This window comes from Flavobacterium sp. K77 (assembly GCF_021608205.1).
Taxonomy (GTDB): domain Bacteria; phylum Bacteroidota; class Bacteroidia; order Flavobacteriales; family Flavobacteriaceae; genus Flavobacterium; species Flavobacterium turcicum.
Genome location: NZ_JAKIHO010000004.1, coordinates 230686 through 288356 on the forward strand (window position 1 = coordinate 230686; position 57671 = coordinate 288356).

The 57671-nt window shown below is 35.2% G+C and carries 54 protein-coding genes (2 of these 54 only partly in view); 31 read left to right on the top strand and 23 right to left on the bottom strand.

Annotated features, from left to right (window positions below; genetic code table 11):
* Window positions 1–392 carry the end of a peptide chain release factor 1 gene (gene prfA, locus L1S34_RS09775; protein ID WP_210788706.1) on the top strand. It extends 685 nt beyond the left edge of the window, so only the last 392 of its 1077 coding nucleotides appear in the window; its start codon lies off the left edge, out of view; its stop codon occupies window positions 390–392.
* 81 nt (window positions 393–473) lie between these two features.
* Here the strand turns inward: prfA and L1S34_RS09780 are convergent, their stop codons facing one another.
* From L1S34_RS09780 to L1S34_RS09810, 7 genes are all read right to left on the bottom strand, one after another.
* Window positions 474–815 carry a hypothetical protein gene (locus L1S34_RS09780; protein WP_236363869.1) on the bottom strand — a complete coding sequence of 114 codons (342 nt, stop codon included), beginning with the start codon at window positions 813–815 and terminating at the stop codon, window positions 474–476.
* 239 nt (window positions 816–1054) lie between these two features.
* Window positions 1055–1348, bottom strand: coding sequence for a YtxH domain-containing protein (locus tag L1S34_RS09785; protein WP_236363870.1), 294 nt, complete (start codon window positions 1346–1348; stop codon window positions 1055–1057).
* Window positions 1349–1367: 19 nt separating this feature from the next.
* Complete coding sequence (locus L1S34_RS09790) at window positions 1368–1511, bottom strand: lmo0937 family membrane protein (protein WP_236363871.1); 144 nt, start codon at window positions 1509–1511, stop codon at window positions 1368–1370.
* 27 nt (window positions 1512–1538) lie between these two features.
* Entirely contained in the window at window positions 1539–2174 is a 636-nt protein-coding gene (locus tag L1S34_RS09795) for a porin family protein (RefSeq protein ID WP_236363872.1), read from the bottom strand.
* A 375-nt stretch (window positions 2175–2549) separates the two neighbouring features.
* A complete protein-coding gene (locus tag L1S34_RS09800; RefSeq protein WP_236363873.1) occupies window positions 2550–4337 on the bottom strand; it encodes a sensor histidine kinase in 1788 nt (595 codons plus the stop codon).
* A gap of 1 nt (window position 4338) precedes the next feature.
* Window positions 4339–4785, bottom strand: a complete 447-nt coding sequence (locus L1S34_RS09805; protein ID WP_236363874.1) for a response regulator — start codon at window positions 4783–4785, stop codon at window positions 4339–4341.
* Between the two features lie 11 nt (window positions 4786–4796).
* Window positions 4797–5360, bottom strand: coding sequence for a helix-turn-helix domain-containing protein (locus L1S34_RS09810; protein WP_236363875.1), 564 nt, complete (start codon window positions 5358–5360; stop codon window positions 4797–4799).
* A gap of 413 nt (window positions 5361–5773) precedes the next feature.
* Here L1S34_RS09810 and pyrF point away from each other — a divergent pair, with 413 nt between their 5' ends.
* A complete protein-coding gene (pyrF, locus tag L1S34_RS09815) occupies window positions 5774–6616 on the top strand; it encodes an orotidine-5'-phosphate decarboxylase (RefSeq protein ID WP_236363876.1) in 843 nt (280 codons plus the stop codon).
* Window positions 6617–6658: 42 nt separating this feature from the next.
* Window positions 6659–7453: an ABC transporter substrate-binding protein gene (locus L1S34_RS09820; RefSeq protein ID WP_236363877.1), complete on the top strand. Its 795-nt coding sequence runs from the start codon at window positions 6659–6661 to the stop codon at window positions 7451–7453.
* On the opposite strand, the gene L1S34_RS09825 is transcribed toward L1S34_RS09820, so the two are convergent.
* Entirely contained in the window at window positions 7448–7597 is a 150-nt protein-coding gene (locus L1S34_RS09825) for a hypothetical protein (protein WP_236363878.1), read from the bottom strand. The genes L1S34_RS09820 and L1S34_RS09825 overlap by 6 nt on opposite strands.
* 107 nt (window positions 7598–7704) lie before the next feature.
* Here L1S34_RS09825 and L1S34_RS09830 point away from each other — a divergent pair, with 107 nt between their 5' ends.
* On the top strand, window positions 7705–8490 hold the full coding sequence (locus L1S34_RS09830) for an alpha/beta fold hydrolase (protein ID WP_236363879.1): 786 nt from the start codon (window positions 7705–7707) through the stop codon (window positions 8488–8490).
* A gap of 219 nt (window positions 8491–8709) precedes the next feature.
* On the opposite strand, the gene purU is transcribed toward L1S34_RS09830, so the two are convergent.
* Both purU and L1S34_RS09840 read right to left on the bottom strand, forming a co-directional pair.
* A complete protein-coding gene (purU, locus tag L1S34_RS09835; RefSeq protein ID WP_236363880.1) occupies window positions 8710–9564 on the bottom strand; it encodes a formyltetrahydrofolate deformylase in 855 nt (284 codons plus the stop codon).
* 109 nt (window positions 9565–9673) lie between these two features.
* Window positions 9674–10381: a DUF4197 domain-containing protein gene (locus L1S34_RS09840; RefSeq protein ID WP_236363881.1), complete on the bottom strand. Its 708-nt coding sequence runs from the start codon at window positions 10379–10381 to the stop codon at window positions 9674–9676.
* Between the two features lie 280 nt (window positions 10382–10661).
* Here L1S34_RS09840 and L1S34_RS09845 point away from each other — a divergent pair, with 280 nt between their 5' ends.
* Both L1S34_RS09845 and L1S34_RS09850 read left to right on the top strand, forming a co-directional pair.
* A complete protein-coding gene (locus L1S34_RS09845) occupies window positions 10662–14090 on the top strand; it encodes a methylmalonyl-CoA mutase family protein (protein ID WP_166136844.1) in 3429 nt (1142 codons plus the stop codon).
* 206 nt (window positions 14091–14296) lie between these two features.
* Window positions 14297–15163 carry an alpha/beta hydrolase gene (locus tag L1S34_RS09850; RefSeq protein ID WP_236363882.1) on the top strand — a complete coding sequence of 289 codons (867 nt, stop codon included), beginning with the start codon at window positions 14297–14299 and terminating at the stop codon, window positions 15161–15163.
* Window positions 15164–15255: 92 nt separating this feature from the next.
* Here the strand turns inward: L1S34_RS09850 and L1S34_RS09855 are convergent, their stop codons facing one another.
* On the bottom strand, window positions 15256–15825 hold the full coding sequence (locus L1S34_RS09855; protein WP_236363883.1) for a DUF1543 domain-containing protein: 570 nt from the start codon (window positions 15823–15825) through the stop codon (window positions 15256–15258).
* Window positions 15826–15913: 88 nt separating this feature from the next.
* On the opposite strand from L1S34_RS09855, the gene L1S34_RS09860 reads away from it, so the two are divergent.
* Window positions 15914–16411 (top strand): hypothetical protein, encoded by a 498-nt coding sequence (locus tag L1S34_RS09860; RefSeq protein WP_236363884.1) that lies wholly within the window; start codon window positions 15914–15916, stop codon window positions 16409–16411.
* Window positions 16412–16465: 54 nt separating this feature from the next.
* Here L1S34_RS09860 and L1S34_RS09865 read toward each other — a convergent pair whose 3' ends face one another.
* Window positions 16466–17410 carry a TerC family protein gene (locus tag L1S34_RS09865; RefSeq protein WP_166136856.1) on the bottom strand — a complete coding sequence of 315 codons (945 nt, stop codon included), beginning with the start codon at window positions 17408–17410 and terminating at the stop codon, window positions 16466–16468.
* Window positions 17411–17565: 155 nt separating this feature from the next.
* A complete protein-coding gene (locus L1S34_RS09870; RefSeq protein ID WP_166136859.1) occupies window positions 17566–18579 on the bottom strand; it encodes a glutamine synthetase beta-grasp domain-containing protein in 1014 nt (337 codons plus the stop codon).
* A gap of 259 nt (window positions 18580–18838) precedes the next feature.
* Here L1S34_RS09870 and L1S34_RS09875 point away from each other — a divergent pair, with 259 nt between their 5' ends.
* The 10 genes from L1S34_RS09875 (at window position 18839) to L1S34_RS09920 (ending at window position 30055) form a co-directional block, all read left to right on the top strand.
* The gene (locus L1S34_RS09875) at window positions 18839–21028 is read left to right on the top strand and encodes a glutamine synthetase III family protein (protein WP_236363885.1); all 2190 of its coding nucleotides are present in this window, start codon (window positions 18839–18841) and stop codon (window positions 21026–21028) included.
* 472 nt (window positions 21029–21500) lie between these two features.
* Complete coding sequence (locus L1S34_RS09880; RefSeq protein ID WP_236363886.1) at window positions 21501–22727, top strand: hypothetical protein; 1227 nt, start codon at window positions 21501–21503, stop codon at window positions 22725–22727.
* Window positions 22728–22790: 63 nt separating this feature from the next.
* A complete protein-coding gene (locus L1S34_RS09885; RefSeq protein WP_236363887.1) occupies window positions 22791–23285 on the top strand; it encodes a hypothetical protein in 495 nt (164 codons plus the stop codon).
* Between the two features lie 4 nt (window positions 23286–23289).
* Window positions 23290–24012, top strand: a complete 723-nt coding sequence (locus tag L1S34_RS09890) for a curli production assembly/transport protein CsgE (protein ID WP_236363888.1) — start codon at window positions 23290–23292, stop codon at window positions 24010–24012.
* 10 nt (window positions 24013–24022) lie between these two features.
* Entirely contained in the window at window positions 24023–24424 is a 402-nt protein-coding gene (locus L1S34_RS09895) for a curli production assembly/transport component CsgF (RefSeq protein WP_166136871.1), read from the top strand.
* Between the two features lies 1 nt (window position 24425).
* Window positions 24426–25823, top strand: coding sequence for a CsgG/HfaB family protein (locus L1S34_RS09900; protein ID WP_236363889.1), 1398 nt, complete (start codon window positions 24426–24428; stop codon window positions 25821–25823).
* Window positions 25820–27358, top strand: a complete 1539-nt coding sequence (locus L1S34_RS09905; protein ID WP_236363890.1) for a carboxypeptidase regulatory-like domain-containing protein — start codon at window positions 25820–25822, stop codon at window positions 27356–27358. The genes L1S34_RS09900 and L1S34_RS09905 overlap by 4 nt, the downstream gene beginning before the upstream one ends.
* 163 nt (window positions 27359–27521) lie before the next feature.
* Window positions 27522–28361, top strand: coding sequence for an OmpA family protein (locus tag L1S34_RS09910; protein WP_236363891.1), 840 nt, complete (start codon window positions 27522–27524; stop codon window positions 28359–28361).
* Window positions 28362–28459: 98 nt separating this feature from the next.
* Window positions 28460–29638 carry an AIR synthase related protein gene (locus L1S34_RS09915; RefSeq protein WP_236363892.1) on the top strand — a complete coding sequence of 393 codons (1179 nt, stop codon included), beginning with the start codon at window positions 28460–28462 and terminating at the stop codon, window positions 29636–29638.
* 60 nt (window positions 29639–29698) lie between these two features.
* A complete protein-coding gene (locus L1S34_RS09920; protein WP_166136917.1) occupies window positions 29699–30055 on the top strand; it encodes a hypothetical protein in 357 nt (118 codons plus the stop codon).
* A gap of 426 nt (window positions 30056–30481) precedes the next feature.
* Here L1S34_RS09920 and L1S34_RS09925 read toward each other — a convergent pair whose 3' ends face one another.
* The 4 genes from L1S34_RS09925 to L1S34_RS09940 form a co-directional block, all read right to left on the bottom strand.
* Window positions 30482–33310 carry a M16 family metallopeptidase gene (locus L1S34_RS09925; RefSeq protein WP_236363893.1) on the bottom strand — a complete coding sequence of 943 codons (2829 nt, stop codon included), beginning with the start codon at window positions 33308–33310 and terminating at the stop codon, window positions 30482–30484.
* Window positions 33311–33401: 91 nt separating this feature from the next.
* On the bottom strand, window positions 33402–33878 hold the full coding sequence (locus tag L1S34_RS09930) for a DinB family protein (protein ID WP_236363894.1): 477 nt from the start codon (window positions 33876–33878) through the stop codon (window positions 33402–33404).
* Window positions 33879–33923: 45 nt separating this feature from the next.
* The gene (locus L1S34_RS09935; RefSeq protein ID WP_236363895.1) at window positions 33924–34493 is read right to left on the bottom strand and encodes a hypothetical protein; all 570 of its coding nucleotides are present in this window, start codon (window positions 34491–34493) and stop codon (window positions 33924–33926) included.
* A gap of 68 nt (window positions 34494–34561) precedes the next feature.
* Window positions 34562–35476: an ABC transporter substrate-binding protein gene (locus L1S34_RS09940; protein ID WP_236363896.1), complete on the bottom strand. Its 915-nt coding sequence runs from the start codon at window positions 35474–35476 to the stop codon at window positions 34562–34564.
* 275 nt (window positions 35477–35751) lie between these two features.
* Here L1S34_RS09940 and L1S34_RS09945 point away from each other — a divergent pair, with 275 nt between their 5' ends.
* From L1S34_RS09945 to L1S34_RS09965, 5 genes are all read left to right on the top strand, one after another.
* Window positions 35752–37080 (top strand): ATP-binding protein, encoded by a 1329-nt coding sequence (locus tag L1S34_RS09945; protein WP_236363897.1) that lies wholly within the window; start codon window positions 35752–35754, stop codon window positions 37078–37080.
* A gap of 5 nt (window positions 37081–37085) precedes the next feature.
* Window positions 37086–38324, top strand: a complete 1239-nt coding sequence (locus tag L1S34_RS09950) for a tetratricopeptide repeat protein (RefSeq protein WP_236363898.1) — start codon at window positions 37086–37088, stop codon at window positions 38322–38324.
* A 127-nt stretch (window positions 38325–38451) separates the two neighbouring features.
* Window positions 38452–39606 (top strand): ImmA/IrrE family metallo-endopeptidase, encoded by a 1155-nt coding sequence (locus tag L1S34_RS09955; protein ID WP_236363899.1) that lies wholly within the window; start codon window positions 38452–38454, stop codon window positions 39604–39606.
* Entirely contained in the window at window positions 39603–40184 is a 582-nt protein-coding gene (locus tag L1S34_RS09960; protein ID WP_236363900.1) for a DUF4411 family protein, read from the top strand. The genes L1S34_RS09955 and L1S34_RS09960 overlap by 4 nt, the downstream gene beginning before the upstream one ends.
* Window positions 40185–40315: 131 nt before the next feature.
* Window positions 40316–40756, top strand: coding sequence for a hypothetical protein (locus L1S34_RS09965; protein WP_236363901.1), 441 nt, complete (start codon window positions 40316–40318; stop codon window positions 40754–40756).
* Window positions 40757–40834: 78 nt separating this feature from the next.
* Here the strand turns inward: L1S34_RS09965 and L1S34_RS09970 are convergent, their stop codons facing one another.
* The 5 genes from L1S34_RS09970 to L1S34_RS09990 all read right to left on the bottom strand — a co-directional run bounded on the left by L1S34_RS09970 (window position 40835) and on the right by L1S34_RS09990 (window position 46246).
* On the bottom strand, window positions 40835–42085 hold the full coding sequence (locus L1S34_RS09970) for a peptidylprolyl isomerase (protein ID WP_236363902.1): 1251 nt from the start codon (window positions 42083–42085) through the stop codon (window positions 40835–40837).
* Between the two features lie 23 nt (window positions 42086–42108).
* Window positions 42109–43233 (bottom strand): peptidylprolyl isomerase, encoded by a 1125-nt coding sequence (locus tag L1S34_RS09975; RefSeq protein ID WP_236363903.1) that lies wholly within the window; start codon window positions 43231–43233, stop codon window positions 42109–42111.
* Between the two features lie 15 nt (window positions 43234–43248).
* The gene (gene gldI / locus L1S34_RS09980) at window positions 43249–43914 is read right to left on the bottom strand and encodes a gliding motility-associated peptidyl-prolyl isomerase GldI (protein WP_236363904.1); all 666 of its coding nucleotides are present in this window, start codon (window positions 43912–43914) and stop codon (window positions 43249–43251) included.
* Window positions 43915–43918: 4 nt separating this feature from the next.
* A complete protein-coding gene (locus tag L1S34_RS09985; protein WP_236363905.1) occupies window positions 43919–44923 on the bottom strand; it encodes a DHH family phosphoesterase in 1005 nt (334 codons plus the stop codon).
* 81 nt (window positions 44924–45004) lie between these two features.
* Entirely contained in the window at window positions 45005–46246 is a 1242-nt protein-coding gene (locus L1S34_RS09990; protein WP_236363906.1) for a chloride channel protein, read from the bottom strand.
* A 348-nt stretch (window positions 46247–46594) separates the two neighbouring features.
* Between L1S34_RS09990 and L1S34_RS09995 the strand changes: the two genes are divergently transcribed.
* Window positions 46595–47254, top strand: a complete 660-nt coding sequence (locus L1S34_RS09995; protein WP_166136956.1) for a hypothetical protein — start codon at window positions 46595–46597, stop codon at window positions 47252–47254.
* A gap of 71 nt (window positions 47255–47325) precedes the next feature.
* Here the strand turns inward: L1S34_RS09995 and L1S34_RS10000 are convergent, their stop codons facing one another.
* Window positions 47326–47853 carry a hypothetical protein gene (locus tag L1S34_RS10000; RefSeq protein ID WP_236363907.1) on the bottom strand — a complete coding sequence of 176 codons (528 nt, stop codon included), beginning with the start codon at window positions 47851–47853 and terminating at the stop codon, window positions 47326–47328.
* A gap of 168 nt (window positions 47854–48021) precedes the next feature.
* Here L1S34_RS10000 and guaA point away from each other — a divergent pair, with 168 nt between their 5' ends.
* The 8 genes from guaA to mnmA form a co-directional block, all read left to right on the top strand.
* Window positions 48022–49551: a glutamine-hydrolyzing GMP synthase gene (guaA, locus tag L1S34_RS10005; protein ID WP_236363908.1), complete on the top strand. Its 1530-nt coding sequence runs from the start codon at window positions 48022–48024 to the stop codon at window positions 49549–49551.
* A 161-nt stretch (window positions 49552–49712) separates the two neighbouring features.
* On the top strand, window positions 49713–51656 hold the full coding sequence (locus tag L1S34_RS10010) for a PBP1 and LysM peptidoglycan-binding domain-containing protein (protein WP_236363909.1): 1944 nt from the start codon (window positions 49713–49715) through the stop codon (window positions 51654–51656).
* On the top strand, window positions 51656–52057 hold the full coding sequence (locus L1S34_RS10015; RefSeq protein ID WP_236363910.1) for an OsmC family protein: 402 nt from the start codon (window positions 51656–51658) through the stop codon (window positions 52055–52057). The genes L1S34_RS10010 and L1S34_RS10015 overlap by 1 nt, the downstream gene beginning before the upstream one ends.
* 63 nt (window positions 52058–52120) lie before the next feature.
* Window positions 52121–52351 (top strand): DUF3820 family protein, encoded by a 231-nt coding sequence (locus L1S34_RS10020; RefSeq protein WP_236363922.1) that lies wholly within the window; start codon window positions 52121–52123, stop codon window positions 52349–52351.
* Window positions 52352–52516: 165 nt separating this feature from the next.
* Window positions 52517–54130 carry a CTP synthase gene (locus L1S34_RS10025; protein WP_236363911.1) on the top strand — a complete coding sequence of 538 codons (1614 nt, stop codon included), beginning with the start codon at window positions 52517–52519 and terminating at the stop codon, window positions 54128–54130.
* Between the two features lie 65 nt (window positions 54131–54195).
* Window positions 54196–56106 (top strand): membrane protein insertase YidC, encoded by a 1911-nt coding sequence (gene yidC, locus L1S34_RS10030; RefSeq protein ID WP_166136975.1) that lies wholly within the window; start codon window positions 54196–54198, stop codon window positions 56104–56106.
* A 226-nt stretch (window positions 56107–56332) separates the two neighbouring features.
* Window positions 56333–57049 carry a toxin-antitoxin system YwqK family antitoxin gene (locus L1S34_RS10035; protein WP_236363912.1) on the top strand — a complete coding sequence of 239 codons (717 nt, stop codon included), beginning with the start codon at window positions 56333–56335 and terminating at the stop codon, window positions 57047–57049.
* 73 nt (window positions 57050–57122) lie between these two features.
* Window positions 57123–57671 carry the 5' end (the start) of a tRNA 2-thiouridine(34) synthase MnmA gene (mnmA, locus tag L1S34_RS10040; RefSeq protein WP_236363913.1) on the top strand. 639 nt of this gene lie beyond the right edge of the window, so 549 of the gene's 1188 nt are visible here — the first part of the coding sequence; the start codon lies at window positions 57123–57125; its stop codon lies off the right edge, out of view.

Sequence of the window (57671 nt, forward strand, 5' to 3'; positions counted from 1 at the left end):
GACCTGGAGGACAATCGGTAAACACGACCAAATCGGCTGTACGTTTAACGCACATTCCTACGGGATTAGTGGCTCAGTGTCAGGATCAAAAATCACAACATAAGAATAAAGATAAAGCTTTTGGTGTATTGCGTTCTCGTTTGTATGAGCAGGAATTAGCTAAAAAGCAAGCTGAAGATGCCTCTAAACGTACTTCGCAGGTAAGTTCGGGTGACCGTTCCGCTAAAATTAGAACGTATAACTATGCGCAAGGACGTGTTACTGACCACCGTGTGGGCTTAACACTTTATGATTTGGGTAATATCATGAATGGTGATATTCAAAAAATTGTTGACGAGTTGCAATTAGTAAACAATATGGAAAAATTAAAAGAAGCGAGCGAGGTTTTTTAAATTTCGATTTCTTTTTAAAAATAAAAAAATACCGTGCCTGTGGGACACGGTATTTTTTTTGAATTAATAATACCTTTTTTATTATTCAACGAACAAACTCGTATCAGACTCAATAGTGAGACCAAATAGTGCTTGTTTAAAGGATTTATATTTTTTACTTGCGGAATCCATTTTGGTGCCTAAGTTTTTAGAATCTTCTAAATTGTCCATTTTAAAATTAAGTTCGGTAGTCTTTTTTTCAAAAGCCCTTTCAATTTTATTCCAATTTGCTTTAGCGTCTGCTTTATTTCTTGAAGTAACTGAATCTACGAATCGCACGTAATCATTAGTTACGATTTCTACCTTTTTTTCGGCTTCACTTTGGCAAGATAGCAAGCAGATATTGAGTAATAGGATTAGTAGGAGTATTGAGGCATTTTTCATTTTTCATTTATTTTTAGAGATTATCAGCATTCCTGGTACTGATTTTTCTTGGGTCTCATGATTCCCACTTATTTTATTTAAAGTGGAATCATAAAATCTTTTTCGGTAATTGGAACAATTTTTATAATCTATGAGTTTTTTGGATGTAATAGTTTGAAATAGTTGGTGAGATTTAAAAATTAGTAAAACAGCAAAATTCACACTACTTGTGATAGTGTGAATCGTACTGAATTGATTTTTTATTTTTGTTTGTTGATCGTTGCTAAATGATCAAAATTTTGAACTTCATCTTTGATGATTTCTGTCGTGTGTCCTAAAAATTCTTGTGATTCTCTTTTTAGATCTTGCACAGTTTGTGAAATTTTATCAGATAATTTACCAGTTGTTTCAACAACTTTATCTTTTAAATCAGTGCTTTTATCAGCGATTTTTTTTCTAGTTTCGCTTCCTTTTGCAGGTGCAAACAAAATTCCTAAAACAGTTCCTACTGCTAGTCCACCTAATATTCCTACTGCTAAATTGCTATTTTTCATGTTTTCTAGTTTTTATTGATTATCCTTTGATTACTCTTAGTAAAATTGCAATTAATGCAATTACCAATAGAACGTGAATGATTCCTCCTGCGCTATAAACGAAGAAACCTAATGCCCATAATATAACTAATACTACTGCTGCGACGTATAATAAATTTTGCATGACTTTATCTTTTTAAATTAATTTTGGTTAAAACTTGAAGGCTGCGTAAATGCTTAAGACACTATTTTTTGAATCTGGAAAAGTGTAGGTGCCTCCGGCATAAGTACGTTCTTTTCCAACAGTGCTTAAACCGTAGTTGTATCGTGCTCCAATACCAAATGAATCGAAATCAAACCCAAGACCTGCAGCAACACCAAAGTCAACCGTATTTAAATCTTCTCTATCAATTTCTTGCTCAAAATTAATATCACCATTTTGTCCTTCGTTTGTAATTTTAGAATCTACTAGGAAAGCGGCGTATGGTCCAAAATGAACATTGAAGTTCTTTGTTAAATTCGCTTTAATTAGTACTGGTACTTCAACATAATTTAATCTAAATTTTGCTGTTCCGGCAGTAAAAGCATTATCGTATTGAAGTTCGGCACCTTTTGTAGAATATAATAATTCGGGTTGAATCGCTAAACTTGATGATATTGGTAAAGTTGCGAATAGACCAACATTGAATCCGCTCAATACGTTTTGGTCATCTACATCTTCAGTGTAAAGGTTAGACATGTTATAGCCTCCTTTAATACCAAGTGATGGGCTATTTTCTTGTGCTTGAATTTCTGATGCTCCTGCAAGGACTAGAATAACTGCTAAAATGCGTTTTAAGTTTTTCATATCGTTTGTAGTTTAATGTGTTATTTTTTTTTACAAAGATGCGATCACTTCACAAATTGCGTGTTACATCAATTTATTGATTTGTTATAGAATTTACAGATGTACTTGATGGGATTAATGTAAACGATCTTATTAAACACTCATTTAAGAGTTTTTTATGACGGATAATTCGTTTATAAGTGGTTCAATATTAATGTTTTATTGTTGTTTTTTTTGATTTCACTCCAATTAGAATTTTTTCATGAAAGGTGTTACATAATATAACTATTTGCAACAATATTGATTTTTGAAAATGTCAAGTAAGGCCATAAAAAAAACAGCAGCTAGACTTAAAAAGTCGAACTGCTGTTATGATTGTACATTGTAAATTTTGATTTACACTGCGGGTAAAAATAGGGTAAAAGTAGCTCCCACACCTAACTCTCCTTTTGCAAAAAGATAACCTTTGTGATTTTCGGCAATTTTTTTACAAATAGCCAGCCCGATGCCAGTACCATCGTATTCGTTTTTGTTGTGTAATCGGTTGAAAAGGATGAATATCTTTTTGGCATACTCTTGTTCAAACCCAATACCATTATCAATAAATTTTATTTTATGGTAATTAACTAATGTATTGTGAGGCAACAATTCTTCGTCTAAAGCACTGACTAGCTTAGATTTAATTGTGATAGTAGGCGCCACATCAGTTTTACTGTATTTCAAGGAATTATTGATCAAGTTGGTGAATAATTGTTGAATTTGAAAAGGAATAACGTGTAAACTAGGAAGTGTTTCGCTTTCAATTATACCTTTTTTCTCTTCAATTACTTGCGCTAATTCTTGTTTTACATGATCTAATAAGTCATTTAAATTGGCTTCTTCAAAGATTTTTTCAGCTTTGTTGGTACGTGAAAATTGCAATAAATCTTCAATTAATAAGCGCATTCGTTTTGCTGATGCTTGAATGCTAGTTACATATTGTTGACCTGATTTCGACAAATTTTCGTAGTCCTTACTTATCAATCGAGACAAGAAGGTTTCTATTTTACGTAGTGGCTCTTGTAAATCGTGACTCGCTATATAGTTAAAAGCAGTTAATTCTTTATTGTTGTTTTCAAGTTCTCTGTTTCGTTCTTCAATAAAATTTTGTGCGTATACTTGTTCCGTAACATCGCTAGTAGTACCAATATGGGTGCGCTCCCCGGATGCTACAGTAACTACACGTCCGGATGCTCTAAAATATCGAATTTCTCCATCCTTACGAATGACGCGATAGGTAAAGGGACTTAAATTAGTTTTTTCTTGAACGCTTTTAGAATTTTCAATTACATATTGTAAATCTTCTGGGTGAACAAATTTATAAAATTCCTCGGAGCTAGCTTCAAAAGATTGTGGTGCACAACCCAAAAGGCGGTATTCATTATCAGAAAAAGCAAATTTACCGCTATCAATGTTATATTGCCAGCTACCAAATCCGCCCACAATTTCAGCTAAATTGCTGGCTTCATTGGCTACGGTCAAGGTATTAATGGTGTTTTTAAGTAATACTAAGTCACGATTCATTTTGACAAAAGCAATGGTGATCAAAACTAAGGTAACAAGTAATGTAAGATATATTAACAGCGGTGTATAACTCATAGTAGAATCATAATCCTGTTGCCTGTTGGTTAGAAGGATTTTCTGAGTAATTATCATTTCGTCTATTTTTTTACGAATAGAGTCCATGGCTTGTCTACCTATGGTTAAGTTGTAACTTAAATCTGCTTCTTTGTAGTTTTTTTGCTGGGTAATATAAATGTTTTTCGAAAGGTAATTTTGTTTTTTATTTATGTAAAAAAGAAGTTTTTTTAAATTGGCCTGTTGCGTGCGACTGTTTTTGGTAAGTTTTGATAATTCGTTGAATGAATTTTTAATCAGTTCTTTCGAATTATTGTAAGGTGTTAAAAATGCGGTGTCTTTAGATAATAAATATCCTCGCTGCCCAGTTTCGGCATCTTTCATGTAGGATATTAAACGTTCCAATTCAGTATTGACCGCATGACTATTTGTTACAAAGTGGGATGATTTTTTTAAAACAGTGATGTGTTTAAATGTTATTCCACCTATAAAAAATATAACTGCCACCGAGACAATAAATATTATTTTTAAAAATAGGGGCGATTTATGAATTTGAATGTATTTCATTTTATAGACGCATTAAAAAATTGTCCTTGTTTAATCCTGAAGTGTGGTATTGCCAATTTATGGTAACAACTTCTGATAGGATTTTTTTAAGATCGTCAAAGTCGCTCGGTTTTTTTATATAGATATTGGCTCCATTTACAAAAGTCTCCTCTATATGCTCTTCGGATGATGAGGTAGAGTAAATCGCAATTGCGATATCACTTAGTTTTTCGTTCTGTTTGATCTCAAGTAAACATTCTACGCCATTTTTTTTGGGCATATTCAAGTCTAAAAACAGCACATTTGGCAAAATAGAATCTCCGTGATTCAAGTAGTCCATCAGCTCAACACCATCGTTAAATGTCATTACATTGGTTTTCATTTTGAGTTCTTCAAAGGCGTCAGTAAAAAACAATCTGTCGTCTTCGTCATCATCAGCAAGGCATATATTTATAAAGTCAGTATTCATCGTTGTTTTGTTTAAATTGAGTTTTTCGTACTTAAAGCTCTACGTTTTTGAATAATTTTTTGAAAGGCAGAGGGTGTCATGCCCGTTGTGTGTTTGAATTGCGTACTAAGGTGAGCCACACTTGAATAATTCAGTTGAATCGAAATTTCAGTTAAATTCATAGGAGTATTAATCATCAGCTGTTTGGCCAATTCAATTTTTTGGATGATAATAAAGTTTTCAATAGAGGTATACGTAACCTCCGAAAAAACATTTGATAAATAGGCATAGCTCAAATTTAGTTTATCAGCTATGTAAACCGAACTTTTTACTTGCAATGGTTTTTCGCTATGCACCATCTCGATAATGGCATCTTTAATCTTTTGAACCAAAACACTTTTTTGATTTTCTACAATATCAATACCGTATTCTCTAAAAACGCTAGTAAGCTCGTCCATTTTGGAGGTGGGTACTTTTTCTAAAAAATTAAATTCCCCGAATCCGATAATATTAAATTTATATCCCAGCTCAGTCAGTCTATCTTGAACAATTTTTTTTGTCAATTGTACATAATCGAATTTTAAATATACTTTCATAAAAATTGTTGTTTAATGTAGTAAAGATATGAAAACTGTTCTTTTAACAATAATGTTGTTCGTCACAAAAAAAAGTTCTTAGTGTATACGCCATGTTAGAGGCTTGATAGTTACAAACAATTTTGTTATGATGATGTATTTTGTTTTTGATTATGAGGTGATTGCATGTGTTTTGTTGGATAGTATAATTGATTTATCTATTTTACTAAAGATTGAACAAAAGTTAATTTTATGATATTTTTAGTAGGTTTATTACCAATTTTAATATTTCACTTTTAGGTAATTTGCTTTCAACTCTGGAGACTATTTGGTCTCTTGTTGTAAATGTTTTTTCACTTGCTTTGTTTTTTTATTAAAGTACAATAGCAAATTTTGCTCCTTTGTTTGTAGTTTTGCAGCACAACTACAACAACATGACTACACAACAATTATTTGAACAAATTCAACTCAAAAAATCCTTTCTTTGCGTTGGTTTAGATGTCGATTTGACTAAAATTCCGCAACATTTATTAGCTCTTGAAGATCCAATTTTTGAGTTTAATAAAGCGATTATTGATGCAACTCACGACTTGGCAGTATCCTACAAGCCAAATACGGCTTTTTACGAAGCTTACGGAATCAAGGGTTGGATTTCACTTCAAAAAACAATCAATTATATCAACGAGAATTATCCGGATCTTTTTACCATTGCCGATGCTAAACGTGGCGATATCGGGAATACTTCTTCTATGTATGCCAAGGCATTTTTTGAAGATCTAAATTTTGATAGCGTTACTGTGGCACCCTACATGGGTAAAGATTCTGTAGAGCCTTTTTTGGCTTTTGAAAACAAGCATACAATACTTTTGGCCTTGACTTCAAATACGGGTGCATTCGATTTTCAAACGCTGAATTCTAAATCAGAGAAACTTCCTGAAGCAGAATTGTACCAACAAGTTTTAGAAACTTCTAAAAATTGGACCAACAGCAAAAATTTAATGTATGTGGTGGGTGCTACAAAGGCCATTTATTTTTCAGAAATTCGAAAAATTGTTCCTGATAGTTTTTTATTGGTTCCAGGAGTAGGTGCGCAAGGAGGCAATCTAGCTGAAGTGTGTGCGCATGGAATGAATGATCAAGTAGGTTTATTGATTAATTCCTCACGTGCGATTATTTATGCATCCAATGATTTTGATTTTGCAGACAAAGCACGCGTAGAAGCACTTAAAATGCAACAAGAAATGCAAGTGATTTTAGAAGCTAAATTTTCGAACTAAGCAGTACTTGCATTTTTAATTTTTTTTAATTTCTTGATTTTAATGAAAAAATACACTGACCAACTCGGGATTACACATTCTTTTGAATCCGCTCCGCAGCGCATTATTTCACTTGTGCCCTCGCAAACAGAATTATTGTATGAGTTGGGGTTAGAGGAAAAAATTGTTGGGATAACCAAATTTTGCGTGCATCCGTATCATTTTAAATCAACTAAAAAAATTGTTGGTGGTACAAAAAAAGTTCATTTCGAGAAAATAAAAATTTTGCAACCAGATATTATTATTTGTAACAAAGAGGAAAATACCGAAGAGATGGTGACCGAATTGCGGAAAATTGCCACTGTTTGGGTTACAGATATTTGCACAATCGAGGACAATTTGCAAATGATTACTGATTTCGGGCAACTTTTCAATGCCCGTACCGAAGCTCAAAAATGGAACGATAAGTTAAGATTTGCTTTGGCAAACTTTAAAAATTTCATTGCTGATAAACCAATCAAAAAGGTCGCTTACTTCATCTGGAAAGATCCTTACATGGTAGCCGGTGGATCTAACTTTATAAATGAATTATTAAAGTTAAATCATTTTGAAAATATTTATGAAGACAGAGGTCGTTACCCCGAAGTAGAAATCGGTAAAATTCGTGCAGAAGGCGATCCTGCCATCGTGTTTTTATCATCGGAGCCGTTTCCTTTTACAGAGCAACATGCTTTTGAAATTGGCGTACATACGCACCACGCCAAAACAATATTTGTAGATGGCGAGATGTTTTCTTGGTACGGCAGCAGGTTGCTTAAAGCGTTTGATTATTTTATAAAGTTACACCAAAAACTATAGTTCACATTCTTCTAGAACACATTCTTCGTGGTATATACTTGATTCCAATTCAATTTTGGAGAGGTCAAAATTTACAGTTGCTAAGAACTGGTATTCTTCAATGAGTTTTTCTATTTCACGCTTCTCTTTCAATAATCCTTTCATGGGTGCAATTTTTTTGCAAATTTAAGGCTTACTTTTATAAAATTCGTAATATTTTTTGTTAAGATTGAGATTTCGATTTAATGTGTTATTTTTACCAAAAAAAACACGTGATTAGTTACACCATATATAGCAATGCTTCAACTGACCAGTGGGTTACTTTTGTCCATGGTGCAGGTGGGAGTTCGTCTATTTGGTTCAAACAAATTAGAGATTTTAAAAAGCAGTACAACGTTTTACTATTAGATCTTCGCGGACACGGAGAATCAAAAACAACTTTAAAAACGGCTTTTAAACAAAAGTATACCTTTTCTGCTCTGGCAAATGACATACTTGAAGTCTTAGACCATTTACAAATCAAGAAATCACATTTTGTTGGCATATCGCTTGGTACTATTTTAATAAGACAATTAGCCGAAATGTATCCGGAACGTGTACAAAGTATGATTTTAGGAGGCGCTATTTTAAAAATGAATTTTCGTTCGCAAGTTTTGATGCGCTTGGGTAATATGTTCAAATATGTGCTACCATATTTGGTTTTGTATCAATTTTTTGCCTTTGTAATCATGCCGAAAAAAAGTCACAAACAATCGCGACTACTTTTTATCAATGAGGCAAAAAAATTGTATCAAAAAGAATTTATTAAATGGTTCAAGCTAACGGCCGAAATAAATCCGGTACTCAAATGGTTCCGTCAAGTTGAATTGAATATCCCAACGCTTTACGTAATGGGCGAGGAGGATTATATGTTTTTACCTTCCGTTCGTCAAGTAGTTCAAAGCCATTACAAGTCATCTAAACTTTTTGTCGTTCAAAATTCAGGACATGTCGTAAACGTGGAGCAACCCAATATTTTTAATGAGGTGGTGCTTTCTTTCCTTAAAAAAGCCCACTAAAAAAAATGCCCGCACAGGTTGTGCGAGCAAATCTTTAACTAACCAAAACCAAAATAATAAATAACCAGTTTATTACACTACAAAGGTCGGCAACAAGTTGAAATATCGTTGTTAAGATTTTGTTATTACTTTGCGAACCATTCGTTAAGATTTTAAGGCGCTTTGTGATTAAGTTTTTTTAATGATTAAAAAACTGACAATCAGAGTTTTGTTTTTTAATTATAGAAAAACAACTGTCTTATTATTGTACACCATCGTCTTGTGCTCTGCATGAAGTTTGATCGCTCTTGCCAATACCATTCGCTCTACATCACGACCTTTCGTTATAAAATCTTCAATAGAATGGCTGTGCGATACGCGTGCAATATCTTGCTCAATGATTGGTCCTTCGTCTAACGCTTCGGTCACATAATGACTTGTAGCGCCAATAATTTTTACACCGCGTTTAAAAGCAGAATGATACGGCTTGGCACCAGGAAAAGCAGGCAAAAATGAATGGTGTATATTGATAATTCTGTTTTTGTAACGCGCAATCAAGTTTGGAGTTATTATTTGCATGTAACGCGCCAAAACAATGAAATCAATCTCGTATTTGTGGAGTATTGCTACTTGTTGCTGTTCGCCTTGTTCTTTTATTTCTTTGGTAAAAGGTACATGGTGAAACGGAATCCCAAATTGTTGCGCAACGGGTTCTAAATCCCTATGATTGCTGATTATTACACAAATTTCAAGTGGTAATTCATTAGCTCGGTAACGACCCAAAATATCATACAAACAATGATCGTATTTGGATACAAAAAGAGCCATCTTCGGTTTTTGTTCTTGGGTAAACAATTGCCAAGTCATTTCGAAAGGCGCTGCCAATTGCTGCTCAAAATCTGCTTCTAGCGCCTTCAAATCATTTTTCGGATTTTTAAACTCGCATTCAATGCGCATAAAAAAAACATCTTCGTCCTCGTCTACGTGTTGGTCTAAATACACAATATTACCGTCAATGCTGGCAATGTAATTGGTTACAGCTGCAATGATGCCTTTTTGGTCTTTGCAATGTATGAGTAAGGTAATTTTTTGCATTTGAATTGTTGTTAAAGCTGTAATTCAGTAATTTGTATCAAAAATAAACCAATCAATTCGATTAAAAAATCGCTGAGGCAACCAAATATGTTTTAAAAAAAATCAAAATTTATTTTTTGTCTTGCATGGCAAAAACACGCTGCAACAAAAAAGAAGTTCGTGCGCTTAAGTTGGTTCTAATGTTTTGCTCCTCAACGGCAACCATTTTAAAGACGCCATTCAAAGCTTGATTAGTCACATAGTCTGTCAAATCAGGATTCACTTTGTTCACAAGCGGGATGCTGTTGTATTTGCTAATAATATTAGCCCAAACTTTATCAGCGCCTACTTTGGTAAATGAATTTTTTATAACCGGATTGAATTTTCCGTATAAAGCTGTACTCGTAGTATTTTGCAAGTAGGTAGTTGCTGCGCTTTGGTTCCCCAATAAAATACTTTTCGCATCAGCAAAACTCATATTACGCACCGCATCTACAAAAATTGGAGTGGATTCTTTCACGGCATCTTCTGCAGCACGATTCAAAACTTTCAAACCCTCATCAGCCAAGGAACTTAATCCAATTTTGCGCAAGCCCGCATCTACTTTTCTCAATTCAGTAGGAAGTAAAATCTTCACAGCCTCGTTGCGATAAAACCCATCGGTTGCTGTTAATTTGCTTACTTGTTTAGAGATTCCGTTGTTCAACGCCTCTTTTAATCCGCCCGCAATATCCACGCCGCCTATACCTTGTGTTTGCGGAAATTGACTCATCACTTGCTGCATTTCGGCACAACTCGATAACGAAAGTGCGACTACTAGAACTATAATTTTTTTCATAAAAAGAATCGATTACATTAATTGGCCATCTGCCATTGGTAAAAATACAACAATTGCAAAAACAAAGCCAATTATTGATAAGGAGCAGGCGTTTTTGTTTTCAAATCACGACTTCTCCCGCTTTCCGCTGTATCCTCGCTCCCAAAAAAGCGAGGGATGCCGCTGCAATCGGGGCTAGAATAGCTATTTTTTACTTCGATTGTGAATAACATCATCCAACTTCAAATAGTTTTTTAAAATAAAATTGTAAATTGCAGGCTTAAATTATCATATTCATAAAATGGAACAACAAATACCATATATCCCTAACAATAAAGTAAGAATTGTAACGGCAGCAGCTCTTTTTGATGGCCATGATGCAGCAATCAATATCATGCGCCGAATTATCCAATCTACCGGTGTCGAAGTGATTCACCTAGGTCACGATCGTAGCGTCGAAGAGGTTGTGAATACTGCCATTCAAGAAGATGCAAATGCTATTGCTATTACCTCTTATCAAGGTGGTCACAATGAGTATTTTAAATACATGTATGACTTACTTCAAGAAAAAGGAGCGGGTCAAATCAAAATATTTGGTGGTGGTGGCGGTGTAATCCTGCCTTCTGAAATTGCAGAATTACAAGCGTACGGAATTACTCGTATTTATGCACCGGATGATGGGCGTGCTATGGGATTACAAGGAATGATTAACGATTTGGTTCAAAAAGCTGATTTTCCAACAGGCAATCAATTAACTAATGAGTTGGAGCAATTGGAGTCTAAAAATCCAACAGCATTAGCGCGTATCATTTCTGCAGCTGAAAATTTCCCTGAAGTTGCTGCTAAAACTTTAGAAGCAATTCAAGAAAAAAACGCAAATAGCACAACTCCCGTTTTAGGAATCACTGGTACAGGTGGTGCTGGTAAATCATCTTTGGTTGATGAATTGGTTCGTCGTTTCTTGATTGATTTTCCAGAAAAAACAATCGGTTTAATTTCTGTTGACCCATCTAAAAGAAAAACAGGTGGCGCACTTTTAGGCGATCGTATTCGTATGAACGCTATAAACAATCCTCGTGTTTACATGCGCTCTTTGGCTACACGTCAATCTAATTTGGCTTTGTCAAAATACGTTGCCGATGCCATTCAAGTAATCAAAGCAGCCAACTACGATATTATTATTTTAGAAACTTCAGGAATCGGCCAATCTGATACTGAAATCATGGACCACTCTGATGTGTCCTTATATGTGATGACACCAGAATTTGGTGCAGCTACACAATTAGAAAAAATCGACATGCTTGATTTTGCTGATTTAGTAGCCATCAATAAATTTGACAAACGAGGTTCACTTGATGCCTTACGCGATGTTAAAAAACAATACCAGCGCAACCATAATTTGTGGGATGCTGATTTAGATTCGCTACCAGTTTTTGGAACCATTGCTTCGCAATTTAATGATCCAGGAATGAATACGCTCTACAAAGCCATCATGGACAAAGTAGACGAAAAAACAAATTCAGACTTAAAATCGACCTTCCAGATTACGCGCGAAATGAGTGAGAAAATTTTCGTAATTCCGCCACATCGTACGCGTTACCTTTCTGAAATTGCCGAAAATAACCGAAAATATGACGAAACTGCTCTTACTCAAGTAGAGGTTGCTCAAAAATTATACGGTATTTACAAAACGGTAGAGTCAGTTTCGAATACGACTTTAGTTTTAAACAAAGCCGGAATTGACGACTCATTTATTCTTAGCAGTCAGCCAGAATCGCAATTGTTTTTACAGTTGTTATTGAAAGAATTTGATCGTGTAAAAATGAATTTAGACCCTTACAACTGGGAAATCATTTTAACATGGAAAGAGAAAGTAGATAAATACAAAAATCCCGTTTATACCTTTAAGGTGCGTGACCGCGAAATTAAAATGGCTACGCATACAGAGTCGTTATCGCACACGCAAATACCAAAAATTGCTTTGCCAAAGTACCAAGCTTGGGGTGATATTTTGCGTTGGTCGTTGCAAGAAAATGTACCAGGTGAATTCCCTTTCGCTGCCGGATTGTATCCTTTTAAACGTGAAGGCGAAGATCCATCGCGTATGTTTGCCGGAGAAGGTGGACCTGAAAGAACCAACAAGCGTTTTCATTATGTGAGTGCGGGATTACCTGCAAAACGTTTGTCTACTGCTTTTGATAGTGTGACATTGTACGGTAATGATCCTCATGTGCGTCCTGATATTTACGGAAAAATTGGAAATGCAGGAGTATCGATCTGTTGTCTTGACGATGCTAAAAAATTATATTCTGGTTTTGATTTGGTTCATGCGATGACATCAGTAAGTATGACCATTAACGGACCAGCACCTATGTTGCTTGGGTTTTTTATGAATGCAGCTATTGATCAGCAGTGTGAATTGTACATCAAAGCCAATGATTTAGAAGCTGAGGTTACTGCTAAAATTGAAGCGATTTACAAAGAAAAAGGTGTAGCAAGACCGAAATATCAAGGCGAATTGCCAGTTGGTAATGATGGTTTGGGATTAATGCTTTTAGGTGTTACTGGTGATCAGGTTTTACCACAAAATGTGTATAACGAAATTAAAGCAAGAACTTTATCACAAGTTCGTGGAACTGTTCAAGCAGATATTTTAAAAGAAGATCAAGCACAAAACACTTGTATCTTCTCTACTGAATTTGCACTCCGATTAATGGGTGATGTTCAAGAATATTTTATTGCCAAAAACGTTCGTAATTTTTACTCGGTTTCAATTTCAGGATATCACATCGCTGAGGCTGGGGCAAATCCAATTACGCAATTGGCATTTACCTTGTCTAACGGATTCACTTACGTAGAATACTACTTGAGTCGCGGAATGAATATTAATGATTTCGGACCAAACTTATCGTTTTTCTTTTCGAATGGTGTCGATCCAGAATATGCAGTTATTGGTCGTGTAGCGCGTAAAATTTGGGCGAAAGCCATGAAAAACAAATACGGAGCGAACGAGAGAGCACAAATGTTGAAATACCACATTCAAACTTCAGGACGTTCATTGCACGCACAAGAAATTGATTTCAACGACATTCGTACTACCTTGCAAGCTTTGTATGCGATTTATGATAATTGTAACTCATTGCATACCAATGCGTATGACGAAGCGATTACTACACCTACAGAAGAATCAGTGCGTCGTGCGATGGCTATTCAATTAATCATCAATAAAGAATTAGGTTTAGCCAAAAACGAAAACCCTATTCAAGGTGCTTTTATAATTGAAGAATTGACTGATCTTGTTGAGGCTGCAGTATTGTTAGAATTTGACCGAATTACAGAGCGTGGAGGCGTTCTTGGTGCTATGGAAACAATGTACCAACGCAGTAAAATTCAAGAAGAAAGTTTGTATTACGAAACCCTGAAACATACAGGTGAATTCCCAATTGTGGGAGTAAATACGTTCTTGAGTTCAAAAGGTTCTCCGACTGTAATACCTGCCGAAGTAATTCGTGCTACTGAAGAAGAAAAACAATATCAAATTGATATGTTGAATAATCTTCACCAATCCAATCAAGATAAAGTAAATGAACAATTGAACAGTATTCAAGAAGCTGCCATTAAAAACCAAAATTTATTTGAACATTTGATGGAAGCAACTAAAGTATGTTCACTTGGGCAAATTACAGCAGCTTTGTTTGAAGTAGGCGGACAGTACCGCAGAAATATGTAAGCAGAGAACCACTTTTTGCGAAGCAAAAAAGTGTGTGAATCGCTTATCCCGCTTTTGAGCGGGATCTTATCAAATAAAATTTAAGTCAAGCTTAATTTTAATACTAATCCAAAGGTCTTTCTTCACAGAAAGGCCTTTGTTTGTTTTGTGAATTTCTAAATCAAATAAAAGTAATGTGTTATATTTACACATTAAACTTTATAACTATGAAAAAATCTCAATTATTACTGGTATTCTTCTTGTTAGTAGGAACAATGAATATGTATGCCGCGAAAGTAGATACATTGCAAATTCCGAGTGTTGCCATGAGTAAAACCTACAAGGCTGCTGTAGTTTTACCTAATTCGTACGCAAAAAGCAAAAGTAATTACCCAGTTTTGTATTTGCTACACGGTGCCTATGGACATTTTAATGATTGGCTATCTAAAACTCCAGATAAAATGCTAGTGCATAATCTAGCCGACAAGTATAACATTATCATCGTTATGCCTGAAGGAGAAACTTTTAGTTTTTACTTAGATAGTCCAGTTAATAAAGGAAGTCAATTTGAAACCTATATCACCAAAGAAGTAGTTCAAAAAATAGATCAAACCTACAGAACGGTAGCTGATAAAAAAGGTCGGGTGATTTCAGGATTGTCAATGGGAGGACACGGCGCTATGTATCTTTCAACAAGACATCCTGAATTGTATATTGCTGTGGGTAGTATGAGCGGTGCTCTTGATATGGGTAGTATTGTTACGCCTGAGAGTAAAGAGCGTGTGACCAAATTGTTAGAGCCTGTATTTGGGCCAAATGGTGCTCCTCAAGAAGTTTATGCTGCCAATGCGGTGATGAATATGGTTGATAAAATCAAAACTAATAAACTACCAACCATAATTGATTGCGGGGTAGATGACTTTTTGATAGAAACAAATAGGGAACTGCACCGCAGATTGGTCTATGCTAAAGTACCTCACGAATATATCGAACGCCCTGGAGCACATACTTGGGAATATTGGGAAAGTGCTTTACCAACTCATTTGTTGTTTTTTCAAGGAGTTTTAAAAAGTAATGGAGTTTTGGTTCCGTAAATTAGTGTGATTTAGTTCTATAAAAAAGGTCTTTCAGAAATAACTGAAAGACCTTTTTTGTGGAGTCAAGTAAAAGAAAGTTTATAAAAGTATTACTTTAAACCACTAATTTTCACATAACCAATATGTAACTGATCATCTTCGATAACAGTTTCTGATTTTGTTATTTTCAAACCGTAAAGTAATTTTGTTGCTGCAGGAAGCATATCATCTACTCGATAACGATCATCTACATCAACACCATATTTTTCGTCAATATGTGATTCCGCACCTTTAAAACCGCAATGTTTAAAAAAGGCGGTGGTTTTCGATTTTCGTGTTGCCAATCCTAAGGTTTTGGAAACTGCAAGTATCTTGTAATGGTATTCTTCAAAGTCATTTTCTTTGTAACCACCCAGATTGAGAAAAAATAATTTTTCTGTGCTACTTTCATCTTTATGTTCGCGTGGCACAATTTCAATGTGGTGATTATTTACTTGAGTCACTTCGCGCCAAGCATCAATATGAATTTTGCCTTTAGATTCAGGCCAAAAAGCTTTCATTTGAGGAACTAAATCTTTGAGTGAAGTTCCTATTCCAAAAAAAATATCGTGCTGTTCCGTAAATCGTCCATCCGGCTTGCAGCCTAGCATGATCATATATAATTTGAGTTTTGTATCCATTTTTTTAAAGCGGTTTAATTGAAATAAAAAAGTTTGGCATAGTTCGTGAATACTCCTTTAAAACACTAACAATAAAAACTTATAAATCATGAAAAAAATTACCTTACTGTTGGTTTTCATCGGGATGATGACACTGCAAAGCTGCGAAGTTACAGAAATATATGATGAGACTGATGCGCCAAGAACAGAAGTATTTGAAGTAAACACTTCATTTAACAGATTAAATAATTACGAAAGACGAGTGGTTTTTGATCCACCAATATATTCTTCGGATACAGTTTTAGTTTATCACTTGTATGACGTAGTAAATGGTCAAGATGTTTGGAAATTAATGCCGCAAACCTATTATTTCTCTGGAGGAGATGAATTAGATTTTAACTTTGACTATACTAGGTCTTATGTTGATATTTACCTTACAGCTAATTTTGATTTGAATACTTTGTCACCAGATTGGACGCAAAATCAAACTTTTAAAATTGTAATTATTCCAGATGGGTTTGCAAAAACTATAGATAAAAATAATATGAGTACGGTACTATCTGCTCTAAAGGTGTCGCAAGCCGATGTTAAAAAGATCAATTTGTAATTCAAATTACAGTTGTAAGAAAAAAGGAAATCTCTCGATTTCCTTTTTTTGTTGTTACTCTGATTGTTTTGCTTTTTGTAGCGAAACTATTATCCCTACGCCTAAAGCTACTGCTATAAAAGCTAACGAAACCCATTCAGGTAATTTTATAAAATCATGTGCAATCATTTTAACACCCACAAAACTCAATATTGCAATTAAGCTGTATTCTAAGTAGCTAAATTTAGCTAGCATGTTGGCTAGGAAGAAATACATCGAACGTAATCCTAAAATAGCAAAGATATTTGAACTAAAAACTAAAAAAGGATCATTGGTAATAGCTAAAATAGCCGGTACGCTATCAATTGCAAAAACAACATCCATCACCTCTATAACAACCAGAGCTACAAAAAGTGGGGTTGCAGCAGTAATGTGTCTTCTTTTTACAAAAAAATGTTCCTGATCGATATGGTTCGAAATAGGTATTATTTTTTTAAGACTCTTGTAAACGAATGATTTCTTGGGTTGAAATTGCTCGTCCTCGCCGCTAAATAACATTTTCATTGCGGTGTAAATCAAGAATGCGCCAAATATGTAGGTCATCCATGAAAACTTATTGATCAGCATTACTCCAAAAAAGATCATTAAACCTCTAAAAATAATGGCTCCAAGTATGCCCCAAAACAATACACGGTGTTGGTATTTTTGTGGAATTTTGAAAGCTGCAAAAATAATAGCTATCACAAAAATGTTGTCAATACTTAACGAAAGTTCGATTAAATAGCCTGTGATAAATTTTATTGCAGCAGCACTAGGTTTGAGTGCATCTGGATTGGCAATGTAATTTGTAGTATAAAGCCAGTAAACAACACCAGAGAAAAGGAATGATAAGGTGACCCATATTCCAGTCCATTTCCCAGCTTCTTTTGAGCTAATGATATGTGGGTTTTTATTAAATACTCCCAAGTCTAATGCTAGAAAAACGAGTACTGCAGCTAAAAAAGAGATCCAAACAATCATAAGTTTTATTTTAAAATGTAGTACAAAGATAGTTCGAGAATCTTGAAAGAGGAAGTGTATTCAAGATAAAGTTGAATTCCTAAATTTTTAACGTTGTAAAAAAAATGCCTTCACTCGTGAAGGCATTTTAATTCAAAAAAATATAGTGTTCAAAATTATAAAGCAGAGTTTACTGTTTTGATAATTCTAGCTGCAATTTTGTATGGGTCACCGTTTGAAGCTGGTCTACGATCTTCAAGCCATCCTTTCCAACCTTTTTGAACAGTCATCAAAGGAATACGGATCGAACATCCTCTATCAGATACTCCATAAGAGAAATCGTTGATTGAAGCTGTTTCGTGTTTTCCAGTTAAACGTTGGTCGTTGTAAGCTCCATAAACCGCAATGTGCTCTGCAGTTACAGGTCTGAAAGCTTCACAAATTTTTTCGTAAGTTTCTTGAGACCCACATGTTCTTAAAACTTCGTTAGAGAAGTTGGCATGCATACCAGAACCATTCCAATCAGTATCTCCAAGTGGTTTTGGGTGGTATTCAATATAATAGCCGTATTTTTCAGTCAAACGATCTAGTAAGTAGCGCGCCACCCAAATTTCGTCACCTGCTTTTTTAGCTCCTTTTGCAAATAATTGAAATTCCCATTGTCCGCAAGCAACTTCTTGGTTGATTCCTTCAAAATTAATTCCTGCAGCAATACAAAGATCAGCATGCTCTTCAACTAATTTTCTTCCGTGCGTATTTTTTCCACCTACTGAACAATAGTACATTCCTTGTGGTGCTGGATATCCTCCAATTGGGAAACCAAGAGGTAAAAGTGTTTTGGTATCCATAATAAAGTACTCTTGCTCAAATCCGAACCAAAAATCACCATCATCATCAATAGTAGCTCTTCCGTTTGAAGGATGTGGAGTTCCATCTGCATTCATAACCTCTGTCATTACTAAATAACCATTGATACGAGTAGGATCTGGATAAATTGCTACTGGAACTAGTAAACAATCAGACGAACCACCTTCGGCTTGTCTAGTAGATGAACCATCAAAAGACCAATTTCCAAGTTCTTCTAAAGTTCCTTGAAAGTTTTCATGCTCTTCAACTTTTGTTTTACTTCTAAGATTTTGTGTTGGTTCATAACCGTCTAACCAAATGTACTCTAATTTTATTTTCGCCATGACAATTTAAATTACTTCGTGATTATTAATGGTACAAAAGTAAAATAATTTTTTTAACCATAAAATTTAGGGGGTTGTTTTTATTATTTAATGTGTTATTTTTTTAAAATGCTAATTTTTGATAGGGGTGAAGCTGTGTATTGGTAATTTTATAGGGGTTAAAAATAGAATTCTACAATTGCTGAATTTAATTTTTAAACGAAATTGCTTATATTTGACCTTTATCAAAATCAGGAATACTAATTTAAATAAGAACAACATGCCAACATTACGTTTTCAAGCTTTAAGAGAAGCAGCAACTAGAAAGCCTATTCACATTGAAGAGACGGATAGGAAATCAGTCATTTTTGGTTCGAATGTATTTAATGACAAAGCCATGAGACAATTTTTGACCTCAGATGCTTTAAAAGGAATACAAAATGCAGTGCAACATGGTACTAAAATTGATCGCAAACTTGCAGATTATATTGCCATGGGAATGAAAGAATGGGCGCTTTCAAAAGGTGTGACACATTACACGCATTGGTTTCAGCCTTTGACAGGAACAACTGCTGAAAAACATGATGCTTTTTTTGAAACTTCGTTTGATGGTAGTGATCCGGTAGAAAAATTTGGTGGTGCGCAATTGGTTCAACAAGAGCCTGACGCTTCTAGTTTTCCGAATGGCGGAATTCGAAATACTTTTGAAGCTCGAGGATATACCGCTTGGGATCCTACTTCTCCGGCGTTTATTTTTGGAACAACCTTATGTATTCCAACTGTTTTTATTTCTTATACGGGTGAAGCTCTAGATTATAAAACGCCATTACTACGTGCGCTTATGGTTATGGATGAAGCTGCTACTGAGGTTTGTAAATATTTTGATAAAAATGTAAAAAAAGTAACCGCTACTTTAGGCTGGGAACAAGAATATTTTCTGATTGACCGTGCATTAGCCAATTCGCGTCCTGATTTGATTATGACGGGTCGAACACTTTTAGGTCACACATCTGCCAAAGGACAGCAGCTAGACGATCATTATTTTGGATCGATTCCAACGCGAGCTCTTACTTATATGAGAGATTTGGAGCAAGAATGCATGTTACTCGGTATTCCCGTTAAAACCAGACATAACGAAGTAGCGCCTAATCAATTTGAATTGGCTCCTATTTTTGAAGAAACTAATCTTGCCGTAGACCACAACTGTTTGTTAATGGATGTGATGCAAAAAGTCGCTGAACGTCATGATTTAATGGTGTTGTTTCACGAAAAGCCATTCAAAGGAGTAAATGGTTCAGGTAAACATAACAATTGGTCTTTGGCTACTGACACAGGAGTTAATCTATTGAGTCCGAGCAAAACACCAATGAGCAACCTGCAATTTTTAACCTTTTTCATCAATACGATAAAAGCCGTTAATGATAACGAATCTTTGCTAAGAGCTGCTATTGCATCAGCAAGTAATGATCATAGGCTTGGCGCCAATGAAGCTCCACCAGCCATAATTTCTGTATTTATAGGCGAACAATTGACCAAAGTTTTGGCCGAGTTGGAAGGTGTTACCGCAGGTAAATTATCACCAGAGGAAAAAACAGAATTGAAACTCAATGTAGTTGGTAAAATTCCAGACGTACTTTTAGATAACACAGACAGAAACAGAACCTCTCCGTTTGCTTTTACGGGAAATAAATTTGAATTTAGAGCAGTAGGCTCGATGGCCAATTGTTCAAATGCAATGACTACCCTAAATGCTATCGTTGCCAAGCAGTTGCGCGACTTTAAAGTTGAGGTTGATGCGCTCATCGATTCAAAAGACATGAAAAAAGATGATGCGATTTTTAATGTGTTGCGCGAGTACATCAAGCAATCTAAAAAAGTTCTTTTTGAAGGCGATGGTTATAGCGAAGAGTGGGAAGTTGAGGCTAAAAAACGAGGGTTGAGTAATTTTAAAACTACGCCCGAAGCTTTAAAAGCTAGAATTTCTCAGCAATCTCTCGACTTGTTTTCAGAGTTAAACATCATGAACCATGTTGAAGTTGAAGCACGCTACGAAATCGAATTAGAAGAATACACTAAGAAAATTCAAATTGAAGGACGTGTTTTAGGCGATATTTCTAAAAACCATGTCATACCAACGGCAATTCGTTATCAAAATACATTAATAACTAATGTGAAAGGATTGAAAGATATTTTTGGAGCAGAATTTGAAACCATAGCTAAAGAGCAAATTATCTTGATCAAGGAAATTTCAGGGCATATTGAAGGAATCAATTCTAAAGTGGAGGAGATGACAAATGAGAGACGAGCAGCAAACACATTGACTGATGCCCAAGCAATGGCAGAAGCGTATTGTAACAATGTAAAGCCTTACTTTGAAATCATAAGGAATCATTGTGATAAATTAGAATTATTGGTCGATAATGAAATTTGGACACTGACCAAATACCGTGAACTGCTATTTACAAAATAATTTTAGAATACTTTTTTACGAGAAAGCTCCTTTTACTAGAGGAGCTTTTTTTAGATTCATGATTTGTGGTGATGTGCCGTTTTTAAAGGCTTATCCGGCATAAAACGATCATTTTATATTAAGAAATGTTTAAGTATATATTATCAAATAATTACTTGTATTTATGATAAATTGGTAATATAAAAGTTAACATTTAATGCTTTTTATAATTTAGTACAAAATAGTGTGTTATTTTATTTTATCAAAGTGTAGTTCATCGATGTAGGTTTACTTTTCATCGAATAATAGATTACTAAATTGAAAAACAGGTATTTATACGTGCTTTTTTTGATTCGTCTTTTCTACCTTTGAAATGTTGAAAACAAAAAAAGATTTAATTTTTTTTGTTGTGAAATATGAAGAAGGATTCCCCAAATCACTTTTTTAAACCTACATAATAACTTGTATTAACAACCAATTAAATATATTTATTATGAAAAAAGTAGTTTTAAGCATCTCCGCGATGCTTGTGTCCGCGATTGGATTTGCTCAAGCCAATTCAAGTACTGTTAGTTCTGTTGGAACAGGCAACAATGCAGCTGTAAACCAAAGTGGGAATCAAAATGATTCCAAAGTTAATCAGTTAGGTTCTAATTTCATTGATGGAGGGCATAATAACAATGCTCAAGTAATGCAAAATGGAAAGAAAAACAAATCTGATGTTAAACAAGCAGGGGATCGAAATTTAGGATCAGTTTTTCAATTGGGAGACAAGAACAAAGCAAAAATCGATCAAGGAGTTGGAAATGCAGAAGACAATGTGGCAACTACGTCTCAAGTAGGAGACATGAATGTTTCTAGTCAAACACAAAGATTTGACAACAATACTGCTACTGTAACACAATTGGGTAATGGAAATAAAGCGACACAAGATCAAAATTCAGGTCCAAATCAATCTCCAGGAAATACTGCAACTGCTACCCAAACTGGCGATGATAATACTTCATGGCAAAAACAAGATGGAAGTAGTAACAACGCTACTGTAAATCAAATGGGAACGAATCATGATGCAGTTCAAGATCAGATGGGTTTAAATAATGTTGCTTTGTCAAATCAAAGTGGTGATAATAACACATCAAATCAATTACAAGTAGGTACTGGTAATGATGCTTATGTTTCTCAATCAAATCTTAATAATTTTGCAGCTCAAACACAAGTTGGAGATAGTAATAAAGCTATAATTTGGCAAGATGAACCAGGATCACTAGGAAGTGATCAAGCATATCAAGCACAACAAGGGAATGGAAATTATGCTGCCATAGATCAAGGTACTACTGGAAACGATTTGCCTGCTGCAGCTGATTTTGGAACAATTAACATTTCTGCTGTAGGTGGTGTTACAGTTCCTGCAGCGCCACACGGATCAAATTTAGCTGCTCAATTGCAATTAGGAAATGATAACAAAGCCTATGCAAGTCAAGGTGGTCAATTAAATGAATCTTATAGCTGGCAAGAAGGTAATGCCAACGATACCAAAAGTTTTCAATATGGTAAAAGTAATTTATCTTTAACAGGACAATTTGGTGATGGTAATTTCTCAAGAACGTTACAAATTGGAACTGGAAATATTTCTGGAACTGGTCAAAGCGGGACAGGACATATTAGCGCTACTTTTCAAAATGGAACTTCAAATACTGCTTTAGTATTGCAGTCTAACTAAAAATAATCTTAACTGGATGGATTGTTTAGTGCAATTCATCCAGTTTTTTTAAATTTTCTCAAAATGAAAAAATTTATTGTACTTACCGGATTATTTTTTCTTTTTCAGTTTAATAGTTATGCTCAATCACAGTTTGCATTAGCTGAGAATTATACCAGAGCTGAAACAAAATTAATATTGTCAAATCAATATGAAAAACAGAATGGCAGTATTGGTAATAATAATGGAGTGTATATACAGCAAATTGGGAATTTTAATTCAGTAAACACCAATATAAAAGCAAATCTAACTGAAGTTAACCTTAATCAATTTGGTGATGGTAATAGTATTGCCGTCTCAAAAGAAGCTATTTCGGTACAACAAAGAATAGTACAAGAAGGTTATAATAACAACATTTTTGATTTGGGTGGTTATTCTAATAATGCTGTTTCCATGGATTTTATTCAAAAAGGGAACAATCAAAGTATTCATTCTTTTGGAACAAATTCAATTTCAAAAGACATGAAAATATCGCAAAGTGGTAATGGTTCAACAGTTATAGTAGTCAATTTAAAATAGTGCGATGTTTAAACTTAACTTTTTTTTATTCTTTTTTATTTTTCTAAACGCAAGCTACAGTCAAGTAGTGCAAGATGAGATTAAAGCTAAAATTGAAATTAAATATGTTGAAGGAAATACTATTCTGACTGGAACTGCTGAAAATAATTCGGATGTTTTAAAAAGCGCGAGCTATAAGCTAACTGTTATAAAAAAAAATAATATTAGTAATAATCAAACAAATAATGCTCAGGAAGGTATGGTTACTTTGAATCGAGGTGAGTTCAAAAAACTATCTTCTACTCAAATAAACATCGAGAGTGGTGATGAAATAATTGTTATGTTGGTTTTTTTTGATGAAAAAAAACAAATTATTAGCAAGGATAGAGTAGTACTTGGTGAGCAAAAAAAAAAAGATGAAATAAAAATACCTATTGATGGTTTTGAGTTGCGTGGGGTTGTACTCAACGAAACTAAGACACGAATTGGACAAGATTTTTATGATCGATATTATTACAAGTATAATGAAATTGGAGTAAATGCTAAGAAAATTGTAGTTATAAGTGAAGAATTCACTTTTGCAAGAAATACAAAAATTTTGATAAGTATAGACAATTCAGTAGTGTATGAGTTTCTAGCTCGTCCAGATGATGAATATTTAGAATCGGTTGCACAAGAATCGGTTGAGGGAACTTATCATTTTTTTAAAGAACTAGAAAAACAAAGCAAATATTTCATTCAATATTAATTTTATAACCATGAAACCAATTTTTCTACTTTTTATTGGCTTATTCAGCACTTCTTTTTATGCACAAAGTTTGGTCTATAAACCGAGAAACCCCGCATTTGGCGGTGATACCTTTAACTATCAGTGGTTAATGAGCTCTGCTGAAAATCAAAATAAATTTAAAGATAAATCTCAAGAAAGAGTTGAAAAAACGGAACTTGAGAGGTTTACCGAGAGTTTAAATTCTCAATTGTTAAATCAAATTACAAGATCTCTTTTTACTCAACAATTTGGTACTTCGGGTCTTACCGAAGGTTCTTACACCTTCGGAAGTTTATCTGTAGATATTTATCCTTCAGAAGGTGGACTTAATGTAACTATTTTGGATACTAATACAGGGGAGCAAACTACTGTTTTAATACCAAAAAAATAGAATGAAAAGTAAAAAATATTTAGTAATGACTTTTGTCATTATGCTAACGAGTTGTGGGGCTTATTTTAATCAACCCACTGGAGTGCAAAAAGCCGTAATAGGAGAGAGCACGCCAGCCACTTCATTATTGAAAAATCTACCCAAACCTCAAGAACCAGTGGTTGTTGGCATATACAAATTTAGAGATCAAACCGGACAATACAAAGAAGCAGAAACTGGAACTACATTTAGTACCGCAGTTACTCAAGGTGCAACCTCAATATTGATTAAGGCATTAGAGGATTCGAAATGGTTTGTTCCAATTGAAAGAGAAAATATTGGAAATTTATTGCAAGAGCGAAATCTTATTCGTTCAACACGTCAGGAATATTCTAAAAGTACTAATCCAAATGAAGTTCAAATTACACCTTTGTTATATGCAGGTGTATTATTAGAAGGCGGAATAATTTCGTATGATTCTAATATTTTAACAGGAGGTTTTGGGGCACGTTACTTTGGCGCTGGAGGTTCTGTTAAGTACAGACAAGACCGAGTGAGTATCTATTTAAGGATGATCTCTACAGCTAATGGTAAAATCTTAAAGTCGGTTTACGTTTCAAAGACCATTCTTTCACAAGCAATTGATCAAAGCTTGTTTCGTTATGTTAATTTTAAAAGATTATTAGAGGTTGAAACAGGTTTTACTACTAATGAGCCAGTACATATGGCTGTTACAGAAGCTATTGAAAAAGCTGTTCAATCATTAGTTTTAGAAGGTTTAAAAGAGGGAATTTGGAAATCATCGGAATCCAAAGAAATAGTGGATAATTATATTGCAAATTATTCTGATGAGAAAGAGGAAGCAGAAGTAACTTTTTTGCATGGAAGAGATAAAACCGAAAAAAGAGGACGTTTTGGTCTTGAAGCCGCTGCAGGAGTAACTTTGATGGATGGAGATTATTATAATCCCACATTTCGACCAATGGGTAGAGCAGGATTCAAATATTTTTTCACACCAAGCTTTAATTTAAGTACATCGGTGTCAATTTTCAAATTGGCCAACAAAGGTTTACTTGATGTAGGCTATGGTACTTTTGATTGTAATGCAGAGCTAATTCTTTTACCTAAAGATAAAATTACTCCTTTTTTATATGGTGGTTTTGGTGTTGGAGCCAATAAGGTTTTTGAAAATGTGCATGCAAAGGTACAATATGGAGCAGGACTAGAATATCTGGTTAGTAACACGGTTGGTATTAAGGTTTTTGCAGAACAAAACGTCAATTTTAGTGATACAATTGATTACTTGGAAAGAGGAGTTCGTGATGATTACTATTTCCGTTTCGGCTTAGGACTCAATTATTATTTTCCAAACAAAAAAGTAAACCCAAAATCTGGTGGGATTTCAAACATAAAAAAATGATGAAAAAAGGATATATCTTCAGTTCTGCAAATGGAAAGACTGAAAAGTTGATTTTTAAAATAGTCTTCGCGGCTTTTCTTTTATTGTTTGTTTCTTGTGCCGAAGAAAAATTTGCAGGCGAAGAGTTCGGTACAATTGAAGGTAAGGTGGTAAGTGCTGTTGATTTCAAGCCACTTGCTAATGTAAAGGTGTTTTCTAATCCTAGTAGTAGTATCGTGTTTACAGATGATCAAGGTAAGTTTGTGATAAATGATGTAAAAGTTGGCGATTATTCTTTTGAGGCACAAAAAGACGGGTATATTGCTAAATTTGAGGGAGCCACTGTCAATGCGAATAAAGCAACAAATTTAGTTTTTGAACTGAAATTATCAACGTCAAATAATAAACCACCCACAACCCCAAGTTTGGTTTCGCCTGCAGACAATGCTACAAATCAAGCTATAGAATTGAATTTATCTTGGACTGCTACAGATGTTGAAAAAGACAGTTTAAAGTTTGAAATTACTTTAAGGAAAGAAAACGGTACAGAGGTAGTTACTTATCAAAATGGGAGTAAAAATAGTTTGTTTCTGAAAAACCTTTCCTACAGTACTAAATATTACTGGCAAGTTTCGGTGAGCGATGGAATTAATCCAGCAGTTTTAAGTCCAATCAGAGCCTTTACAACTACTGCTTTTCCAAATGCACGCTTCTCATTTGTCAAAAAAGAAAACAATAATTATGTGATTTACTCTGGTGATGATGCTGGTAATCTGGTACAATTAACAAGTCCAGCAGTAAATAGTTGGCGTCCCCGAAAAAATAATCAAAGTAAGAAAATTGCATTTATTAGATCCAATGGTGGGCAAAATCATATTTACACGATGGATTTTGACGGGTCAAATGTTTTAAAAGTGACTAATTCTGTGCCTATTTCGGGATTCAATTCTGATTTCCTCACTTTCTCCTGGAATACTTCGGGCAGCCAAATCATCTATCCTTACTTTGATAAATTGTATCGCATTAATGCTGACGGAAGCGGTTTGATAAGATTGTATCAAACTCCAAATGGAAAATTTATCTCCGAATGTGATTGGAGTAATGACGGTTCCAAAATTGCTCTAAAAGTAAATGATGCTGGGGGTTATAATGCTGAGGTATATGTTATAAATAATTCTGGAGCTGTTCTAAATCAAGTTGTGTCTGGTTTTGATGGAGCGATTGGAAGTTTGAATTTTTCTATAAATGGGCAACGTTTGCTATTTACACGTGACGTCTCCGGATTTGAAGATGCTACCTACAGACAATTAGATAGCAGGGTTTTTCAAGCGGTGCTAAGTTCAGGTGCAGTTACAGAAATGAGTACTGAAAAACCTTCTGGTACTATAGATATTGATGTAAGATACTCACCAAACGAAGCTGAATATATTATGATGAACACCTCAAATGATGGCCTATCGATAAAAAATATTGTCAAGTTTACCCCAGCGCTAAATAATACGGGTGCTTCACGAACTATATTATTCGGTAATGCAAGTATGCCCGATTGGGAATAGAAATATAAATACTAAACTTCAAAAAAAGCATCCTTTTTATAAGAAATGGATGCTTTTTTCGTTCTAGTAGCCAAGGAATGCTTCTGGTTTTTTTAAAATGGTTCGATTTAGTTCAGATACAATCCAAAAGTTTACTATTTTATACTAATGGAAATTAAAAAAGATGATTAAATATTTATTCTTTGTTTGCCTACTATGGAGTGGAACAATTTTTTCGCAACAGCAAGTTGCTTTTTATTTTGATGTTGATCAAGATTATCTCAACCATACCTCTGATGTAAAATTTACACGCTGGTTACAAGATAATCAGCAAATTAAAATTTCCCGAATTGAGGCCTACTGTGATAGTACAGCTAGTTTTTTATATAATAAACGGCTTGCATACAAAAGAGCAGACCACATTATAAAACGGTTTGAAGCAAATGCAATTCTTGTTGATTCTACCTCAATTATTGTTGCATTTGGTGAAGATTTTGAAGGGGCGTCACATCATGGAATTCATCGCAAAGTAATTATTTTTTATCAAGAAACAGTTCGGAAGTCTGATTTGATAATTCCGTCCTTGGTACAAAATAAAAATCCGGTAAATCCCATAGAAGCGCAAGTAACAGTGACTTCGAAAAACTTAACTACACAACTTCAAGAAGCGAAGGCGGGTGAATTTATAATTTTACAAAATGTAAATTTTAAATTCAACTCTGAGATGATGATTGATCCGGCAACTGAAATTTTAAAAGAATTACTGCGCTTTATGCAACTAGAACCTAATTTAAGGATTGAAATTCAAGGGCATATCTGTTGCAACAGCGATCCAAACGATATTAAATTATCCACAAGACGTGCCAAAGCGGTTCGGGATTATCTTATTTCGAACGGAATTTCGCAGCAAAGACTCTCGTACAAAGGATTTGGTAGCAATAAACCGCTATTTACACTTCCTGAAAAAAATGAAAAAGAACGCGCTGCCAATCGCAGAGTAGAGATTCTCATTGTCCAAAAATAGTGCAACAAATCCTAAAATGGACTTCTTTATTCCTAAATCAAATTAGTATCTTTGCCCAACAACTAGCTGCCTCAAAGCAGACTTCACAACTAAATTACATGAGTTCAGATACTTCAAAAAGGTATGCACTTCGCGGTGTTTCGGCATCAAAAGAAGATGTGCACAATGCAATCAAAAACATTGACAAGGGTTTGTTTCCGCAGGCTTTTTGCAAAATTGTACCCGATTATTTAACTAACGATCCAGATCATTGCTTGATCATGCACGCTGATGGCGCAGGTACAAAATCGTCTTTGGCTTATTTGTATTGGAAAGAAACGGGCGATATCTCGGTTTGGAAAGGCATTGCACAAGATGCTTTAATCATGAATATTGACGACCTACTTTGCGTAGGTGCAACCGATAATATTTTGCTTTCATCGACTATTGGTCGCAACAAAAATTTAATTCCTGCTGAAGTTATTTCAGCCATTATCAACGGTACCGAAGAACTTATTCAAGAGCTCAAAACTTTTGGCGTAACCATTCATTCTACTGGCGGAGAAACTGCCGATGTAGGTGATATTGTGCGTACCATTATTGTCGATTCAACCGTAACAGCCCGCATGAAACGCAAAGATGTTATTGACAATGCCAACATTCAAGCGGGAGATGTAATTGTAGGTATGGCTTCATTTGGTCAAGCTACTTACGAAAAAAGTTATAATGGCGGTATGGGGAGCAACGGACTCACCTCTGCTCGTCACGATGTTTTTGCTAAATATTTAGCAGATAAATATCCAGAAAGTTATGATGCCGCGGTGCCTCATGAACTTATTTATAGTGGTCAGGTGCAACTTACAGATGCTGTAACTGATTCACCTATCGATGCCGGGCAGTTGGTATTATCGCCAACTAGGACTTATGCGCCAATTATCAAGAAAATTTTGGACCAATATTCATCCAATGAAATTCACGGAATGGTGCATTGCAGCGGTGGTGCACAAACTAAAATTTTACATTTTGTAGAAAACCTACACATCATCAAGGATAATTTGTTTCCGGTGCCACCTTTATTTCAATTGATTCAGGAGCAGTCTAAAACCGATTGGAAAGAGATGTATCAAGTGTTCAATTGCGGTCACCGTATGGAATTATATGTGCCCGAAGCTGTTGCTCAGGACATTATTGCCATTGCTCAATCTTTTAATGTTGAGGCGCAAATTGTTGGTAGAGTGGAGGGAGCAACTACCAAAAAACTCACTATTACGAGTGAATACGGCACTTTCGAATATTAATAAAAAAGTCAAGAGGCATGTTGAAAACTGCTTTTTGCCATAAAAAATAAATTGTTACCCATGTACGAACTAGTTTTTTGGAAATACGAGGACGAAGTCTACCTTAATCATCAGCTTGTTTACGAGGCGCTGTTGGAGGAACAAACCGTTGAAGGTTTAGAGGAATTGCCAGTGCAAGTGATTTTAAACCGCTTGGCGACTGTTTTTTCTAGTTGGGAAAAAGTAGACGAAAATAGTTGGAAAAACACCAAAGGTAAAGGTGCTTTTCAAGTAAAAACCACACCGCAAAGCATCCAAATTGACTGTTACGGCACCGAGGGTAAAACCATGAATTTACTGGCTGATACACTCGAAGAATTCAAATGCCCGTTGTACGATCCGCAAGTGCCACAGCGCTACGACGAAATGAGCGACTAGTTGTTTTAGGAGCTATTTCCAGCCCTTTCTTACAATCCGCTTTCAAAAAAAATATTTTTCTACATCCTGCAAGGAGCTTCCGTTGGTCGCTCTTTCAGGACTAGAAAAATTTATTTTTTTGTAAAACCGGGATTTTCAGTTCGGTCTGGGCTACTAGCGTTTGTTGCTGTAATGACGTTTGAGTTGTTGAATTTGAGTTAATCCTAATCAGTTCAATTACTAAATAAAAAAAACAGAAGCAATCTTTTAAAATAAGATTGCTTCTGTTTTTTTGTGCTGAAAATTAACTGCCTAGTTTAGCCGCGATGGAAGCGGCATCCTTGCTGGCAAATCCCGAAACTTCGGGATGGACAGTAAGATATAGCGTACAGCGGGAGTAATTGTGTGCTAGGCAATACGCTTGTGCTACTAAAAATGCTACTCGCTTTATTTTGTCGTTGTAGGATTCAGTAAAACGGGTTTGCCAAAACCAATTTGTTCCAATTTATTCAATTGTGTGGCGGCATCACCTACAATGAGGTAAATCATTTTATTGGAATTTAAGTACAAGTCTGAGAATTGTTTCAACTCATCCATGCTAATATTTTTTACGATGTTTTCTTGTTGTTTGGCGTAATCATCAGCGTAATTGTAATTGCTGATATCGTACAACATTTCAAGTTTTGACGACAAGGTTTCAAAAGCTCTTGCGTTACTTTTGATGAGGTATCCTTTGGTTACTTCTAAATCATTTTCATTAAAGTTTTTGCCGTAGTTGCTCACGATATCTTTGATAAGCTGCACGGCCTCAAAAGTTACGTTGGAGCGCACACCACTCGCAATGGTAAACGGACCTTTGTTGGCGCTGCCACTAAACGACGAGCTGATGCCGTACGTATATCCTTTGCCTTCGCGCAATTCTTGTGTAAGTTGCGATGCAAATCCGCCGCCACCCAAGCGGTAATTTAAAATTTGAGCTGGGTAAAAATCAGCGTCAGTGGCCGCTAAAGCAGGATACCCAATTCGAATAACCGATTGTTTTGCGCCTGCAACGTCATAAAAATAGATTTTCGAAGCGGTAATTTCTTTAGGTGTTGCTACCGCAGGAATACTAACATTTTTTGGCTCCCATTTTTTGTTTAAATCAGTGAGTGCGGCTAGTGCATCGTTCGTAGCAATCGCGCCTACAATGTGTAATTGCGCTAAAGTAGGAGTGGCATTTTGGGAGTAATAATTTTTTACGTCCTCTAGCGTGATACTTTTTACACTACTTTCAGTTCCTACACGATTGTTGGCCAAAACCGAATTGGCGCCATAAATTAATTTTTTGTACTCATTTCTGGCAATGCTGTTTGGGTCGGCTTTTTGTTGTAAAATTTGACTCAAAGTACTTTGTTTGATAAGTTCGAATTCGGCTGCATCCCATCTTGGTTGCAATATAATTTCAGAGACCAAGGCCATTGTTGCGTTGTAGTTTTTGGCTAAACTCGTTCCTGAAATCAGTATCGACTCGTCAGTGGCAGTAGCACGAATGGTAGCTCCAAGACTTTCAATCGCATTTTCAAGCTGTTCTGGAGTTTTGTTTTTGGTTCCTTTAGTCATTAAATCGGCCAAAATACTAGCTACGCCAGTTTTATTTTTAGCTTCTAATAATATGCCGCCTTTTAACTGCAATTGAAATTGTACAAGTGGTACTTCTTCGTTGGCAATACCAAAAACTTTCAACCCAGATGATAATTGATTTTTCCAAACGCTTGGCAAAATCACATCAGGACTTGCGCCGTAAGGTGGCTCAATGCTGCGATCAAATTTTGATGGCGTTTTTTTATAAGTAGCGGCTATGCTGGCATCAAATGCTTCTTCTTTTCCTTCTATAATTTTTTCTTCGACTACATCTGCCAAAATAGATCCGTCAAGAATCAGGTTTTTTTGTCCTTTTGGAACAAAGCTAGTGGCTACAAAATTTTTGCCTTTTACATATTTTTGGTACACGCGCATCACATCTTCTCGCGTTACGGCTAAAATATTTTTTACATCTTGGTTGATGTATTCTGGCGTTCCTGCAAATATTTCATATTGCGCTAACTGAAAACCTTTTCCTAAAACACTCGATAAAGTGGTGTAAAATGCGGTTTCTTGGCCTGCTTTGATACGGTCTAAGTCTTGTTGGGATATGCCTTCGACTTCAAAATTTTTGAAAGCTTCTTCAATTCCTGCATGTACTAAGTTGAGGTTGGTTTGGTCAAAAGCAGTAACGGTGAGCATGTACTGGCCCGCTATTTCTGAATTGTATTGAAAAACATCAACGCCATCAGTTAGTTTTTTTTGCTCGACTAACGTTTTATACAAAGGTGCTTTTTTGCCTTTTGATAAATAACTAGCTAAAACCTCTAGGGCATAACTATCTGGATGGTATTCGTAAACAGAAGGCCAAGTCAAGGTAAGTTGCGGTAGTTTGGCAAAATTATCTTCATAAAATAGTTTTTTGGTAGTAGCTAGTGTAACGGCTTGTTTTTCCATTTTTGGGATCGCTTCACCGCGCTTGATTTCGCCAAAATATTTTTCGACCCAAATTTTAGTTTGTGCCACATCAAAGTCGCCCGAAATAGTCAACGTTACATTGTTGGGTACATACCAACGGTTGTAAAATGCTTTTACATCCTCAAGTGTGGCGTTTTGCAAATCTTCAAGTGAACCAATAACTTCCCAGCTGTACGGGTGAGATGCTGGATAAAGATTTTTTGATATTACTGAAAAATTGTGTCCGTAAGGTCGGTTGTCATAGCTTTGACGTTTTTCGTTTTTTACGACTTGTTTTTCTTTTGCCAAAACTGGTTCCGTAACTGTATTGATAAAAAAACCGAGTTTATCTGCCTCGGCCCAAATCATTTTTTCGAGAGCATCTTTCGGAACGGTTTGAAAATAATTTGTTCTGTCGCGACTGGTTGAGCCATTAGCGCCTTCGCCACCAATGCGAGCACTCATTTTATCCAATCCTCCTTTTCCTAAATTTTCAGATTCCAAAAAAAGCAAATGTTCAAACAAATGGGCAAATCCGGTACGGCCTGCTTTTTCTCTCGCTGATCCAACGTGACTTGTGAGCGCAACGGCTACAACAGGATCGGAGCGGTCAACGTGTAAAATAACCTGTAAGCCGTTAGGAAGTGTAAATTTTTCAAACTCGACTTTAAATTCGGAGGATTTTTGATTTTGAGCAAAACTGCTACCGCTACCAAAGATTAGGCAAGCTGCAAGCAAGAAGTAAAATGATCTCATGGATTTGATTTTGGTTGTTTTTGAGTAGCTAAAAGTACGTATAAATCTATAATTTTAGACAAGGCTCTAATGAAAAACTAAAGGTTAGAATTTATTTAGTGGTAGAGGCAATTAATTTTTTAAGCAAAACAATTTGTCCCAAATGATAGTAGCTATGCTCGATAACACCTTCAATATTTCGCAAAAAGCTTCCATATTTTGCATCTATAAAATTTTCATCAAATACAGTATCATTAAATTGAGCGACCGCTGCTGCAAAATCTTCGGCATTATTCAGGAAGTTAGCAATTCTTTGATTCCAATCTTCAGCAGAAGTTACTGGAGTATCGTCATAACTAAATTGATCTCTAATGGTGAGTTGACCGGTCTTGAAAGCGCTCAAAAGTCCCTCTAAATAATAATTGATGTGAAAAGTCAGGTTGCCAATGGTATTCAAATTTCTAATTTTGAAATTGGCTTCTTCCCAGCTTGTTTGTTTCAATTGGTCTTGATAATTGGTGTTGGCAATCCAAGTTCCGTTTAAAAAAACTTCGCGAAGGCGGTTTGAAAGGTATTGATTTCGTTCCATGTCAAATAAATTTTAATGATGTTAAAATGAAAAAAGTGGTTGGTTTTATAAAATTGCCTTTCGCCATTTATACAAAACCAAACGTCTACGATCGTCTATGTCATTTACTCTAATTTCGGTTACATCTTCTATTTTGAATAATGAAGTTCCCAAATCCTCACCGTTTTTGGCAATGCAACGCAAGATAAAATCTTCTTCAGAATAGGAGTGAACAAAGCCTGTGAAATATTCATTTCCGTTGATTTCGTAACTAGCAATTTGATCTGCTGCCGCAAACAATTGCGAAATGGCTTGGTGCTGCCAATAATCTGATAGCTGTAAATTAAGGTTAAACAGAGAGGGCTGATCAATGATATTGGAGTATTCGATTAAACATTCCATTACCTTAGTGTAATCATCGTTAAAGTCGACACTTTTAATATTTCCCACTTTGATAAAAATAATACCATCTGCTTTTCCAAATCTTGTAAAATGACGAAACCCGATATATTCCTCACTAATTTCAGTAATGTAGCCTACTAACGAACCTTTGTCGCTGTTGTATTGCCAAATAGAAATTATTTCTTTCGTATCTCTGGATCGTTCGAATATGGATTGCATGATGGTTCCGCTCATAGTTTTGGTTTATTTTTGGTTGCTATTTTTTTAAAATTTTTGAGTTTGATAGGTGTTTTTTGAGAGCATCAATTAGCGACAAAAGCATTGCTATACAAGCTTTGACTTAAAATTTGCTCTTGTTCTAAATTATGAGTTACGAGCCATTTCAAGAACGATTCAACACGTTCTGGTTTCATGAAGCCCATTTTGTTTTCTTCTCCAAAATAGGGTATCGTTGCTTCAAGTGCTTGCGTAAGATCAATTGCAGCTCTATCTTCTTCAGTGACGAATTGTCTCAAAATTGCAATTGCTTTTTCTTTATGCTGCGAAGCAAATAAATAACCACGTTGGGTTGCTTTTACAAATGTTTCGCAAAGTTCGGCTTGGTCGTCAATGGTTTTTTGTGTAGTAATTACTACCGGCGAATATCCATAAGGAATGTCAAAGTCTTTCATCGACCAACATTCTAGAGCAATGTTTTTGTTCTTTGCCTCGAAACCTTCCCAATTATTGAAAATCCAAGTTGCATCTGCTTGTGTGGATAATAAGGTATTCCAAATTCCTAATTTCGCGGGATAAGAAATCTCAAAATCACCTGCTCCACCATCGTTTTTTACGAGTTCTTGCACAATTTTGTCTTCGTATCGGGCTTGGTAGGATGCGTAAATTTTGCCATCTAATTGACGCGGACTTGTCATTTTTGAGCTTGATAAAGAGGCTATGCTGCTTAAATCTTCTTGCAACAAAGCATAAATAGCGCGGGCCTCTACTTTGTTGGCTTTGTTGTTTAAACTAATTACGGTTTCAAATGGCGCTAGTACAAAGGTAGCGAGCTCCAATTCGAGTTTCTTGCCCGGTGTGAGTTGGTAATTATCGGTTAGCGGACTGACTATTTCTAAATCTATTCCTAATTCTGTGTAATATCCTAATTTTTTTGCGACTAAAATCCCTATGTGGTTTACGTTGGGAGTCCAATCTAAGGCAAGTGTGATTGTTTTCATGAAGGTAAAGATGGTGTCAGTTTATTTCATTTTCTCTGTCAAAAAAGAACTTTCAAATATAATAATTTACTTTCAAATAATTGTGGTTGGAGTTTGTTTCATCAATGGTTTTTGATTGACTTTGAAAAGCTTAAAATTTGAATTTTTTTGATACATTTTATTGTTTAACTGAAAAGTCTGAAGGGAAGATTTGTATTGATTTTTAAAAGTAATTTGTGACAAAATTGAAAAAGAAGTCCTAAATTCGTTATTCAAAATTTAAAAATATACCCGTAATGGATACTATCGATAGCTTAGAAGAAGCCTTGCAGTTTTCACCCAACAATATTCCCTTGAGGTTGTTGCTTGCCAACACTTTAGCGAAAAAAATCCGTTTTTCAGAGGCAGAGGCTCATTATTTGGCCATTTTGAACTTGGATTCTAGTCATATTGAGGCAAAATTAGGTTTGTCGTCTGTCTATTTTCAGCAAGCGGCTTACTCCAAAAGTATCGTTATTTTAGAAGATGTTTTGCGCATGCAGCCTTCAAATGTGAGTGCCTTGCTTTTGTACACACGCGTTTTGGTTCAAGAAAACTCAATTGTAGAAGCTATTGAGAGCTATCAAAAAATACTAGTGATACAACCTCAATTCCAAGATGAGGAGTTAGATGCTATTTTAAAAAGAAGTACTTTAACTGAGGCAAAACCATTCAGCAACAATGATGAAGATGCTAACGAAGCAATCGAAAAAGCTTTTATAACGACCAAACCTTCTATCAATTTTGAACATGTGGGCGGTATGGAAGAAGTGAAAAAGGAAATCGAAATGAAAATTATCCATCCTTTGAATTTTGCTGATTTGTACAAATCGTATGGTAAAAAAACGGGTGGAGGTATTTTATTATACGGTCCTCCGGGTTGCGGAAAAACCTTTATCGCTAAAGCTACCGCTGGTCAAATTAATGCTAATTTTATTACCGTTGGGTTGAATGATATTTTGGATATGTGGGTAGGTAATAGTGAGAAAAATTTGCATGAAGTTTTTGAATATGCCCGTCGCAACACGCCTTGTGTTTTATTTTTTGATGAGATCGATGCCCTTGGCGCCAGCCGAAATGATATGAAACACTCTAGTAGCAAAGTATTGATCAATCAATTTTTGCAAGAGTTAGATGGGGTTGATACCTCCAATGATGGCGTGCTAATTTTGGGAGCAACCAACGCGCCTTGGCATTTGGATAATGCATTTAGACGTCCAGGCCGATTTGATCGTATTATTTTTGTACCTCCACCTGATGATGCTGCCAAAGAATCAATTTTGGAAATTAAATTGAAAGATAAACCACTGCAACAAATCGATTATAAAAAGGTAGTGAAGTCTCTTACTGATTTTTCAGGGGCTGACATTGGTGCTGTAATTGATATTGCCATCGAAAAAAAGTTGGAAGTTGCATTTAAAACTGGAATTCCGGAACCGTTAGGGAATCAGGATTTAATTGAATCATCAAAAAAACACAAACCAAGTACCAAAGAGTGGTTTCAAACGGCGAAGAATTTTGCTTTATACGCCAACGAGTCGGGATTGTATGATCCTATTTTACAGTTTTTAAAAATAAAAAAATAATACCGATGACGGATGTAATAATGGAAAGGGCCTACGTTCTTTTTCAACAAAAGCGATATGCCGAAGCAGAGAAAAGGATACTTGAAGTTTTGGCAATTGAGCCGGGCAATATACAATGTTTACTGATGTTGGCCGAAATTAAAATTGATAGTGATCGCATTGAAGAAGCGCTTTTAATAGTAAATGATGCCATTGGTTTGGATCCTGATTTTGACCCGTTATACCATACCAAAGCACGCATTTTATTGGAAAAAGGTCAGCCAGATGCTGCTTTGAAAGTTTTAAACGAAGCCTTGATTTTAGATCCTTATGAACCGGATTATTACGCGCTTCAGGGTTTTATACTGAATACCAAGAAAGATTTTACAGCTGCACTAGAAGCAGCAAATCAAGCACTCGCAATTGATGCCTCGCATATTTTAGGACTCAATGTTCGCAGTACGGCCTTGCTAAAACTCAACCGAAAAGAAGATTCATTCGCTACGATAGAAGAAGCTTTAGAACAAGATCCAAACAATGCCAATACGCATGCTAATTATGGCTGGGGTTTGCTTGAAAAAGGCCAAAATGACAAGGCTCTGGTCCATTTTAGAGAATCACTTAAAAATAATCCTAACTCCGAATACGCACAAGCGGGAATGGCAGAGGCGCTTAAAGCCAAATACATTTTGTACCGTTGGTTTTTGCGTTATAGTTTTTGGATGCAAAACATGACCTCTAAAAATCAGTGGGTTTTTATCATAGGTTTCTATTTATCTACAAAAGGGTTGCGCGCTTTGGCAAATACGAACGAAGTTTTGGATACTTATTTGTCACCAATAATTGTATTGTTAGCCATCTTTGCTTTCTCAACTTGGGTGATTGCACCTTTGAGTAATTTGTTATTTCGCTTAAATCCGTTTGGCAAACATTTGCTTACTAGCACAGAAATAAAATGTGCCAATTGGGTAGGCGGTAGTTTGCTCTTGTTGCTAATTGGTTTAGGCGTCTTGTTTGTAAACATGAATTTGGGTACCGTTTTTGTCGCTTTCGGTTTTTCGATGATGCTGCCGTTAGGCAAGTTGTATGCAAAACCAAGACTATTTTTTACAAGTTATGCCATTGGTTTAGCCCTTTTAGGTTTCGCCTCAATTGCAGTCGTAGTTGCTACAAACGAGCTTTATTCTATTTTTAGTACTATTTATATCATAGCTTTTATTGCTTTTCAATGGTTGTCTAATTTTTTTATTATGAGAAATAACTAATTTGGTTGGGATAAAATTGGTAAAGTAAATAGTGAAAGTTGCTTAAATCTTTACGCATTATAAGTTTTGTCGAACTTTGCTAACAAAACAGAATCTAATTCGTAATTTTGAAAAAAAATAAATTTTCTTGAAAACAGAGCATAATATAAACAGGATTCAATACTTATTGTCATTATATAATATGACGAGGGAAGATCTGTTGTCTTCTGTGAATGAGGGTTTTAAAAAGAAAATAGAAATAAGTGATATTTATTCTGAAGAAATTAGTTTAAATGTGTTGAAAAGAATAGATAAAATTTTCAATAAGGGTTTAAATTTTTATTTAGACCCAAAAGACATTGAGGTAAATAAAGAAGCAAGTATTTTTTTTAGAAAAAACCATTTCAATTCGGATTTAAATATTGGTGCAAAAAAAATAGTCAATCATTTTGAAGAATTAAAATTAAATCTTTCGACAATATCTAAACTATCTGATTTAAGTTTTGAAAGAAAAATTGAAATATACAAAACATCGGATTCCCCATTAAAAGTTGCAAATGAATTAAGAGGCAAATTGTACCCTGAATTCACATTAAATTCACGTGATTTTTTAAAAGGTTTTATTGGGAAACTTGGAGCAAATAATGTTTTTGTTTTTGAATTTATAGAAACTTGGAACAAAAAAGAAAAGGCAAATATTGATGGTTTTTTTCTTCAACCAAATTTTATTGTCTTGAAAAGACAGCAAAAATCTTTTAAGAGAGAAATTTTCACTCTAGCTCATGAACTTGGACATTATTTACTAAATAAAGAGGAAGTTGAACAGGTAACAACTTTAAATATTGCAAGTGAAAACTTGAGTAAAATTGAAAGATGGTGTAATGATTTTGCATATTATTTCTTGATTAATAATTATGAAAAATTCATTAACGAAATAAAATTTGCAAATTCGCAAAATGATTATTATTTACAGCAAATTAAAGATATTTCTAAGTTCACGCATTTAAGCAAACTATCACTTTATACTCGATTATTATACGAAAACAAAATTTCAAAATCTTCATACAATAATATAAGCGAAGATTTTGACAATCAATATCAATTTCGCATTGCAGAAGAAAACAGGAAAAAGGAATTAGATAAATTAAATGGTATCAAGATGGGGGGAGCTGTTCCTAAACCCATTAATTCTCCATTATTTGTCTCAACGATTCAGACTGCTTATTATGAAGGTGTTATAAATGAATACGAAGTATGTAAAAGATTAAATATTAAGTTAGAAAAATTAGAAACGTACTTATGAAAATAGTTATTGATACAAACTCACTATTATCATTAGTTCGATACTATTTACCTTTTGATAATGAAAACCATTTAATTGATTTTTTCAAATTGAAAATAGCAATTGGAGATATTGTAATAATTGATAAAGTCTATCAACAATGTCAATTTCAAGCAAAAGGTTTGATTTTAAACAAGTTGTTATTTTTAAAAGAAAAAGATTTTTTAAAAGAATCGAAACAACCATTTAAAACTTCTGACTTATTAATTCCCAATCCAAAAAAATTCTTTCACTTGTTGGATAATAATTTTGTGAATTCCATTGTCAAAAAACAAAAGCAAATTTCTGATGCTGAATTTGAAGTTGAAAAAGAACGCTTTTTAGAAGATGCAGATATGAAACTCGTAATCGCTTCTTTGAATTTTATTCAAAAAGGTGAAGAAGTATTATTAATTACTGAAGAAACCAGCTCTAGTAACGACAATAAACTTTTTAATAAAATTCCACTAATCTGTTATGAACTCAAAATAACGACTAAAACACTACCTGAATTAATAAGTATGTTTAACGATGAAATAAAATTAAGTATCGTAAAATGAGACCTTCGAATTACGGCATCAAAAACGGATGTGGAGAATGGGCTTAGTTTAGTAATGAACCTGTTGTATTTCTTAAATTGGTGATTTTTCTAATGAAGAGACCAATTGACAACTTTAATAAAATTAAAAACATGAAAATAAATCCAAAAATCGGAATTGACAAGCTCATTTTCGGAATGAAACAAACTGATGTAACGGCAGTCTACGGAAAACCGGATCGCAATTACAAAGACGAAGACAATAATGTTATTTTTGCTTATAACAAGCTAAAAATGCGTTTGACATTTTACGTTGAAGAGGATTTAAAATTAGGATATATTGTAGCTTCAAGTCCGGAATTGCTTCTTTTTGGAAATAAAATAATCAACAAAAAGATCAGTGATGTAAAAAAAGATCTTACTGCAAAATCAATTACCAAGTTCACTCAGGAAGAATTTGATACTTTTGAAAATTATTTCAATGAAGAAAATTGGATGATTTTTCAAACTGAATTTGATGAAGTGGTTAAGTTTGAAATTGGTGCCATTATCAATCAAAAAGATGAATTTGACTGGAAGTTTGGTAAAAAGTAATCTTATTAAAATAGTTTAAAAAAGTGAAACCCGCTTTAGCAATGTTAAAGCGGGTTTTTTATGATTTTAATTAAAGATTTACTCTTGTTTTTCGCGCATTTCTAATTCAAAGATAAGCATTGTATTTGGCGGAATCACGCCACCTGCGCCACGTTCGCCATAAGCAAGGTTAGAAGGAATAAAAACAACTGCTTTGTCACCATAGCCCATATTTTCAAGCCCTTCAATAAAACCAGGAATCATTCCGTCTTTTTTACCTGCCTCGAATGGAAAAGGGCGGTAACCGTTTTGAGCAGCGCGATTAGCATCGTATTTTCCAAACGTTTTGTTCACTTCTTCCATGCTGCTATCAAATAAATTTCCATCTTCAAAAAAGCCAGCGTAATGAAAGTAAAAGGTTGTTCCAGCTGCTGGTTTAACTCCAGTTCCTTTTTGAGTTATAGCATACATTAATCCAGTCGGAGTTGTGGTAGCAGTAGTTTTTAAATTGGCAAAATAGGATTTTTTATTTCCAATTACAGCACCGTATTTCTCATTATAAGCTTTTTTAGATTGTTCTAAAAACGCCATTTGTTTTGCTTTTGCTTCAGCATTGGCGGCATCTTGCTTTTTTTGATCTTCCGCTTTATTTTTAAAATAATCAGAGAAAACTTTTGGAGCATCAAATTTTTCTGCCAAAGGTCCTTTGCGAGTGATGGTAACTTTTGTGATTACGTCGTTTCCAACAATAGCGTTGACAATTGGCATTCCTTCAGTAACATAACCAAAAACGGTGTGTTTTCCATCTAACCAAGGCGTGTCTTTGTGAGTGATAAAGAATTGACTTCCATTAGTAGCTGGACCTGAGTTAGCCATAGACAATGTTCCTGCTTTATTGTGTTTTAAATCAGTAATTTCATCTTTGAAAGAGTACCCTGGACCACCTGATCCGTTTCCAGATGGGTCTCCACCTTGAATCATAAAATCATTTATAACACGGTGAAATTTTAAACCATCATAAAACGGTTTTCCTTTTAAACTTTCAACAGTAACATAAGGATGCTTTCCTTCAGCAAGAGCAATAAAATTGGCAACAGTAACGGGTGCTTTTTTAAAAGCGAGTTCCAATACAATATCACCTTTGTTAGTTGCAATGGTAGCATAAATAGCATCTGCTATTGCAGGTTTAACGGTTTGTTTTGCCACAGGTTTAGCGGCTACTTTTGGAGTAACTTTTGCTTTTGCGGCAGCAGTGGTTACAGGTTTTTTGGCAGTAACAGGTTTTTTAACCGATTGTGCTTGAAGGCTTACGATTCCAAAAAGAAATACAAGAAGCAATTTAATTTTCATAGTGTTCATGGTTCGTGTTAATATTATTGTGGCATTTTTTCTAAAAGTTCAATTTCGAAGATGATGTTCGCATTTGGCGGAATAACACCACCAGCGCCAGCAGCTCCATATCCTAAACGCGAAGGGATAAAAATTATAGCTTTGTCGCCAAATGATAACTGTTCAATTCCTTCGATAAAACCAGCAATCAATCCTTCTTTTTGTCCAGCAGTAAACGGAATTGGTTGGTATCCGTTTTGCGCAGCTCTATTTTCGTCGTATTTTCCAAAAGTTTTAGCTACGTTGTCAATGCTTGTATCAAACAATTCACCATCTTCAAGGAAGCCTGCATAGTGAATAAAAACGCTTGCACCATTCGCAGGTTTTTTACCTCCGCTTTTACGTGTAATGTTATATTTTAGTCCGCTTGGTGTTATGGTTGCTTTGCTTTTTAGTGTTGCAAATTCAGCTAATTTAGCTTCGCGAACAACTTTGTATTTCTCGTTATAAATGCGTTTACTCTCTGCGTCAAGAGCTGCTTTTTTCTTCTGGTTTTCCGATTCGACAGCAAAATAATCTGTAAAAACTTTTACTGCGTTGAATTTTTTAGCTTTTTCACCGTTGCGAATTATAGTAACCGTTTTGATAAAGTCATCTTGCTGAATTGTATTGACTAAGTCCATTCCTTTTTCTACAACATGCCCAAAAATCGTGTGTTTGCCATCCAACCAAGGCGTTGCCAAATGGGTGATGAAAAACTGACTGCTATTAGTGGCAGGACCGTTATTGGCCATTGCTAAAACACCACCTTTGTCAAAACGTAAATCTGAAAATTCATCTTTGAATTTATACCCAGTATCTCCTGAACCTGTTCCCAACGGATCGCCGGTTTGAATCATAAAATCAGCGATTACACGGTGAAATTTCAATCCATCAAAAAAGGGTTTATTCTTTAAATTTTCATTGGTTACAAAGTCATTTTTTCCTTCGGCAAGAGCCACATAATTGGCTACAGTTATTGGTGCTTTTTCGAAATCTAATTGAACAATAATTTCGCCTTTGTTGGTGTCAATTTTAGCATACAATCCGTCTGGTAAATTGTTGTGATCTTCTTTACACGAATATAAACTCGCAATAGCTACTAAGGCAATTAAAATCTTTTTTTTCATTGTTGTAATTCTGTTTTAGTTTAAGCTGTCGGTAGCAAGTTTAGCACCAACTTTGATTTTTTTTGTTTTTTTTGTTGTTATTAGACTATCATTAGAACCAGTTGTTGGACTTGATAACATTAATTTGTATTTGCTCTCCGTTAAAAAATCGCGTAAAACAACTGTGCAAATGATAGGTTGATTGGTTCCAATTTTTTTGCTGTCGCCGCGATATCCGTAGGCCATATTTGAGGGGAAAAGGAAATTAACTTTTTCGTTTTTACGCATGAGTTTGATTCCATCGCGTAATCCCATCATGATATTTTGTTTGTCGACATAATAGGTTTGAGGAGCCAATTCGCTCTGGCTATAAATTACAGTTCCGGCTAAATCCTTTATTTCGTAATCAAATAAAGCAACATCTCCCTTTATTGGTGTGAGGGTATCAGTTGTATTTCGAGCCTCGTAACTGTACCAATAGCCTTTTTTGGATGCGAGATAAACAATGTTGGGATTGTTTTTGATTACGTTTTGAATTTGTAATTCTTCAGTAGCTACCAATTTTTTGTTCCTCAAAATTGATTTTTTCATAAAACTACCTGAAGAATGCGATATTGGTCTACGTGCATCTTGCGACTGCTTGCAGCTGCTTATGAGCAATAACATAATAATTACGAGGGCAATATGCTTGCTATTTTTCATAGAATTAGATGCTTAATTGGGTTAGTAAGGCTTCAAATTTTTGTTGCGTTTCTTGTAAGGATAGGTCTGATTTTCCACCAGCTGCATTGCGATGTCCGCCACCGTTAAAGTGATCACGAGCAAATTGGTTTACATCAAAATCACCTTGAGAACGAAACGATATTTTGATAATGTTTTCATCTTTATTTTCAATAAAAATTGCTGCGAAGTCAATGCCCTTGATGCTTAATCCGTAATTTACAATTCCTTCGGTATCACCTTTTATATAATTAAACTCGTCTAATTCTTGCTGGCTCAACGTTATGTAAGCTGTTTTATATTGCGGATGAATTATCATGTTTTGCAATGCTCTACCTAATAGTTGTAATCTTCCGTATGAACTGTTATCGAATAGTAAACTAGGAATAGCTGTATTGTCAACCCCTAAATCAATTAAGTCAGCAACAATTCGGTGTGTAGTTCCTGTTGTTTTCGGAAAACGAAATGAACCAGAATCGGTTAAAATACCTGTGTAGATGCAGGTTCCAATGGTCGTGTCAATATCTTCTTTTTTTCCTAAATAGGATATAAAATGATATAGCATTTCGCAAGTAGAGCCATAGGCTGTATCGCTATAAGTTACCGTTGCATAATCGTCAGGTTTTTGGTGGTGATCAATCATTACAAATGGAGCGGTGAGCGTTTGTAATACTTGTTCCATTTCGCCTGTGCGATGAAAAGCGTTAAAATCGAGTGTGAAAATTAAGTCTGCTTCTTGTAAAATAGCCGTACAATTGATTTTGTCTTTTTCGTAGATTTTGATAGTATCTGAACCCGGCATCCATGTTAAAAAATCAGGGAATTCGTTTGGTGAAATAACAGTGGGTTGGTGATTGTTTTTGAGTAGAAAGTGATACAATCCGAGGGTTGAACCCATAGCATCGCCGTCAGGGCCACGGTGCGGAATGATTGCAATTTTTTTTGGACTAGCCAATAGCGACTCTATCGCTTGTATATCTTGTGTATTCATAGTTTGCGAAATTACATTTTTTTGCGCTACTATTGAAATCATTTATACAATTAACAAAGTTTTTGAAAGTAAGTAATCAGCCTAAAATTTGAGTTTTAGCCATTGGTAAAGTTTCATTTTTGGTCCGCCCAAAATTTGCGATTTATAGATTCCAACGGAACCCGAAAACAGGTAAGCAACTGCGCAAGCCAGCGCAATATACATGCCACTTTCTATACCAAAAAGTTCAATGCCCATAACAGAGCAAGCAATAGGCGTGTGAGTTGCTCCTGAAAATACAGCAACAAAACCCATTCCTGCCAATAACGCAAGTGGTAAAGGCACAAACACAGATAAGGCGCTTCCTAAAGTAGCTCCGATAATAAATAAAGGAGTCACTTCGCCACCTTTAAAGCCAGCGCCTAGAGTAAAACTGGTAAATAGAATCTTTATGGCAAAATCTTGTATGGCATTTGCTTGTACAAATGCTCCCGTAAGCATTGGTATTCCTAAGCCAATGTACTTTGTAGTGTCAATTGCATAAACTACGCTTGCAATTACGATTCCTCCAATAAAAGGGCGTAATGGCGAATAAGTAACTAAACTGAATATAAGCGACCAAAATTGTGTACTTCTGGAGAATAGCATTGATGCAAATCCAAATAAAATACTGCATCCTACTACCCAAAAAATTACGCTCATGCTGATCTCGGGAACTTGTGGAATGTGATAGTGCGTATGTGAAACGGACCAAAGTAGTACGGTATAGTGCGCTACATAAGCAGTGATAAAACTCCAAATAATACTTTTTGGTTGTAAACCACTAAAATAAACAACTTCTAAAGCAAACAATGCACCTGCAAGCGGAGTACCAAAAACCGCCGCAAAACCTCCACTAATTCCCATAATCAAGATCGTTTTACGATCAATTGCCTCTAATTTAAAAACGTGTGTAAATTGATCAGCTATTGCTGCTCCCATTTGCACTGCGGTACCTTCTCGACCGGCTGAACCTCCAAATAGATGTGTTATCAAAGTTCCGATTAAAACTAATGGCACCATTTTTAAAGGAATCGTATTTTTGGGCTGATCGTATTCTTGTAAGATTAAATTATTTCCAGCAACTACACTTTGCCCGTAATAGTGGTAAGCTAAACCTATGAATAAGCCGCCTATTGGTAACAACCAAATAATTTCAGGTTGTAGTTCTCTAAGTTTTGTAACCCAATCTAAACTCACCAAGAAAAAAGCTGATGCGGATCCTGCTGCAATACCAATAAATAAGGCAAGCAAAAGCCATTGTGCTATTGCAATCAATTTTGGTGATAGTGGGGCAACATTCATACGGTTACAGACATTTTATTTACAAAAGTATTACTTTCTCAATAAAGACATGCCTCAAAAATAGGATATGATTTACTTTTAAGAGCCTTAACTCTTTTGTTTTTAAGTTTTGCGATTGTTTCTAATGGCATACTTTTTGGTGCCCACTAAAAAAAAATAGCCAAAGCAGTATCTTTTTGATTTTCTAAATAAGCAGAATCGAAAAATCTATTTTTTGGTGAGCAGGTACTAAAACTAGAAAAGTATTGTTATAAATGAAAGTTAAAGTATAGCAATTGGCCTTATTTTACACATTTCATTTTCTATTTTTAGGCCGGAAAAAATATTAAAAACGTTTAGTAACATATTATGAAAAGGATATTATTTTTACTCTTACTTTTAGGATGGTCTTACTCAGGACAGGCGCAGAGTGAGTTTAGTTCTAAATTTAAAGCCATTCCGCCAAAGAACAATACACCTAAAATAAAGAAAACAGCACCACCAAAAATTGATATCCCGCCTATCAGCTCGCCAAACACGCCAAAGGTGGTTAGCCCAAACCCGATTGTTACGGAGCCAAGCCTTCCAGAAAAGGAAATATCATTGATCCCTAAAAACGAATTTATTAATCCAGGAGATGTTGTACGAGATAAATTCAACAAAAAAGAACCGAATCCTGAAGGGGTTGTGTACCGACGAAATCAAGATTTAGGCAGTTTCCCCACAGGTTCAGTATCAGCCAAAGTAATGTATCGTGACGCGGCTTATGTTGATGGTGATTTAATTCGTGTGTATTTAAACGATAAGGTGATTCAGAATCAAGTGTATTTAGATTCAAACTACAAAGGTTTTGAAATCGTACTCGAAAAAGGTTTTAATAAAATTGATTTCGAAGCGATTAATCAAGGAAGTTCAGGTCCTAATACGGCCGAGTTCAAGGTCTATGATGACAAAGGAGCGCTAATATCAGCCAGTCAGTGGAATTTAGGTACCGGTTTTAAGGCGACTATCATTTTGGTAAAAGACTAAGTAGTCCTAGTATTAGATAAAAAAAAGACTCTTGATTTAGATTTCAAGAGTCTTTTTTTATGTCTTTTATTTTAGAAAGGATCAGCGGTCACTCTAAACTTCATTGCTGCATTTACAGTGATATCCTCCGTGATTGTTTCTTTAATCACTGCTCGAGTTCGTATTTTATAAGACGAGGCTTTTACATATTTATCTAGTTTTGCTGTGGTGCAAATTAAGTCTAATGTATTGGTCGTGCTGTTAATGTTATCTAGTTGTGCGAGTTCTATTTCGTCATTAGCATCTGTTGAAATATACAATACAATCGATTTTAAAAAGCTAAAATTTTTGCCAGATGGATTGGTAATGCTAACTCGCAATTGAGATAATTTGACATCCTTTACCAAATCAGCTCGAGTGTTGTTGTTTTCAAATGTGCTGCTAGAGTTGGTAGTTACTTCAGGTGTAACGATCGTTAAGGCTGAGCCAACCGGAAAGGCACTTTCGATTTTAAAACTAGTTTGATTTTCGATGTTAAAAGTTAATAAGTCGTCTATCACATTGCACGAAGTACAACATAAAAGTAGGGCTATTAGTCCTGTAAAAATGGAATTTTTCATTTAGATTTGTTTTTGTGTTTACTTAAATTGTCTTGGCATTTACGATATTTTTTGCAGTTGGGTTTAAAAATAATCGGCAAGACTATTTTTTTATCTCTCTTTCCAAAGAAATTGATTTTTTTTCAAAATTCAGTTTTTCAAATCAAAATATAAAAAGTATTTTTGCGCATGCAACACAACGTACTTATTTTAGATTTCGGATCGCAATACACACAGCTTATTGCGCGTAGAGTTCGCGAATTAAATATATTCTGCGAAATTTTCCCATTCAATAATTTTCCAACAGATTTATCTTCTTACAAAGCAGTAATTCTTGGTGGTAGTCCATTTTCAGTGAGAGCAGAAGATGCGCCTCACCCTGATTTATCTCAAATTAGAGGCAAGCTTCCTTTGTTAGCCGTTTGTTACGGAGCGCAATATTTGGCTCACTTTAATGGAGGCGAAGTAGCAGCATCGAACACTCGTGAATACGGTCGTGCCAACTTATCATTCATCAAACAAAATGAACTGTTTTTTGATGGCGTAGCTGAAAATAGCCAAGTTTGGATGAGTCATAGCGATAGTATCAAAGCGCTTCCAACCAATGGAGTGAAGCTAGCAAGTACTCATGATGTGGAATTTGCTGCTTATAAAATTGAAGGCGAGACTACCTATGCGATTCAATATCATCCTGAGGTTTTCCACTCGACGGATGGAGCAAAAATGCTCGAAAACTTTTTGGTAAAAATAGCCGAGGTTCCTCAAACCTTTACGCCAAATGCCTTCGTGCAGGATATGGTTGCCGAGTTAAAAGAAAAATTACAAGATGATAAAGTAGTATTAGGACTTTCAGGCGGAGTCGATTCAACTGTAGCTGCGGTACTTTTGAACCAAGCTATTGGTAAAAATTTATATTGCATTTTTGTAAACAACGGTTTGCTTCGTAAAAATGAGTTTCAGAATGTGTTAGACCAGTACAAAGGTATGGGCCTTAACGTTAAAGGCGTTGATGCGGGAGATCGTTTCTTGTCAGAATTGGCAGGTATCAGTGATCCTGAAACCAAAAGAAAAACAATCGGCCGCGTTTTTATTGAAGTTTTTGACGATGAATCAAAAATTATCGAAGACGTAAAATGGCTGGCTCAAGGAACTATTTATCCTGATGTTATTGAGTCAGTATCTGTTAAAGGTCCATCAGCAACCATAAAATCGCATCATAACGTAGGTGGCTTACCTGATTACATGAAATTAAAAATTGTTGAGCCATTGAGAATGCTTTTCAAAGATGAGGTTCGTAGAGTAGGAGCTTCCTTAGGTATCGATCCTGAATTGTTAGGCAGACATCCTTTTCCAGGTCCAGGTTTATCGATCAGAATTTTAGGAGATATTACACCAGAAAAAGTACAAATTCTACAAGATGTTGATGCTGTTTTTATTGATGGCTTAAAATCATGGGGATTATACGATAAAGTTTGGCAAGCAGGCGCCATTTTACTTCCTGTAAATAGTGTAGGAGTAATGGGTGACGAGCGTACTTATGAGAAAGTAATTGCGTTACGTGCTGTGGAATCAACAGACGGAATGACAGCTGACTGGGTACACTTACCGTATGAGTTTTTAATGAAAATATCAAATGATATTATTAATAAAGTGAAAGGGGTAAATAGAGTTGTTTATGATATTAGCTCTAAACCGCCAGCAACTATAGAATGGGAATAAGCAACCATCAAAACGCAGTTTTCCAGATTAATTTCACGCGGAATTAAAGTAAAATTGAGTTCTAATTGGTAAATACAACAAGTGACGGTATCAGATTTTTGGAATAAAATTTGATACCGTTGCTTCATTAATAGATTTGAATAATTTAGACAACAAATACAATGAAATATTTTTTTGCAATTTGCCTATCGGTTTTGATGTTTCACCAAAATGGTCAAGCACAAGCTAAATCAAGTACTCACAAGGTTGAAAAAGGAGAAACAATTAATCAAATTGCGCAGAAGTATCAAGTTACCCCTTTTGATATTTATCAGTTAAATCCTGATGCTCAAAGCGGCTTAAAACCCAATAGCGTTTTAATTATTCCAACAAAAGCAAGTAAGAAAGCAGTTGTTCCTGCTACTGCAAAAGCTAAAGTAACTTCGCATGAAGTGCAACCCAAAGAGACACTTTATGGGATTGAAAAAAAATACGGTATTACTGATGAGGCGCTGAAAGCCGCCAATCCATTTTTAGAATCAGAAGGGTTGCAAATTGGCCAGGTGCTAACTATTCCGGGTTCAGGAGAAATGAAAGCTGCTGCAAAACAAAAAGTAGAGCCAACTATTTTTCATACCGTACTTGCTAAAGAGACCAAGTATTCGATAGCAAAAAAATACGGACTTACCGTTGAAGAGTTAGAGAAAAAAAATCCTGAGATTGTTGCTAATTTGCCTGTTGAATATGAATTAACCATCAAAGGGAATACAAATAAAACGACAAAACCTACGGCAGTTGCAGAAGTTAAAAAAGAAGTTGCTGCTCCAGTACCGGCTGCCACTGTAGCTAAATTGAAATATGTGAGCTATGAGGTAAAACCAAAAGAAACGCTTTATAGTTTGTCAAAAATGGCAGGGATTTCACAAGAGGAGTTGTTGCAACAAAACCCAGCTTTGGCCAACGGAGTTGAGGTAGGGATGGAAATCAAAATTCCTGAAACAGCAGCAATATCAGCTTCTGCGGAAGCGAAAAAAGATTACGCAACAATCACCAAAAAAAGCAATGCTAAGAAAAAATTAGCTTTGCTGTTACCATTCAATATTTCTAAAATTGAAAACGACACGGTTAATTCAATCAGTTCTCGTATTAAAAAAGACAAGTTCCTGAACATGACTTTAGATTTTTATGCGGGTGCCATGATGGCTATTGACTCAGCAAAAGTTTTAGGCTTGAATATGGATATTAAAATTTTAGATTCGCAAGAAACCAAAAATAGTACTGCCGTTGCAGCTTTGATTAAATCGGAAGGTTTATCAAGTTTTGATGCTGTGATAGGACCATTTTATCAAAACAATGTCGAGAAAGCTGCCGAAATTTTAGCAGCTAATCAAGTTCCTGTAGTGTCGCCTTTATCTAAAGATTTGGGAGTTTCATATCCTAATTTAGTGCAATCTATTCCGGATCCTGTTGCGGTTAAAAATGCCGTTTTCGATTTTATGCGAAGTAAAGGCGGAAACATAATTGCTGTAGTGGATAAAAAGAAAGGTTCTGTGATTAAATATATTACTGATACACATCCTGATGTTCGATTCGCTCCTTTAACAGCGGCCGGAGGTATAACAGCAGAGAGTATCAAAGGCATGTTGAAAAAAGATAAAATCAATTATGTAATCATGGAAACGGCCAATACAGGAATGATCAAATCAACTGTTGCGAGCCTCATGAGCGCAATGGCAACGTATAAAGTGCAGCTAGTTATTTTAGAGCCAAATGAAACGCTAGATACGGACGAAATTAACTTCAATAATTTGGTGAAGTTAAAGTTGATGTATCCTTCGGTAACGCGTGAAAGTTATTCTGAACAAGCCGCCATTTTTGAAAAAGAGTTCAAGAAAAAAAATAAAAGTAATCCGAGCGTTTTTGCCATCCGAGGATTTGATGTGACATTTGATACTATGATGCGTTTGGCACAAGACAAAAGTTACTTAGAAACCGTTGGTAGTACCGCTACAGAACAAATGGATAACAAATTTGAATTTTATAAAAACAACGAGGGCGCTTTCATCAATAAAGGAATTTACATTTTGCAATACGAAAGCGATTTAACAATTAAAGAAGCCAAATAATGACATCTAAAGTAACCTATCTCGGAGATTTAAGAACATCATCGATTCATTTACAATCGGGAACAGAAATTATATCTGATGCACCATTAGATAACAATGGCAAAGGCGAGGCGTTCTCACCAACAGATACCGTAGCCAATGCGCTAGCCTCTTGTATGATGACCATCATGGGAATAAAAGCAAGAGATTTAGAAGTTGATCTTTCTGGGTCAATAGCTGAAGTAACTAAAATTATGAATGCCGAACCAAGACGAATAGGAGCAATTGAGATTGTTTTTGTACTCAAAGGAACGGATGACAGCAAGCAGAAAACAATATTAGAACGTGCGGCAATGACCTGTCCCGTTTTTTTGAGTTTGCATCCAGATATTGAAAAACGAATTACTTTTGATTGGATTTAAAAATAATTAAGAATGAAACAAAGAAGCAAGTACCGAAAGTTCTTGCTTCTTTTTTATAACACTATGGATCAAAATCAAAAACAGCTTATAAAACTGGCGCATACCAAAATGCCTTTCGGCAAATACGAAGGCTGGTTTCTCATTGATATTCCAGAGTATTATATTGTTTGGTATAGCAATAAAGGGTTTCCAAAAGGCGAATTGGGAGCACAATTACAATTGGTTTATGAATTGAAATTAAACGGCTTAGAAGATTTGATTCGCAATATTAAAAAGCAATATCCAAAGCCGTAACGGTACTTTTATACTTCAAAATCATTGGCAGAATACTCTTGTACGAACTCGTTTTTCAGACAATAAAAACTGAGAAACATATCTTCCAATAGTCCAATTAAATTTGTACTTTTGCCAAGTTTTTTACACAACTACAACACTAAACACAACACAAAACACAATACAATGAATCAAACGAAATATATTTTTGTTACTGGCGGTGTGACCTCTTCTTTAGGAAAGGGAATTATTGCTGCTTCATTAGCAAAATTATTACAAGCAAGAGGTTACCGCACTACTATTCAAAAATTCGATCCGTATATTAATGTCGATCCAGGAACGCTAAATCCTTACGAACACGGAGAATGTTACGTAACGGATGATGGTGCTGAAACCGACTTAGATTTGGGGCACTACGAACGTTTTTTAAATGTTCCAACCTCTCAAGCAAATAACGTAACTACAGGTAGAATTTATTTATCTGTTATTGAAAAAGAAAGACGTGGTGAGTTTTTAGGTAAAACGGTGCAAGTTGTACCTCACATCACAAACGAAATAAAAGATAGAATGCAGTTGCTAGGCAATTCGGGCGATTACGATATTGTAATTACTGAAATTGGAGGAACTGTAGGAGATATTGAGTCTCTTCCTTACATTGAATCCGTACGTCAATTGGTATGGGAGTTAGGAGAGCACAACGGAATTGTGATTCACCTAACGCTTGTGCCATATTTGGCTGCAGCTGGAGAATTAAAAACAAAACCAACACAACACTCTGTAAAAACCTTGATGGAAAGTGGTATCAAAGCCGATATCTTGGTATGCAGAACAGAACACGAAATTACGGAGGAGTTGCGCAACAAATTAGCACTGTTTTGTAATGTAAAAAGAGAAGCTGTGATTCAGTCGATTGATGCTTCTACTATCTACGAAGTACCTAATTTAATGTTGGAAGAAGGGCTTGACGTAGTGGCTTTGAAAAAATTAGATTTACCTAAAAAAGCAGCTCCAGATCTTAAAAATTGGAACATCTTTTTAAAGCGTTTAAAAAATCCAAAGCACACCGTAAATATCGGTTTGGTTGGTAAATACGTAGAAATGCAAGATTGCTATAAGTCGATTTTGGAGGCCTTCATACATGCAGGTGCTGCCAATGAGACAAAAGTTAATGTAATTTCTATTCACTCTGAGCATATCGATGCGAGTACCATCAAAGAAAAATTCGCCAATTTAGATGCTATTCTAGTAGCGCCAGGTTTTGGTGAGCGTGGTATCGAAGGAAAAATTGCTGCGGTACAATATGCACGTGAAAATAAGGTTCCGTTTTTCGGAATTTGTCTTGGGATGCAAATGGCAGTTATTGAGCACGCTCGTAACGTTTTGGGGTATTCCGATGCCAATTCAACCGAAATGAATGCACACACAGCTCATCCTGTGGTGAATTTGATGGAAGAACAAAAAACAGTGACAGATAAAGGCGGTACAATGCGTTTAGGCGCCTGGAAGTGCGACATTAAAAAGGATTCGTTAGCATACAAAATTTATGGAACAGATTCGATTTCTGAACGCCACCGTCACCGTTACGAATACAACAGTAGCTATGTAGAGCAATTGCATAATGCAGGATTATTGGCCACGGGTACAAATCCTGATACGGGATTGGTTGAGATCGTAGAGATTAAAGATCATCCGTTTTTCATTGGTGTACAATACCACCCAGAATACAAGAGTACAGTTGCTAATCCGCACCCAATTTTTGTAAATTTTGTTGCTGCTGCGGTGCAAGCAAAAAAGAAATAGTAGGTTGCTTTTGAAACAAATTTTGCAACTTGCTACTAACAGTGTAAACACTTTTAAATATTATAATGGAACAAAAGAAATTTGACCTTAATTCGATTATTGGTTTTGCCTTGATTTTTGGAATCTTGGCTTACATCACGTACACCAACCAACCCGATCCAAAGGTAGTTGCTGCTGAAAAAGCACAAAAGGAATTGTTGATTCAAAAAGCAAAAGCAAAAGAAATTGAAATAAAAGCAGTTGAAAAAGCAGCAATGGCTGTAGCAACAACAGGCGACTCAACTCAATTGGCACAATTACAAAAATCATTAGGAAGTTTTGCCTATTCTGCTACTTTACCGTCTGCAAAAGGAGGAGTTACAACCCTAGAAAATGAGGTTTTAAAACTTACCGTTGCAAATAAAGGAGGATACATTGTAGAAGCTACCTTGAAAGGTTTTGAAAAATACAAAAAAGGTTCAGGCGAGATTGTTCAATTGATTAAGGACAATAATGCAAGTTTGAATGTACAGTTGATGACTAATGACAATCGTACCCTCAATACAAAAGACCTTTATTTTGAGCCGAGTTTAACGAAAATTGGTGAGGATCAAATTTTATCCATGAAATTGAAAGCTGGCGCAAATGAATTTCTAGAGTACAAATACATTTTAAAACCAAAAGATTACATGATTGGTTTTGATATTCGTTCTCAAGGATTGAATAAAGTAATTAGTACTGCAAAACCTTTAGACTTAGAATGGAGTTTAAAAGCATTCAGAAATGAAAAAAGTATTTCTTACGAGAACAAATACACTGAAATTTATTTTGAACACAAAGATGGCAAAGTAGATTACGCAGGCCTAGGCGCTGAAGAAAAAGAAGAATTGGAACAACCAACTTTCATTGCTTTCAAGCAGCACTTTTTTAGTTCAATATTAGTTTCTAAAACGCCTTTTGAAAATGCAGTTGTAAGTTCAAAAAATTTAGTAATTAACGAGGAAGTTGATACTACTTTTACGAAATCATTCAACGCTAATTTACCTTTGGCTTTTACCAATGGTGAAATTGATTATAAGTTGAATTGGTACATGGGACCATCTGACTACAAGACTTTATCAAACTATGATTTAAATCTTGAAAAAATTATTACTCTTGGTTGGGGAATCATCGGTTGGATCAACAGATTTATTTTTGTACCTCTTTTTGGTTTCTTAGGATCATACATCGCATACGGAATTGCAATTATCATTTTTACAATCTTGATTAAATTAGCAATGTCGCCAATTACTTTTAAATCGTTCCTTTCACAGGCTAAAATGAAAGTATTGCGTCCTGAAATTGCTGAGTTGGGTGAAAAGTTTAAGAAAGATCCAATGAAAAAGCAGCAAGAAACGATGAAATTGTACAACAAAGCTGGTGTGAACCCAATGGCGGGATGTATTCCTGCTTTGATTCAAATGCCTTTCTTGATGGCTTCGTTTCAGTTTTTTCCATCTGCTTTTGAGTTAAGACAAAAAAGCTTTTTATGGGCTGACGATTTATCGTCGTTTGATGAAGTAGTAAAGTTACCATTTCACATTCCGTTGTACGGTGACCACATCAGTTTGTTTCCAATTTTTGCAGCTATCGCCATTTTCTTCTACATGAAAATGACAAGCGGTGATCAGCAAATGGCGGCACCACAGCAAGAAGGAATGCCAGATATGGCTAAAATGATGAAAATCATGATTTATGTTTCTCCAATCATGATGTTGTTATTCTTTAATAGTTATGGTGCAGGATTGAGTTTGTATAACTTTATTTCAAACTTGATTACTATTGGAATCATGATCGTAATAAAAAAGTATTTTATTGATGGAGATAAAATTCATGCTCAAATTCAAGAAAACAAGTTGAAAGAGCCAAAAAAGCAAGGTAAATTCCAGCGTAAATTGCAAGAAGTGATGGAACAAGCCGAAGCTCAAAAAGCTTTAGATAAAAAGAATAAACAATAAAGTTCAAATTTAAAAACCTCAATATTTTTATTGAGGTTTTTTTTATTTCTCATTCAAGAAAAAGTTTAGTTTAAAATTGCTTTTTTGTTTCTTTTGCTTTTTGTTTCAAAAATTGAATCAGGTCAAAATGGTAAAAGTTTTAATTTATAATGTTTAAAATTTCTAGTTTTGCAGTACTAAATTCGGAAAATTAGAGTTGTTATAGACAGCATAAATAGTAGTAAATATGATTAAGTTTAAAAGTAATATTTTTTTGTTTTTCATTGTTTTAATGACTTTTGGGATAGCCCATTCTCAAGCCGATTTTAATAAAATGGATCCACAAGGTAAAAAGCACGGATTATGGAAAGGCTTTTACGAGCAATCCAAACGGCCTCGTTACGAGGGGATTTTTGAGCATGGTAAAGAGGTGGGTGTTTTTTATTTTTATGATGACACCAAAGCAAAATCAATCATTGCTACCCGAGAGTTTAATACAAAAGACAATGGAGCGTACACTACATTTTTTGATCAAAATAAAAATAAAGTGAGCGAGGGCAATGTAGTGAACAAACTTTTTGAAGGGGTTTGGACTTACTACCACAAAGACTCAAAAAACATCATGACTACAGAATTTTACAAAAAAGGCAAGCTCGAAGGTATTCGGAAAGTTTTTTTTATCAGTGGAGCTTTGGCTGAAGAAATCACTTTTACAAATAATTTAAAAAATGGGCTGTACAAGAAATATACTGAGCGTGGAGTTGTTTTAGAAGAATCAAATTATAAAAATGACCAATACGAAGGAAAAGCCATCTTTAGGGATGTCTTCGGTAATATCGTTTCGCAAGGTATGTTTGTTCAAGGTAAAAAAGCGGGAATGTGGCAGTTTTTTGAGAAAGGCAAATTGGTTAAAGAAACCAATATGAGTGCGCTTTCTAAAATGATAAAAGTCAAAACAAATTAACGCCATTTTCAGCAATAGGAGTACTAAATGTTTTTGTACCTTTGCACCCTTGTAAAATTTTAATTTTTCCAAAATGAAACGTGTAGTTGTAGGTCTTTCTGGTGGTGTCGATTCAAGTGTTGCTGCGTATTTATTGCAAAAGCAGGGCTATGAGGTGATTGGGCTTTTTATGAAAAATTGGCACGACGACTCGGTTACCATTTCAAACGAATGTCCATGGCTTGAAGATAGCAATGACGCTTTGTTGGTTGCTGAAAAGCTTGGAATTCCTTTTCAAACGGTTGATTTGAGCGAACAATACCAAGAGAAAATCGTTGACTACATGTTTAATGAGTACGAAAAAGGAAGAACTCCAAATCCTGATGTGCTTTGTAATCGCGAAATCAAGTTTGATGTTTTTATGAAAATCGCATTAAGTCTTGGTGCAGATTATGTTGCAACGGGCCATTATTGTAGAAAGACAGAATTTGAACAAGACGGAAAGCTTATTTACCAATTAAAAGCTGGTGCCGACAATAACAAGGATCAGTCTTATTTTTTATGCCAATTATCGCAAGAGCAATTAGCGAAGTCGTTATTTCCTATCGGAGAATTGACCAAGCCAGAAGTGCGCGAAATTGCT

Coding starts and splice junctions, on each gene's coding strand:
- gldI (WP_236363904.1), bottom strand. CDS start 43,914: ATGAAAAATAGCAAGCATATTGCCCTCGTAATTATTATGTTATTGCTC.
- L1S34_RS09870 (WP_166136859.1), bottom strand. CDS start 18,579: ATGGCGAAAATAAAATTAGAGTACATTTGGTTAGACGGTTATGAACCA.
- L1S34_RS09785 (WP_236363870.1), bottom strand. CDS start 1,348: ATGAAAAATAGCAATTTAGCAGTAGGAATATTAGGTGGACTAGCAGTA.
- L1S34_RS09960 (WP_236363900.1), top strand. CDS start 39,603: ATGAAAATAGTTATTGATACAAACTCACTATTATCATTAGTTCGATAC.
- L1S34_RS09920 (WP_166136917.1), top strand. CDS start 29,699: ATGTACGAACTAGTTTTTTGGAAATACGAGGACGAAGTCTACCTTAAT.
- L1S34_RS09935 (WP_236363895.1), bottom strand. CDS start 34,493: ATGAGCGGAACCATCATGCAATCCATATTCGAACGATCCAGAGATACG.
- L1S34_RS09975 (WP_236363903.1), bottom strand. CDS start 43,233: ATGAAAAAAAAGATTTTAATTGCCTTAGTAGCTATTGCGAGTTTATAT.
- L1S34_RS09855 (WP_236363883.1), bottom strand. CDS start 15,825: ATGGATACAAAACTCAAATTATATATGATCATGCTAGGCTGCAAGCCG.
- L1S34_RS09865 (WP_166136856.1), bottom strand. CDS start 17,410: ATGATTGTTTGGATCTCTTTTTTAGCTGCAGTACTCGTTTTTCTAGCA.
- guaA (WP_236363908.1), top strand. CDS start 48,022: ATGCAACACAACGTACTTATTTTAGATTTCGGATCGCAATACACACAG.
- L1S34_RS09915 (WP_236363892.1), top strand. CDS start 28,460: ATGAGTTCAGATACTTCAAAAAGGTATGCACTTCGCGGTGTTTCGGCA.
- L1S34_RS09790 (WP_236363871.1), bottom strand. CDS start 1,511: ATGCAAAATTTATTATACGTCGCAGCAGTAGTATTAGTTATATTATGG.
- L1S34_RS09950 (WP_236363898.1), top strand. CDS start 37,086: ATGACGGATGTAATAATGGAAAGGGCCTACGTTCTTTTTCAACAAAAG.
- L1S34_RS09875 (WP_236363885.1), top strand. CDS start 18,839: ATGCCAACATTACGTTTTCAAGCTTTAAGAGAAGCAGCAACTAGAAAG.
- L1S34_RS09885 (WP_236363887.1), top strand. CDS start 22,791: ATGAAAAAATTTATTGTACTTACCGGATTATTTTTTCTTTTTCAGTTT.
- L1S34_RS09895 (WP_166136871.1), top strand. CDS start 24,023: ATGAAACCAATTTTTCTACTTTTTATTGGCTTATTCAGCACTTCTTTT.
- L1S34_RS10015 (WP_236363910.1), top strand. CDS start 51,656: ATGACATCTAAAGTAACCTATCTCGGAGATTTAAGAACATCATCGATT.
- pyrF (WP_236363876.1), top strand. CDS start 5,774: ATGACTACACAACAATTATTTGAACAAATTCAACTCAAAAAATCCTTT.
- L1S34_RS09925 (WP_236363893.1), bottom strand. CDS start 33,310: ATGAGATCATTTTACTTCTTGCTTGCAGCTTGCCTAATCTTTGGTAGC.
- L1S34_RS09985 (WP_236363905.1), bottom strand. CDS start 44,923: ATGAATACACAAGATATACAAGCGATAGAGTCGCTATTGGCTAGTCCA.
- L1S34_RS09850 (WP_236363882.1), top strand. CDS start 14,297: ATGAAAAAATCTCAATTATTACTGGTATTCTTCTTGTTAGTAGGAACA.
- L1S34_RS09880 (WP_236363886.1), top strand. CDS start 21,501: ATGAAAAAAGTAGTTTTAAGCATCTCCGCGATGCTTGTGTCCGCGATT.
- L1S34_RS09800 (WP_236363873.1), bottom strand. CDS start 4,337: ATGAAATACATTCAAATTCATAAATCGCCCCTATTTTTAAAAATAATA.
- L1S34_RS09930 (WP_236363894.1), bottom strand. CDS start 33,878: ATGGAACGAAATCAATACCTTTCAAACCGCCTTCGCGAAGTTTTTTTA.
- purU (WP_236363880.1), bottom strand. CDS start 9,564: ATGCAAAAAATTACCTTACTCATACATTGCAAAGACCAAAAAGGCATC.
- L1S34_RS09780 (WP_236363869.1), bottom strand. CDS start 815: ATGAAAAATGCCTCAATACTCCTACTAATCCTATTACTCAATATCTGC.
- L1S34_RS09910 (WP_236363891.1), top strand. CDS start 27,522: ATGATTAAATATTTATTCTTTGTTTGCCTACTATGGAGTGGAACAATT.
- L1S34_RS10025 (WP_236363911.1), top strand. CDS start 52,517: ATGAATCAAACGAAATATATTTTTGTTACTGGCGGTGTGACCTCTTCT.
- L1S34_RS09890 (WP_236363888.1), top strand. CDS start 23,290: ATGTTTAAACTTAACTTTTTTTTATTCTTTTTTATTTTTCTAAACGCA.
- L1S34_RS09995 (WP_166136956.1), top strand. CDS start 46,595: ATGAAAAGGATATTATTTTTACTCTTACTTTTAGGATGGTCTTACTCA.
- L1S34_RS09990 (WP_236363906.1), bottom strand. CDS start 46,246: ATGAATGTTGCCCCACTATCACCAAAATTGATTGCAATAGCACAATGG.
- L1S34_RS09795 (WP_236363872.1), bottom strand. CDS start 2,174: ATGAAAAACTTAAAACGCATTTTAGCAGTTATTCTAGTCCTTGCAGGA.
- L1S34_RS09940 (WP_236363896.1), bottom strand. CDS start 35,476: ATGAAAACAATCACACTTGCCTTAGATTGGACTCCCAACGTAAACCAC.
- L1S34_RS09860 (WP_236363884.1), top strand. CDS start 15,914: ATGAAAAAAATTACCTTACTGTTGGTTTTCATCGGGATGATGACACTG.
- L1S34_RS09805 (WP_236363874.1), bottom strand. CDS start 4,785: ATGAATACTGACTTTATAAATATATGCCTTGCTGATGATGACGAAGAC.
- L1S34_RS09945 (WP_236363897.1), top strand. CDS start 35,752: ATGGATACTATCGATAGCTTAGAAGAAGCCTTGCAGTTTTCACCCAAC.
- L1S34_RS09820 (WP_236363877.1), top strand. CDS start 6,659: ATGAAAAAATACACTGACCAACTCGGGATTACACATTCTTTTGAATCC.
- L1S34_RS09905 (WP_236363890.1), top strand. CDS start 25,820: ATGATGAAAAAAGGATATATCTTCAGTTCTGCAAATGGAAAGACTGAA.
- L1S34_RS10000 (WP_236363907.1), bottom strand. CDS start 47,853: ATGAAAAATTCCATTTTTACAGGACTAATAGCCCTACTTTTATGTTGT.
- L1S34_RS10020 (WP_236363922.1), top strand. CDS start 52,121: ATGGATCAAAATCAAAAACAGCTTATAAAACTGGCGCATACCAAAATG.
- L1S34_RS09825 (WP_236363878.1), bottom strand. CDS start 7,597: ATGAAAGGATTATTGAAAGAGAAGCGTGAAATAGAAAAACTCATTGAA.
- L1S34_RS10035 (WP_236363912.1), top strand. CDS start 56,333: ATGATTAAGTTTAAAAGTAATATTTTTTTGTTTTTCATTGTTTTAATG.
- L1S34_RS09840 (WP_236363881.1), bottom strand. CDS start 10,381: ATGAAAAAAATTATAGTTCTAGTAGTCGCACTTTCGTTATCGAGTTGT.
- L1S34_RS09810 (WP_236363875.1), bottom strand. CDS start 5,360: ATGAAAGTATATTTAAAATTCGATTATGTACAATTGACAAAAAAAATT.
- yidC (WP_166136975.1), top strand. CDS start 54,196: ATGGAACAAAAGAAATTTGACCTTAATTCGATTATTGGTTTTGCCTTG.
- L1S34_RS09845 (WP_166136844.1), top strand. CDS start 10,662: ATGGAACAACAAATACCATATATCCCTAACAATAAAGTAAGAATTGTA.
- L1S34_RS09970 (WP_236363902.1), bottom strand. CDS start 42,085: ATGAAAATTAAATTGCTTCTTGTATTTCTTTTTGGAATCGTAAGCCTT.
- L1S34_RS09900 (WP_236363889.1), top strand. CDS start 24,426: ATGAAAAGTAAAAAATATTTAGTAATGACTTTTGTCATTATGCTAACG.
- L1S34_RS09965 (WP_236363901.1), top strand. CDS start 40,316: ATGAAAATAAATCCAAAAATCGGAATTGACAAGCTCATTTTCGGAATG.
- L1S34_RS10010 (WP_236363909.1), top strand. CDS start 49,713: ATGAAATATTTTTTTGCAATTTGCCTATCGGTTTTGATGTTTCACCAA.